A 54,284-nucleotide genomic window follows, 5' to 3' on the forward strand; every position below is an offset into this window, starting at 1 on the left:
GCACGTTCAGCGTCCGCTCGTTCGGGACCGTCGCGATCGACGTGACCGTCTGCGCGTCCGGCACGTGACGGAACACGAGCGCGGGCCGCTTCTCGCCCGCGAGCGTCCGGGTCGTGCGCTCGTAGTCGATGACCGACGAGAGCTCCACGCGGAACGGTTCCGGACAGTCGGCGAAGCCGATCGCCCCCGTAGACAGCGAGACCGACGCCGTGTGGTCCGACGCGTCCGTGACGCGGCCGCCGACCTTCGCCGGGTGTCGGACGGTGACCGTCACGTTCCGTAACAGCGCTTTGAACAGCACTCGGGTAAACCGCTCCATGTCGTCGGATTCCCCCTCGACGAGGGCGGTCCGCCTGGATCCGTCCGACTCGTAGGCGACCGTGACGCTGTCGCTGAAAAAGGACTGTAGCTCCCCCGGCACGGTGCCGACGACGATGTCGAACACCGCCGAGAGCGGAACGGTCGTCTTGCCGCCGTCGGTCACGAGCACCAAGCGTCGCTGGCTTAACAGCACGCGCCCACTCACGGGATCGTCGCTTCCGAGGGCGGTGGTGTGGACGCGGCCGACGAAGTCGGCGACGACGGACTCCTCCATCGAAAGTTCATTGCACCCGTTCGGTATTTATTGTTACCCCACCGCGCCGGAGTTGGCAACGCTCCGCTTATTCCCGCGTGCAGGAGGCAGCCACCGATGCGAAGGGGAGGGGAAACCGAATGCGCTCGGCTCCGCTTCGGTTGCCCAATCGGCTACGGGAGACGAGGAACAGCAAAGCCTAATGAGGTGGGCTTCAAATCGGCGAGTGATGCCCACAGTAGAATACCTCAACTACGAAGTGCTCGACGACCACGGCTGGTCGATGGATGATGACGACCTCTTCGAGGAGGCTGCGAGCGCCGACCTCGACGCCGAGGATTACGGTACCCTCGAAGTGAACCAGGGCGAATACATCCTTGAATCGGCCGAAGCACAGGGCTACGATTGGCCCTTCTCGTGCCGCGCCGGTGCGTGTGCGAACTGCGCCTCCATCGTCAAGGAGGGCGACATCGAGATGGACATGCAGCAGATCCTCTCCGACGAGGAGGTCGAAGAGAAGAACGTCCGCCTGACCTGCATCGGTAGCCCGGCGACGGACGAGGTCAAGATCGTTTACAACGCGAAACACCTCGACTACCTGCAGAACCGCGTCATCTAACGCCGGTCCGACCACGCCGCGGTCGTACTGTCGGGACGGTGTTCGGTGTGGGTCACCCCCATCGCTGCCACCGTTTTTTCGACGCTTACCGACCGCGAAGCGACCGCTCCAGATTCTTGGCCGTTTGCGACGATCAGTCGACCGCGCCCGCAGACCTACCAAACCGACCGCGCCCGCAGACCTACCAGGCCGACCACGCCTGCAGGCTCTCGTCGCGGGCGTACACCCGCTTGAGGTCCTTGGCGTACGCGAAGTCTCCGGCGTGATCAAGCTTTTCGTGGCGATACTCGGGGGCGTCCTCGCGGATCTGGAGTCCCTCGACGACGAACTCCTCGTCGCCGAACTCGACGGTCTCGTCGACGGTGAACTCGTAATCACCGGGGACGTTCACCCGCAGCGAGCGCGTCTGGTCGGCGTTGCCGTCCTTCGGGTGCAGCGTCACCGAGACGGCGACGTTGTCGACCGCGCGGGTCCACAGCGTCTCGACGTCCTCGATGTCGGCCTCCTCGACGCGTCGCTCGGGGCCGACCTCGATTCCGGTCGTCCGCACTTGCATGAGCGCGTCGGGGGAGTCGACGACGAACTCCTCGCCCGTGGCGACGTACGTGTCCGCGGGCACGTCCATTCGAGTCGTGAAGGACTCGCCGTCCTGCGAGACGACGACCTTCAGCTCGACCGTCTCCTCCTCCGGGATCTCCGTCTTGTACGTGTGGTCGCACTCGGTACAGCGGACGGTCGCCTGTCCGCCGGGCCGCAACACCTCGTGGACGGTCTCCTCGCCCGGCGAACACGACGGGCAGGCGAGACCGACTCGGTCTCCAGTTTGGGTCATTACCCCGTCGTATCCGCCGCTCGCGTAAATATCCGCCCCTGTAGAGGCGGTACGTGGCACGCTCGCGTGGATCGCGGACGGGAGACGCCGATCGCAACCGCAACGAGTGACGCCGGCCACTATCGGCCGCGACCGTCCTCGACCGCGTCCGACCGCAACCGCGACCGCGACCGACCGCGACCGCAACCGCGACTGCCACCGACCGCAACCGCCACCGCGCCGATGTAAGGAAACTGGTTTACCGGTGTCAAGGGAACTGTCGCCCATGATCGTACCCGGATCCAGTTCACAGTTGCTCGCGGCCGCGCTCGCCGAGGAGACGGGTCGGCCGCTGGCGACGCCGACATACGACCGCTTTCCGGACGGTGAGGGTCTCGCCGCGGTGCCCGACTTCGAGGGGGGCGAGGCGACGATCGTCGCCGCGACCGACTCCGACGAGGCGTGGGTCGAACTGCTCCAGCTGCAGGACGCCGTCCGTGAGGCCGGTGCCGCAGACGTGACGACCGTCGTCCCCTACATGGGGTACGCACGACAGGACCGGTCGTTCGGCGACGGGGAGCCGGTCTCGGCGCGAGCGATGGCGCGAGCGGTCTCGACCGGGACCGATCGGATCGTCCTCGTCAACCCACACGAGTCCGGCGTCGCCGACTTCTACGACGCCCCCGTCGAAATCGTCGACGCCGCGAGCGTCCTCGCGGACCCGCTCCCCGCCCTCGACGACCCGCTCTTCCTCGCACCGGACGAGGGCGCGATCGGGATCGCGGAGACGGTCCGGGACGCCTACGGAGCCGGCGACACCGACTACTTCGAGAAGCGCCGCGACCGCGACACGGGCGAGATCGAGGTGTCGCCGTCGGACGCCCCGGTCGCGGACCGGGACGTGGTCGTCGTCGACGACATCGTCGCCACCGGATCCACGATGAGCGAGTCCGTCGCCGTAGTGACCGACCGCGGCGCGGCGCGCGTCTTCGCCGCCTGCGTCCATCCCATGCTCGCCGCCAACGCCGTGACGAAGCTCCGCGGGGCGGGCGTCGACCGCATCGTCGGCAGCGACACGATCGAGCGGGGGTGCAGCGTCGTCAGCGTCGCACCCGTCCTCGCCGACGCGCTGGCGTAGCGTCCTCGCTCACTCTATCTCCCGGATAATCTGCGCGGGGTTCCCACCCACGACGACGCGGCCCGGAACGTCCTCCGTGACGACGGCACCGGAGGCGATGACCGCCCCGTCGCCGATCGTCACGCCGGGATTGAGCACGGCGCGGCCGCCGATCCACACGTCGTCGCCGACGGTCACTGGTCGCCCGCGCTCGCGGCCCGTCGCGCGCTCCTCCGGGTCGATCGGGTGCGTCGGCGTGTACACGTGGACTCCCGGACCGAGCAGGCACCGATCGCCGAATTCGATCGGGGTGACGTCGAGGAGGACGCACCCGAAGTTCGCGAAGAACCCCTCGCCGACTGTGACGTTGAAGCCGTAGTCACAGCGGAGGGGCGGTTCGACGGCGACCGCGTCGCCGGCGGACCCGAACAGTTCGCGGAGGAGCGTTTCGCGCCGCGACGACTCTGCCTCGGTCGTCGCGTTGTACCGCCGAACGATGTCCCGGGCTCGCGCCCGGTCGGCGACGAGTTCCGGGTCGGTCGGATCGTAGGAGTCGCCGGCCAACATCCGCTCCGTCTCGGTGGGCATGGTCGCAATGGCGGTCGTCGCCAAATAGGCGTTTCTGCGGTCGTCGCGTTCTCGACCATCGAGCGCGAGGCCCCATCGTTATTGACCCTCGGATCGAACGACCGCGTATGTACGACGACATCCTGGTGCCGACCGACGGGAGCGAGGCGGTGGAGAGAGCGCTCGATCACGCCGTCCGGCTGGCGAGCGACCACGACGCGACGATCCACGCGCTGTACGTCGTGGACCGCCGGATCGCGACCGCGAGCTCCGGTGACCTCCACGACGAGGTCGTCGACGACCTCGAATCGCAGGGCGAGGAAGCGGTCGCCGCCGTCGTCGACCGCGCCGAGGAGGCGGGACTCGACGTCGAGACGCACGTGGTTCGGGGAACCCCGGACACGGAGATCGTCGACTACGCCGACGAGAACGGGATCGACGTGATCGTGTTGAGCCCCGAGGGGAAGTCGCCGCGCGAGCGAATCCGGTCGCTCGGAAGCGTCTCGGACCGCGTCGCCGACGACGCGACCGTCCCGGTGTTCCTGATCAAGTGAGCCGGATGGAACTTACCATACTCGGGTCCGGCAGCGCGATGCCGGTTCCGGACCGCGCGCAGGCCGGCTACCTCCTCGACGACGGGGGGCGGTCGCTGCTCGTCGACTGCGGCAGCGGCGTCCTCCAGCGGCTCGCGGGAACCGAAACCGGCTACGAGGGCGTCTCGACGGTCCTCCTCACGCACCACCACCTCGACCACGTCGCCGCGCTTCTCCCCCTGCTGAAGGCCCGGTGGCTCGCCGGGGCGGAGCACCTCGAGGTCGTCGGCCCCGCGGGGACCAAATCCCTCGTCGACGGCCTGCTCGATGTTCACGAGTACCTCGACGGGCGAGTCGACCTCGCGGTCCGAGAGGTGTCCGCGTCGCGACCCTTCTCCGCGGCCGGGTTCGAGGTCGCGGCTCGCGAGACGAGACACTCGATGAAGGGACTCGCCTACCGGTTCTCCCCGCCGAGCGCTCCGGTCGATCCCGCGGACGGCCCGCTCACGCTCTCGGGCGACACGGAGGCGTTCGCCGGAATGGCGTCGTTCGCCGACGGCAGCGACGTGCTCGTCCACGACTGCTCGTTCCCCGACGGCACCGACGTCTCCAACCACCCGAATCCCACGCAGCTCGGCGAGTCGCTCGCGGGCGTCGACGTCGACGCGTTGCTGCTCTCACACCTGTACCCCCACACGGGCGGCCGAGAGCGGGAGATGGCGCGGAGCGTCCGGGATGCCGGCTTCGGGGGATCCGTCGAGATCGCGAACGACGGACTGCGCGTCGAGATCTGACGGTGGGATCGCGGCCCGCGAACGCGACGCACACCTCGGGCCGAGAATGCGACGCACCACGGGCCGCGACCGAGACGTAACCGCGACGGGTTACCTGTCCGCACGATCGACCCTGATATTTAAGCGTTCATAGTCGCACCCTTCGGTATGGCCGGGCCACTCGCGGACGACTTCGGACGGGAGGTGACGGGGGTGCGAATCTCGCTCACCGACCGCTGTAACTTCGACTGTGTCTACTGCCACAACGAGGGGCTGGGCGACACGCGGGGGCCGATGGAGCCGAGCGAAGACGAGATGAGCGCGGACGACGTGGTCCGCTTTCTGGAGGTCGTCGAGGGGTACGGCGTCGACTCCGTGAAGTTCACCGGCGGCGAGCCGATGTTGCGCCAGGACCTCGAGGAGATCGTCGAGCGCACCCCCGACTCGATGGAGGTGTCGATGACGACGAACGGGACGTTCCTCCCCGGACGCGCCGCGGACCTGAAGGCCGCCGGACTCGACCGCGTGAACGTCTCGCAGGACGCGCTCGACCCCGACGACTTCGCCGAGGTGACGAAATCGGGGGCGTACGAACGGGTGTTGGAGGGCGTGAAGGCCGCGGTCGATGCCGGCCTCGACCCGGTGAAGCTCAACATGGTCGTGTTCACGCACACCGCGGACTACGTCGAGGAGATGGTCGATCACGTGGCCGACAACGAGGGGCTCCAGCTCCAGCTCATCGAGTACATGCCGGAGTTGACCGGCAAGCCGGAGTGGAACATCGACATCCAGCGCGTGCACGACTGGCTCGCGGACATCGCCGACCACGTCGAGCACCGCGAGATGCACGACCGCAAGCGATACTTCGTGGGCGGAAGCGGCGAGAGCGACGAGGACCCCGACGGCAACGGCGGCATGGTGGAAATCGTCGACCCAGTCGAGAACGAACAGTTCTGTGCGAACTGCGGCCGCGTCCGCGTCACCCACGAGGGGTATTTAAAGGGCTGTCTCAACCGCAACGACGACCTCCGGTCGATGGGCGAGATGACGCGCGTGGAGATCGCCGAGACGTTCGAGGCGGTCGTGGCCAATCGGGTACCTTACTACGGCGAGTACCTGATCGAGAACGACGAGGGAGAGTACGAACTCAACGAGAAGTACCTCGGAACGCCGAGCGCGGCGGATTGAAACTGATCCGCAGGCGGGCCGGGTTTCCTGGCTCGCGTTACTCCGGCGGCTCGTACGGTCGGCTGCTCCCGTCGTCGGGGAACCGTCGCAGGTACTTCGCGAACAGGTCGGCGACCCGCGTGTACGCGTCGAGAACGTGTTCCACCTCACCGAAGCCGTGCGGCTCGCCCTCGTACCGCCGAAACTCGTGGCGCACGTCGTGGGCCTTCAACTCCGCGACGAGCTGTTCCGACTGGCTGATCGGGACGCGGGCGTCCGCCTCGCCGTGGAGCACCACGAGCGGGTCCTCGATGTCCTCGACCGTCCGGATCGGGCTCGCGTCGCGGTAGCCTTCGAGGTCGTCGACGAGGTCGCCGAGCTCCCGCTTGAGCAGCCGCCAGCCGACGTCGTCAGTGTCGTCGACGAACGACTCGTAATCGTACACGCCGTAGAACGCCGCACCGGCCCGGAACCGGTCGCTGTTGCCGAGCGCGTTTACGGTCATCAGCCCGCCGCCGGAGCCGCCGAAGATCCCGACGCGGTCGCCGTCGACCGCCGGGTAGCGCGCCGCGGTCGCGTCCGCGGCCCGGATCACGTCGTCGAGGTCGCCGCCGCCCCAGTCGCCGTCGTTCGCCATCCGAAACGCTCGGCCGAACCCGTCGGAGCCGCGGTAGTTCGGGCGGACGACCGCGTAGCCGAGCGCCGCGAAGTAGGCCGCCCGGTGGTCGAACCCGAACCCGTCGAAGGTGGTGGGCCCGCCGTGCGGCTTCACGAGGAGGGGAACCGACGCCGACTCGGCGTCCGCGTCGTCCCTCGCGGCCGCGTCGGTTCCAGCGTTCGCGTCATCCCCCGCGGCCGCGGCCGGGGGGTGAACCATCGCGTGGATATCGGTCCCGTCGGAGTCGTACGCGAACGACTCGGTGGCGGGCAACCGCGCCGCGAGCCCAGCCGTCGCCGACGGGGTGAGCCGATCCCCGGTCGTCGCGTCGACGATCGCGGGCGGCTCTGTCGGCGTTTCGCGCACCGAGAGGAGTCGGTCGCCGTCCCACCGCGGCGCGCCGTGGATCGCGTCTCCCGCCGCGACGACCGCAATCTCCTCCGTCGCCCCCGGGTCGGTGTCGAGTCCGAACTCCGACTCGGAGAGCGGTCCGCCCGCGTCGAGGACGTGGACGCCGGTGCGTCCGCCGGCGGTCGCGGTCACGGCGAGCCGGTCGCCCGCATCGTTCCACTCGGGAGCCGCGATTTCGGTCTCGGGGACGCCGTACAGCTCGGTCGCCGCGTCGCTCTCGCCGTCCCCTCCGTCTGCGTCGCTGTCGGCGTCGCCCCTATCGGCGCTCGCGTCGATCCCGTAGACGGCGTCGTAGCCGCTCCCGTCGTGGACGAAGGCGAGCGCGTCGTCGGTTGCGTCGTCGGTTGCGTCGTCGTCGTCAACAGAGCGCGGCCGCGGACGGGGGCAGGCGGCGCGGACACCCGGCTCGGCGAACAGCTCGGTGACCTCACCGTCCCGGCCCCCGCCTTCGGTGTCGACAGGGGCGCGGACGAGTGCGGCCTCGTAGTCAAAGAGGTCCGCGTGCGTCGAGCGGATCGCCACCACGGCGTCCCCCTGCCAGTGCGGGTCGTCGTAGAGGTAGCCGTCGTTCGCGATCGCGCGGACCCCGTCGCCGGCGGGGGAGACGACGGCGAGGCTGCCCCGCGAGAAGTGGTCGGTGACGACGGCGATCCCGCGGTCGCCCCACGCGAGTCCGCCGATCCCGCCTTCGAAGTCGGTGAGCACGTCGACCGTGCCGGTGTCGGCGTCGACGGTCGCCAGCTCCGCGTCGGCGGTGACGTAGGCGATGCGGTCGCCGTCGGGGCTCCAGTCGAGCCAGCGCGCGTCGGTCCGGCCGTACCGCATCGCGAGCGCGCCCTCGCTCGTGAGTCGGACGTCGTCGCCGTCGGTCAGTAGCCAGAGGTCGGTCGTCAGCTCGCGGTTCTTCGCGTAGGCGATCCGGCCGTCCGGCCCGACCGCGGCCTGGACGACGAAATCGGCCGTCGCCATGTCCGCGAGCAGGCCGTCGCGGTCGGTGTCCCTGAGGTCTCGTCGGTACACACGTCGGATTCCGGCGAGCGGGTACTTGGGTGTGTGGCTCGCGGATATGCCCCATATCGACGTGTACTCGGTCGGCAGAGCGTTCAGTGAGTGAACGAGCACGATGGGATTCGAACCCACGACCATCGGATTAGAAGTCCGACGCTCTATCCTGGCTGAGCTACGTGCCCTCACTCCGAGTTCTCACACCCAGCGCCAAAAACGCCGACGGTTCGCGACGACCCGCCCGAGATCGCTCCAACAGCAGACCTAAGTCCGGCACGCGACTACTCCCGGCCAATGAACGTCATCGGAACCGTCGGCCTCCCCGGGAGCGGCAAGGGGGAGGCGGCGAACGTGGCCGCAGAGGCGGACATCCCGGTCGTCGTGATGGGAGACGTGATCCGCGCGGAGTGCCGCCGCCGCGGGCTCGATCCGGCGGAACACCACGGCCGGATGGCCGGCGCGCTCCGCGAGGAGGAGGGCGACGACGCCATCGCAGTGCGGACCCTCCCGCTGATCCGCGAGGCGGCCGCCGAGAGCGACCGCGACGACGACACCGTCCTCGTCGACGGCCTCCGCTCGACCGTCGAACTGGAGCGCTTCCGCGACGCGTTCGGCGACGACTTCACGCTCGTCGCGATCCGCGCCCCCTTCGAACTCCGCGCCGAGCGACTCGACGACCGCGGCCGCGACGACTCCGACTCGGATCTCGAAGCCCTCCGCGAGCGCGACGCCCGCGAGATCGACCTCGGCCTCGGCGACACCCTCGATCGCGCCGACGTCGAGATCGATAACATCGGGTCGCTGTCGGCGTTCCGGACCCGAGTCCGGGAGGTGCTCGGGGTCGCGGAGAACGAGCGCGGGGACGGAAGCGGGGACAGGGACGTGGACGGCGATGGAGAACCCGCGACCGTCGACGCCGGAGGCGACGGCTCATGATCTACAGCGTCGACGTCCGGATCGAAGCGCCGGTCCGGGACACCGAGGTGACCGACCGAGTCGCCGACGCGGTCCGAAACGTGTTCCCGGACGCCGAGCCGGTCCACGAGGACGGGCGGCTCGTCGCCGAGTCGCACACCCTCGACGCCTTCTCGGACGTCCTCCACGAACAGGAGATCCTCGACACGGCCCGCCGGGTGTTCCTGAACAACGCCACCGAGGAGGGGTTCTCCTTCTCGCTGAAAAAGCAGGCGGCCTTCGAGGGCGTCGTCAACTTCGCGGTCGGCGAGTCGGACGAACTCGGCGAGATCGACGTCGACATCCGCGTCCGAGAACCGAGCGTCGAGGAGTTCGTCGACTACGTCGCCCCGGAGACGGACGACGGGCGACCGGTCGATCCGGTCAGGGAGTACGGCGACCGATTCGACCCCGAAGACGCCGGATACTGACTCGCGACCATCCCGGCATGCGACCGCGGTCGGTTGTTCCGCGATTCGACCACATCCGGTGGCTCCGTGATCACTCACCCAGGAGCGTCGAGACCGCGCCGCCGGCCGCGCCGAAGACCGCCGGGTAGACCCCACCCGCGAGTAGCACGGCGGTGACCGTATCGGGCGCGACCGCCCCGTCGCCCACCGCGTACCGGAACGCGAACGCGCCGACGACGGCGAGCGGAAGGTAGCCGGCGAGGACGAACGCACCGGAAAGCGCGCCGTCGGCCGGCTCCGTTGCGCCCGCGAGACGGCCCGCAGCGAGCCCGGCCACCACGAGCAGGACCGGCGGGACGACGAACAGGAACGAGAGGGAGCCACCGTCCGCCTGCGAGATGAGGTTCACCGACCGCGTGCCGCCGACGAACGACGGGATCGCGGTGTCGACGAAATGGGCGTTGTAGAACATCCAGCCGACCGCCTGCCAGGCGGGGATCGGGTCACTGCCGAACAGGTCGGCGAAGACGTTGAACCCCGCCAGCTGCTCCTCGATTCGACCGCTCTGGGTGAGGTACGTGACCAGGTAGCCGAGGAGGTACGCGGCGACGCCCGCGGCCGCGCCGGCGACGATTCCACTCGTTCGGTTCGCTCGATCGGGGACTGACATGTACTCGGCGTCGTTCCGGGCGCGGTAAGTGTTTGTTGGGTCGGGTCGCCGTGCCGGCGTTCCGGGGATGCCGCGATTACCCGCCAGAGCTGCCGAGATCAGTGACGGACTGCCGCGGTCACCCGAGAGAGCTGCCGCGGTCACCCGAGAGAGCTGCCGCGGTCACCCGAGGGATCTGCCGAGATCAGTGACGGACCAACCCGGTCAGGCGACCGCATCTCGCCACTCTTCCTGCGTGATCGTGTATCGAACCTCGTCGTGGACGGTCCCGTCGGCGAACGTCAGCGTGTTGCGCAGGCGACCCTCGCGGCGGCCGCCGAACCGGTCGACGTACCGCTCGACCGCCCGCCGCGAGTTCTCGTTGTCGGGGTGGTGGCTGACGGCGACGACGTCCAGATCGAGGTCCGCGAAGGCGACCCGAACGAGCGCCGCGGCGCGCTCGCCAGAGTACCCGCGGCCCCAGAAACGCTTTCGGAGCCACGTGCCGAGGGTCGCGGTTCGCGTGTCCCAGTCGACGTCGAAGCCGCCGAAGCCGGCTAACTCGCCGGCCCCCGCTTCCCCCTCGCGGGGGCGGATGACGTAGCTCGCCGCCTCCCCGTTTTCCCAGCGCTCCCGTCCGCGCTCGATGAATTCGTACGTCTCCCGTTTCGTCTCGTGGGAATCCCACTCGACGTACTCGGTCACCTCGGAGAGTCCGGGATCCGACGAGCAGATCCGATAGCACTCGTCGAGGTCGACGTTCTTCGGTCGGCGAGCGGCCAGCCGCAGCCGGTCGGTCTCGATCGTCTCTGGGAACATGGTGGAGGCGTCTCGGGGAATCGTATAAAATCCACCCGTGGCGTGCTATCCGATGTCACGGTTCGTTCGGGATTGCCCTAAGGTCCGTTCGGGATTGCCCTAAGGTCCGTTCGGGGTAGGATCGATTCGGGATCGTCTCACCGGACCACGCCGTACTCGCGAAGCGCCGACCGGAGGGCGGATCGCTTCACCAGGGCGAAGCCGGCGCAGATGATCAGGAATCCGACGATCGTGTTGAGGGCGATCCCCTCGCTCAGGAAGATCCAGCCGGAGATGGCGGCGAATATCGGCGCGACGTACGAGACGAGGTTGATCTCGATCGGGCCGAGCTGATCCAACAGGTGGAAGTAGATGAGGAATCCGAGCCCGCTGGCGGCGATCGCGAGGTACGCGAGCGAGAGAACGGCCTCGGTCGTCCACGCGACGTCCGCCACCGACTCGCCGAGGGCGAGCGCCAGCAGGTGCGTCAGCCCCGCGCCGACGAGCATCGACCACGCCTCCATCGTCTCAATTTGCATCTCGTCGTCGGACGCACGGGTGAGGACCGACCCGAGCGCGAACGAGGCGGCCGCCAGCAGGACGAGGAACTTCGAGACGGTGCCGCTGCCGGCGAGGTTTCCGGGATCCGGCGCGGCCAGCACCACCGCGCCGACGAGTCCGACGAGCAGACCGAGCACGCCGATCGGGGTCAGTCGCTCGGACGGGAGGAAGGCGCGGGCGAAGACGGTCGTCAGGACGGGCGAGAGGCTGACTATCACCGCCGCGATCGCGCTCGTCACGGCGGGGTCGCTCTCGCCGATGAAGAGGAACGCGTGGTAGGCGGCGATGATCAGGGTCGCGCCGATCGCGACCACCGTCCACTCGTCGCGTCCCCGGGGTATCGGGTCGTCGACGACGAAGGCCGCGTACGCGAGCATGACGACCCCCGCGATGTCGAACCTGAACGCCGCGAACAGCACCGGCGGGAAGTACGCCAAGCCGGCGTTGATCGCCATGAACGCCGAGCCCCAGACGGCGGCGAGAACGAGGAACAGCGAGAGGGTCCGTATTCGGCTCACGTCCGCACTCTCCCCGGAGCGAGCCAAAAGGTTCCGGAAGCGGCCGACCGCGGGGGGAATCTCAGAGTGTCGTACCCAGCGGATTCAGCTATCGACTCCGCACCCCACTTACCGGCCCGGCGCGGCCACCTACCGAATTCGGTAGCGGTCGTCGTCGCCGGCGGCGGTCCCCTCGCGGACGACGACTCCGACGTCGGCGAGCCGACTGAGTGCGTCGTCGACGGTCTCCTCGCGGACCCCGACTTCGTCGGCGACGGCGGCAGGGGTCCCGTCGGTCTCGATCAGCGCGGAGAGAACCCCGGCGAAGAATCGGCTGTCCGCCTCGGTCCCGAGCCGCTCGTCGATCCGCGCGAGGGTGTCCTCGACGCGGCCCTGAACCCACCGCTGGGCCAGCGAGAGCTCCCGATCGAGATCCTGTAAGCGCGCGTATTCGCTCGCGAGGTCGGCGAGGTCGCTCGTCGCGCCGACCCCTGACCCGTCCGGGGCCTCGATCGAGAGGTGCGGACACCGTCCGGACATGTCGAGGCTGCTCTTTGCGGGGTACGCGCTCTTCGCACCGAACCCGTACGGGGAGACGCTCACTTCCAGCCGGAGGCTACGAGTGATACGGAAGTACTTGCGGCGCTGGTCGTCGGTCGTCGATTCGATCAGGCCGGCCTCCTCCAGCTTCCGCAGGTGGTCGATGACCGCCTTCGGGCTGACGTCGAGGTACTCCGAGATCTCCGTGACGTAGCAGGGCTTGGTGGCGAGCAGCCGGAGGATGCGCCGCCGGTTCTCGTTGCCGAGGAGATCGAGCAGTACCGCGGAGTCCATTAACGTATGGTTAGCGTCGAACGGGTAAAAGGATGAGGCTCCGTTGAAACCCTCATCGAACGACACATTTGGCTCCGGCTTCGCTCAGTATCGGAATCGTGGTGAGCGGTTGCGGGAGTGGGTATTGCAGACCGCCGTCGGTGACGTGGTATTTAAAAGTGATGAGCGCAGTAGCGTCGACTGCTTATAAATGAACGTGGCGGTGGCGTCGCTGGCGCTACGCGCCGGCTTCAAGCGAGAGCTTCGCTCTCGCCCTGCGCCTCCGAGCGCCCGCAGGGCGCGAGGAGCCCGCGAGGGACGCCGCGAGCGAAGCGAGCGGCAAGGTTGGGGAGGTATGAGGTGCGGTGCGGTGTAGTTGGGTGGGACTCAAAGGGGCAGTCGCCGGTGCTGTGCGCCGGCTGCCAGAGGCGCTCCGCGCCTCGTGGCTGGGGCTTTGGATGTATTCACCGTACCGTCGATTGCTTATAAGCGAGCGGCTGGGGCTTTGGACGTGTTCACCGCGCCCGCAGCGATATATAAACAGCCGACGGCAACACCACTCATTCACTTATAAACGATCACCCCCACACGATGAGATCCCCACTCCCGAAATCGATCAAGAGGTCCCGCTCAGCGACCGGCTGTTTCGAAAGGAAATATGTCTGAAGAAGAGGATTACAACAGATCCGAGGATGATTCACGACGCCGCGATTTCTCGCTCGCTTTCGGGCCTGACGAATCGCCCTCTCCTGTCGCTCGGAGCGAAGGGTAGTTAGCCCGGGGAGGGAAACGAGGCGTATGGAAACGGCGCTCATCATCCTCGACGGGTGGGGCCTCGGCAGCGCGGGAGCGGGCGACGGAACCGACGACGCGCCGCCCGCCGACGCGCCGGTCGACCCCTCGGGCCGCCCGGCCGGACGCGACGCGGTCGCGGCCGCCGACACGCCGACGTTCGACGACGCGACCGAGCGCGGAGCCGACGGCCGCCTCGTCGTCCACGGGCGTCGCGTCGGGCTCCCGGAAGGACAGATGGGCAACTCCGAGGTCGGCCACCTCAACATCGGCGCGGGCCGGGTCGTGAAACAGGCGTACACTCGGATCACGGACGCGCTCGCGGCGGGATCGCTGTCCGACAACGACGCCATCGCCGGCGCGTTGGCCCACGCGAAATCGACGGGCGGCCGCGTCCACTTCATCGGGCTCGTCTCCGACGGCGGCGTCCACTCCGACGTCGAACACCTGCTCGCGCTGATCGACGCGGCCGCCGACGCCGGCGTCCCGGCGACGACCCACGCGTTCACCGACGGCCGCGACACCGCCCCGGAGATCGCCGACCGCTTCCTCGCGGACGTGACGGCGAAAGCGGCCGAGTGCGGAACGGGGCACGTCGCGACCGTGACGGGTCGCTACCACGCGATGGACCGCGACGAGAACTGGGAGCGGACCAGGAAGGCCTACGACGCGATCGTCGAGCGCGAGGCCCCTCACCGGGCCGAAACCGCGGTCGAGGCCGCGACCGCGGCTCACGATCGCGGCGAGACGGACGAGTTCATCGAGCCGACGCTCGTGGACGGCGAGCCCGCGCTCGCCGACGGCGACGCCGTGATCTTCTTCAACTTCCGGGCCGACCGAGCGCGCCAGCTCGTCCGGCTGCTCACGGACACCCGGCCCGAGTGGGAGTTCGACGTGGACCGGCCCGAGATCCGGTTGACCACGATGACCGAGTACGACGAGACGTTCGACTTCCCGGTCGCGTTCCCGCCCGAGATACCCGAGGACACGATCGGCGAGGTCGTCTCCGACGCGGGACGCACGCAGCTGCGAACAGCCGAGTCCGAGAAGTACCCGCACGTGACGTACTTCCTCAACGGCGGCCGAGAGGTCGAGTTCCCCGGCGAGATGCGGACGATCGTCGAGAGCCCCGACGTGCCGACGTACGACCTGCAGCCGGAGATGTCGGCACCGGAACTCACCGACGAGGCGATCGAGACGATCGCGGTCGACGACCCCGACCTGGTGGTCCTGAACTACGCGAACCCGGACATGGTGGGCCACACCGGCGACTTCGACGCCGCGGTAGAGGCGGTGGAGGCGGTGGACGAGCAGCTCGGACGCCTCCTCGACACGGTCGCCGACGCAGGCGGGCACGCGGTCGTCACGGCCGACCACGGCAACGCCGACGATATGGGAACCCCCGAGAACCCCCACACCGCTCACACGTTCAACCCCGTCCCGTTCGTCTACTTGACCCCCGACGGCGACGACGGGGGACGCGAGGTTCGCCCGGGCGGATCGCTGTGTGACGTCGCCCCGACCCTGCTCGAACTGATCGGACTCGACAGACCCGCGGAGATGACCGGCGAGAGCCTCCTGACGGGGTCGCGCCGCGGAAGCGACGCGTCATCCGCCGATACCAATGAGAAATAAACGGCTCTGTTGAAGCCCTCAGATGAGACCATCTTCTGACCCAATCGCGGTCAATTCAGGAAGCGTGATGAGCGATTACGGGAGTAGGGATCTCATTGCGGTGGAGTGGGCATTTATAAGTGAATGAGTGGTGCTGCCGGCGGCTGTTTATATATCGTTGCTGGCGCGGTGAATTGCTGTGTTTCTGGCGTTGATTGTTTATAGGTGATTATTGTTACTGGCGCGGTGAACATCTACAAAGCCCCAGCCGCTCGGGTATACATCGTTGATGGTGCGGTGAACTCCTCCAAAGCCCCAGCCGCGAGGCGGGCGCACGCTCGCTGCGCGCCTCGCTCAGTCGCTACGCTCCTTCGCTGCGGTGCTTTCGTCGCCTGCGCCCGCCTCGCGGCTGCCCCTTTGAGTCCCAACCCCGCACAGCACCGCAACCGCACCTCACGCCTCCCCAGCCTCGCGGACTCCTCGCGCCCTGTGGGCGCTTGGAGGCGCAGGGCGAGAGCGAAGCTCTCGCTTGAAGCCGGCGCGTAGCGCCGGCGACGCCACCGACACGTTCATTTATAAGTAGTCGTCGCTGCCACGCTCGTCCCTTTAAATACCTCGTTGCCAGCGACGGTTTGCAGTACTTACTCCCGCAATCGCTCATCACGCTACCTGTATCGACCGCAACCAGACGAACACGTATCACAGAGGGTGGATTTCAACGGGGCCAAATAAACGATGAACGTTCGACTGATTTATCGGGGTTCCACGGCGTTTTAATAGCCGCACGGGCCTGTACTCAGTCATGTCAGACGAGACCACGCCGGTCGTCGCCGCCGCCTACCGAACGCCGCAGGGACGCGACGGGGGCGTCTACGCCGACATCCGCAGCGAGGACCTCTCGACGCGGCTCATCGACCACGCGCTCGGAGAAACGGGACTGACGAGCGACCACGTCGACGACCTGATGTGGGGCGTCGCCCAGCAGCGGACCGAACAGGACAACAACGTCGCCCGCGTCATCGCGTTGTTGTCCGACCTCGGAGAGTCCGTCCCGGCGACCTCGATCAACCGCTGGTGTGCCTCCTCCATGCAGGCGATCATCTCCGCGTCGGACGCTATCGCGGCGGGGAACAGGGAGTGCATCATCGCGGGCGGCGTCGAGAACATGAGTCGCGTCCCGATGGACGGCGACTCCTACCAGCACCTCCACCCGGAGCTCTCGGAGCGGTACAACGTCTTCCAGCTCCAGATGGGAATGACGGCCGAGAAGGTCGCCGAGGAGCACGAGGTGAGCCGCCAGGCGCAGGACGAGTACGCCGCCCGGAGCCATCAGCGCGCCGCCGAGGCGACCGACTCCGGGAGGTTCGACGACGAGATCGTTCCCGTCGAGACCGAGGAGGGACTCGTCGAGGAGGACGAGGGCATCCGCCCCGACACGACATCGGAGGCGCTCGCCGATCTCCCGCCCGCGTTCACGGGCGACGGGACGGTGACCGCGGGAAACGCCTCGCAGATCTCCGACGGTGCCGCGCTGACGCTCGTCACGAGCAGGGCGTTCGCGGAAGATCACGGGCTCGACGTGCTCGCGGAGGTCGGCACGAACGCGGTCGCCGGCGTCGACCCCACGGTGATGGGGATCGGTCCGGTCCCCGCGACCCGCTCCCTGCTCGACCGCGCCGGAACCGACGTCGACGACTACGACCTGGTCGAGCTCAACGAGGCGTTCGCCTCCCAGTGTGAGTACTCCCGGCGCGAGTTGGGCGTCGACGAGGACCGGTTCAACGTCAACGGCGGCGCGATCGCGATCGGTCACCCGCTCGGCGCGTCCGGCGCGCGCCTCCCCGTCACGCTGCTCCACGAGATGCGAAAGCGCGACGCCGACCGCGGACTCGCCACCCTCTGCGTCGGGTTCGGACAGGGTGCGGCGATCGAATTCTCTCGGTAAGAGCTCCGAGAGTTGATTCTACCGTCGTCGGTTGGCTTCGTTCCCGTCCGCGATCAGACTGCCGTCACCCACGCCCGGTAGTCGTCGTCGAGTTCGTACACCTCGCGGAAGGCGCGCTCGATGAACCCCGCCACCCGGTTCGCGTCGGATCGGGCCGTGACGACGGCGTTCGTCCCCTCGGCCTCCTCCGGGCTCACCAGCTCGTCGATCCGGAACTCCGGGAATTCTCCGAGTAGGTCCTTCAGTCGCTCCAGCTCTGCGTCGGTGCAGTCCAGGATCAGTTCCGTCCCCGCGAGCTGGATCCACGGCGGTACCTCCCCGCCGTCGGTCGCGTCGCTGTCGGGGTCGACGTCGACGGTCATCACGTCGCTCGACCGTGCACGGTGGGCGGCCGCGGCGTCGGCGAACAGCTTCAGCCGCTCCGCCTCGGTCGCGGCGTCGAATCGGGTCATACCCTCATCACTCCGGGCAACCGCTAAAAAGGGAGGTCACTCCCGAGTCGTCTCCGCCAACACGTCCTCGACGATCGAGAGCGTCCGTTCGGCCTCGCGGACGCGCTCGTCGATGACGCCGCGTTCGAGGAGCTCCAGCTCCGGCTCCGCGAGCGCGTCGCGGACCTCGGCCGCGCGACGAAGTCGCTCGTAGTCTTCCTCCCGCGCGAGGTCGCGGATCGACCGAAGCGTCGCCACCGTGTCGTCGCCGGCGATCCGCGAGACGAGCGGGATCAGCTCGTCGATCTCGTAGGCCAGCTCGTCGCCCCCGGCCGGCGGCCAGTCGAGCGTCAGCGGCTCGCCGTCGAGCCGCTCGACGTAGGTGCGGTGGACAGCGACCGCTGTTCGAAGCGCGCCGGGGTCGTCGACGTAGTGCTCCAGCTTCGAGTTCGAGTAGTCGGCGTACTCGAGGAGGGTCGGGAGCGGCTCTTCGCCCGCCTCGTAGTCCTCGACGTACTCGGACAGGTCCGTCGGCGGGACGTCGACGTCGACGAACGGGGTCGCGTCCGCGCGGTCGAGGAAGGCGAAGACCTCCCGCGCCGACGCCGACGCGTAGAACTCGGCGAACGACTCGCGGACCGCGTCGTTGTACGACGCAACCGGACCGCGGAGTCGATCGACGTCGGCGTCGAGGTCCGCGTCGGCCATCTCCGAGACCCCTCGGAGCTCGTCGAGCCGGGAATCGAGCGCCTTGCGGGCGGCCTTCACCTCCTTTCGCGCGGCCCGGTAGTCGTCCACGGCGTCGTCGCGGTCGGCGAGGAGTTCGACGAACTCCCCCGCGGGGTCGAGCGCGTCGCGGGCGGCCGCGAAGTCGCCCTCGGAGAGCCGCTTCTTGTCGACCGCCTCGTCGGCGGCCGCGAACGCGTCGGCCGCGAGCGCGTCGTCGTCGACGTCGACGGCGGCGTCGAACTCCCCGCGGAACTGGACGTACGAGCCGAAGTCGCCGGTGCCGACGGCGTCCTCCTCGTACTGGTCGAGCACGCGGTGGGCCCGGCGGTACGCGTCGACGGCCGCCTCGACGCGCTCCCGTTCGAGGCCGGCGATCCGCGTCTCGATCCGTCGGAGCTCGTCGTAGCGCTCCCGGAGCGCCGCGGCCGCCTCGCCAGCCTCGCTGACCGGGTCCGTCCCCTCGTCGGATCCGCCGCCCATTCAGTACACCTCGTCCGGATCGAAGACGCGTTCTCCGACGCGCTCGCCGTCTATCGTTCGGTGAAAACACGAGCGGTGACCCGTGTGACACGCCCCCACGTTCTGGTCGACGAGATACAGGAGGGTGTCGGCGTCGCAGTCGACGCGCACCTCGCGGACCGCTTGGGTGTGGCCCGAGGAGCCGCCCTTGTGCCACAGCTCGTCGCGCGACCGCGAGTAGTAGTGCGCCTCGCCCGTCTCGCGGGTGCGGTCGAGGGCCTCCGGCGAGACGTACGCCAGCATCAACACCTCACCGGAATCTGCGTCCTGGGCGATCGCGGGAACGAGCCCGTCGTCGCCGAAGTCGACCTCGATCGCGTCCCCTCCCCTGTCGGCGTCGCTCATGTCTCGCCCGAGGCGGGGGGCTCGAATAGGCCTTGTGCCTGTCCTCGCCGCGCGGTGAACCTCCCCCAGGGAGCGGGGGCTCGACGGCGGCGGGGAGCCGCGGTCAGCCGTGGTCAGCCGCGGTCAGCCCAGTCGCAACACTAGCGCGTCGCCGTCGGGGTACGCGTCTTCGCGGCGGTCGACGACCGCGAAGCCGAGCCCGTCGTACAGCGCGAGCGCGCCCTCGTTGTCGGGGTGCGCCTGCAGCGTGACCGGGCCCGCCGCGTCCGCGACGACCGCGGAGAGTAGCCCGCTGGCGCGACCTTCCCTGCGGTGTGCGGGGTCGACGACGAGTTCGGCGAGGTGAACGCCGCTTCGGTTCGGCGCGTCGACCGGCAACAGGTACCCGACGACGCGACCGTCGGCGACGCTCACGAGCGCCGAGCCCACCGCGAGTCCGTACTCCAGCAGCTCGGGATTCGGCTGCCGGAGACACGACTGTAGCTCTCCGATCCGGGCCGCGTCGGGCGGGCGGGCGTCGCGGACGCGAGGGTCCGGAGCGTCCGCCGGGCCGTCGTTTTCCAGGTCATCTGCCCTGCCACCGTCCGTGAACTCGCCCGTCATCTCAAAGGAGCACCACCCCGAGCGCGACGGCGACGATCGCCCCCACCAGCGTTGCGAGGAAGTTCACGGCCTGGTTCCCGACCAGTTCGCCCTCGATCAGCGCGCCGAGGACGCTGTCGACGGTCATGCCGGCGACGCCCGCGACGACGACGATTCCCCCGCCGACGGCGGGGTCGACGACCGGCATCCCGACCGCGGCGAGCCCGCCGACGACGAGTCCGCCCGCGAGCCCGGCCACCTCGCCCTGCCACGTCACCGCGCCGTCGGTCCCGGGTTCGACGGGTTGCAGGGTCGTGATGAGCCGCGGCCGGTCGTACAGCCCCCCGATCTCCGAGGAGAGCGTGTCGGCCATCGCGGTCGCGGTCGCGCCGGCGAACGCGAACGCGAACGGGGCGGCCGGGACGTCCACGTGCCCGGTCGCCGCGTAGCCGACGACCGCGACGAGCGCGACGGCGGAGTTCGCCAACACGTTGCCGGTTCCGCGGGCCCCCTCGTTCTCCTGGGCGACGCCGCGGGCCGCCTTCTCGTCGAAGCGGTACTTCGATGCCAGTCCCCCGACGGCGTAAAACGACATGAGGGTGAGGAACCACCCGACGCCGCCGAGGACGACGGCCAGGAGCGCGGACAACACGCCCGTCAACATCCCCGGAACGGAGGCCGTCCCGAGTGCGAACGAGACGTAACCGAGCGCGGCGGTCACTCCGAGCCCGAAGGCGACGAGGGGAACCGTGACGGTCGGGTCGAGCGCGACGAATCCCCAGACCGCGAACGCGACGAGGACGGCCGTGATGTGCGCGTCGCGCGAGAACACCAGCGATCTGACGAGCGCCGCCGTCAACGCAGCAACCGCGGCGAGGAAGACGAGTCCCGGGAGTGCGTCGGGAAGAGCGGCCGCCGCAGTACCTGCGTCGGAGACCGCGGGTGCGGCGTCGACGACGGCTCCGGCACCGTCGGCGGCGTTCGCGCCGCCGGTCTGCAACAGCACGCCGACCAGGCCCGCGAGGGAGGCGGCGGTTCCGCCGACGACGTAGCCGGCGACGAGCGGGAACTCGTTCTCCGAGCGCCGGCTAACGACCTCGCGACCGAGGCGGCCGCCGCCGACCGCGAGCGTCGCCGCGGCGAACGCCTCGTGCGGGAGCGGGGCGCGGGGGAGGGAGGCGAAGAGCGCGAGGCCAGCGCCAGCCAGGGCGAAGGAGACGAGCCCGTAGAGGCGTTCCTCCTCCCTGTCACCCGGCAGGGCGAGGGTCTCGAACCACTCGCCGTCGCGGACGCCGAAGAAGGCGAGGCCGGCGACGACGAGAAACGGCACGGCCGCGGCGTCGCCGAGCGTCGGCGCGAGGACCGCGAGCGCGGCCACCGCGGCGAAGGTACTCGCACGTCGGAGCCTCCGTATCACACCGTTGGCTACCCGGGACGCGCACTTAACGGTCCCGACAGCGTCTCGACGACCGCAGGAGGACGCTCCGATCCGACCGCCGCCGAATGCTCGCGAACGCTGCTGGCTTGCAGCGATCGCTACCCACTTCCCGAGAACGCCGCCGGTTTCTCGCGATCACCCCGATCACCGACGGTCAGTATCGATACTCGTTGAACTGTACCGCGTGCCCCTCGATCACGCGGACCGAACGTTCCGGGTCCTCGTCGTCTTCGGACCCCGTCTCGTGCGAGTCAACCACTCCCATATCGAACGCGAGGTCGTACTCTGTCATAAGTGTTCTCCACGCAGCGGAAGTGAGTCCCCGCGACGGAATCCGCTTGCTCGCCACGTCGGCCGTGGAATTGCTCCTGGATCGGTCGGCGAATCGATCGGAAAATCGGTCGGCGGACGGTCGGCGGTTCGATCGGCGAATAGGTCGGCGGTTCGATCGGCAAATCGGTCGGGGATCGACCGACCGATCAGCCGAGGATTCGATCGATCTCCCCGAGGTGTTCGAGGACGTGGTCCGGCGTCACGGGCGAGCGTTCGAGCGCCGCCTCGTCGGCGACGCCGGACAACACGAGGGCGGTCGTCATGCCGGCCCGCTCCCCGAGCGCGACGTCGGTGTCGAGCCGGTCGCCGACGACCAGACACTCCTCGGGCGGGACGGGGAGCCACTCGCGGACCATCTCGATCGCCGGGTCCGACGGTTTGCCGAGGACGACGTCGGGATCGCGCTCGGCGACGCCGGCGATCGCGTTGATCACCGCGCCTGATCCGGGCACGTCGCGCTCGGGAGCCGGGATGACGACGTCCGGGTCGGTCCCGATGAAGGGCACGCCGCGGTCCAAGGTACACAGGGCAGTACAGAGGTCCGCATAGTCGAACCCGCGATCCACCGAGGCGACGAGCGCGTCGGCGGCATCGGCGTCGTCGGTCGTCGCGAGGTCGGCCGCGGCGAACTGTTCGATCAACCCCGGTGCGCCGATACACAGCAGTTCGTCGTCTGCGTGGTGCTCGCGGAGGTACCGCGTCGTCACCGTTCCGGCGGTAAGCACCCGATCGGCGTCGACGTCGTAGCCCGCAGCGCCCAGCCGGTCGACGTACGCTGGTGGTGCCTTCGTCGGATTGTTCGAGACGAACAGGGTCTCGACACCCGCCTCGCGGAGCCGACGGTAGCCCGCGGGCGCACCCGGGATCGGCTCGTCCCCTCGCACGACCGTGCCGTCCACGTCGAGGACGGCTCCGCTGAACTCCATAGTGCCGCTCGGAGCGCCACGGTCGTATGGGTTGTGCACGGTCCCCGACGAAAGAACCAGACGCGTTTCAGAAGCGGTACCGGTTCCATCTTCGGGATAACGGAAGGGTAAAGCGGCATCACCTCGAACCGAGAGCCACTGTGACGACGACCCAGGTGACGCTGATCCAGATCGACAACTACGGCCCGTGGACGGTGACGCCGGAGCCGCGTCGGGAGATGGACCTTCAGACGCTCCAGTCCCGGCTCTTCGCCGATATCGCTCAGTTCGTCGGCCACCGCGACGCGTATGTCTTCTTCACGCGCTTCGATAACATGATCGCGGTGACCAACGGCGTCGACGGCGCGGCCCACGCGGCGCTTCAGGAGTCGATCGGGAACCGGTATCCGGTGAGCATCAGCCTCGGCACCGCAGTCGCCGAGCGCCCGGTCGACGCGCTGGAGGCGGCGAACGGCCGGCTCCAGTTCGAAGGGAGCGCGCAGGACGAGGGCCGGACGGAAGTGCTCGCCGGCGAGTACCTCGCCGAGACGACGCCCGGGGACCTCCAGATCGCCCACTTCGACGTCGTCGACACGACCGGAAAGTACACCGATCGTATCAACGAATTTGACACGTTCATCAACATCGAACAGGCGTACGCGTCCCTGATGCGGAACCTCCGAGAGACCCACGGCGCGCTCTCGTTTTTCGTCGGCGGCGACAACATCATCTCGGTCTGTCCGGACCTCCCCGAACGCGCGTTCGCCGACGCTGTCGCGCACGTCGAGGACGACGTGGACGTCGAACTGCAGGTCGGGATCGGCCGCGGCGAATCCGCCCACGAGGCCGGCTTCGCGGCCAAACACGCCCTGGAGGACTGCCGGCGTGACGGGACGAGCGTCGAGCTGTTCGGCCCGCGCGCAGTCAGCGACTGACGGTGACGTCGCCGCGATCGTCCTCGACAGGACGTGCGGGACGGACGGGAGGATAATATCAACGACGATAATTTGACTGTGACTTTTTTATATAGCCTACCGGAACCCATAGATAACATGTCCGAGGATATCGTGTTCGTCTGTACGGCAGACGGCTGCACCGAGGGGCCCTGGGAGGGATCCCACGACGCGATGGCCCACTGCGCCGAGCACCCCGATCACGGGTACACCGGCCGTCCGCGCGCGGAGGTCGCGGAGGTCATCCCGGCGACGGCGACCCGAAAACGCGACAATCGGAACCTCCAGCACAAGGGGCACCCGAAGGGCGCGCTCGCACGAGACGATTGACGGCGATCCGAGGTCCGGGGAATCCGGTCGACGGTTCGACTGACGAATTCGGCTGACGGAGATGGCGGTCGACGGTCCGACTGGCGACTCCGGCCAATGCATCCGATCGCGATCCGGCGGGGTTTCTCCGCCCCACCGCCGGCTGAATCTTGACTTCGCGTAGTGCGTCGCTCAGATCCGTACTCGTTCCGCTAGCCCTCGTCGAACAGTCCGAGATCCTCGGCCACGAGGTCGGCGAGGCGGTCTTTCAAGGCGGGATCGACTTCCGCCACGTCCTCGCCGTCGTGTTTCTCCTCGTTGTGGCGGGAGAGGGCGTCCGCCACGTCGGAGAGGGGGATTCGGGTCTCCGTCTCGCACTCTGTGCACACGATCGGGACGGACGGGTCGTCGCTAGACATAATCGGAGTAGTCGCGGGTGCACGGTATCAACCTTCGGGAGCGCAGCAGCGAGGGGTATTTCGTGAGTACGGCGGCGAGGGAACCGACGGTCCCCCGTAGTCGCCCGCAACTGACCTGCGGTCACATCTGAGAATCTCTTTGAGACGGGGTGTCCGACTCGGTCGAGAGCTTCCGGACGGTCTCGTGAACGCCGAGGACGAGTGCCGGCACGACGATCATGAAGAGATGCTCTTCGATCGGGATCCCGAACAGGTCGTATCCGGTGCGCATCGTGATCTCGAAGACGCCGACCTCCAGCGTGTACCAGTCCCAGAGGTACGCGATCGGATACAGGACGGCGACCGTCCGGGCCGATTGACGGAGCGCGCCGGCGTAACGGAGCAGGCCGAACGCGAGCGTCCCGAAGACGATCTCAGTGGCGAGGTAGGTGTACGGCCCAAGAACGGTCACGTCCGGAAGCGGAGTGCCGGACAGCGGTCGAAACCAGACGGCCACGAGCAGGACGGCCAGAAAGACGTACGCGCCACGGATCAGTAGCATCGTCGCGATCGTCGGGTGAGCCCGTCTGGCCACCAGTGCTATCGAGCCGAACGCGAGCGCCGCGGCCGGAGTCGACGGGGGAAACAGCCCGCCGACCGTTCCCCAGAGAACGCCGACGAGCCCGATCATCAGCAGGGAGAACGCCAACGTCCGGGCTCTTGGTCGGCCGAGTAGGACCGCGACGGTCCGTTTGTCGATCGACCTGTCGTACGCGTAGTCCTGTTCGTCGTCGATGATCTTCACCCCGGCGAGCGTCACGAGGAAGACGAGCGCGAATCCGAGTATCGTCGCGGTCACCTCGACCGTCTGGACGTAGAACCCGCCGAGCAGCGCGAGCGCGATACCGGTCGGGTACCCCAGCGTCGTGGTGAGCGGATTCGTATCGAGCTGTGGCGCGTGGAGGTACCCGATGAACCAGGTCGGAAGGGTGACGAGCGCGGCGCCCGGGCCGACGAGCACACCGAGCGCGAGCGTACAGATGGCGAAGCCGACGCCGGCGGCGAGAAGAGAGAGGCGACAGCCGCGGATCGTCATCGGATGGTCGTCGTCCTCGCCGCGCCGATGGAAGTCGACGTAGCCGTCCTTCACGTGTGCCGTATACACCGCAAAGAAGATCGCGCTCATATGAATCGCGCCCACCGAGAGAACGAACTCGCCGGCGACGGCCGCACCGAACCACGAGGCCGCGAGCGGCGGCAACATGAACACCGGATGGACCTGCGAAAGCAACGCCCGCAGGTCCGCCCGTAGTCCGCGTTCGTGCCGAGCGATTGCCATGCGTTACCAACGCGCTAATCACGATTAATCTTGTTGGAGGGTTCACAAGTGCGGCTACGAAACTCGTCGACTCCGGCCCCGGATACGCGACGTCGACTCCGGCCCCGGATACGCGACGTCGACTCACAAACTCCTAAGTCTCGGGGGCCCAAGTCGGTGTATGGTCGAGGCACCACAGACCGACGAGGGGTGGTTCTCGCTGCACGACTTCCGCTCCATCGACTGGGACGCGTGGCGCGACGCCCCCGAACGCGAGCGACGACGGGCGATCGAGGAGGGCGAGGCCTTCCTGAAACGCCGCGAGCAGGTCGCCGACGCCGAGGCAGGGGACTCCGGGCTGTTCTCCGTGCTCGGTCACAAGGCCGACCTGCTGTTCGTCCACTTCAGGCCGACGCTCGACGACCTCTCCGCCATCGAGCGCCGGTTCGAAGACACCGCACTCGCGAATTTCACGGAGCGAACGTCCTCGTACGTCTCCGTCACCGAGGTCTCCGGCTACGTCTCAGACGCCTACTTCGAGGAGGGTCGGGAGGCGGTCGACGCCGGGCTCCGCCGCTATATCGAGGGGAAGCTGAAACCGGAGATCCCGGACGACGAGTACGTCTGTTTCTACCCGATGAGCAAGCGCCGCGGCGAGGAGTACAACTGGTACGACCTCGACTTCGAGGACCGCGCCGACCTCATGGCCGACCACGGCGAGGTCGGAAAACAGTACGCCGGGAAGATCAAGCAGGTCATCGCCTCCTCAGTCGGCTTCGACAGCCACGAGTGGGGCGTCACGCTGTTCGGCTCGGACCCGACCGACATCAAGGACATCGTCTACGAGATGCGCTTCGATCCGGCATCCTCGCGATACGGGGAGTTCGGCGACTTCTACGTCGGCCGTCGGTTCCCGCCCGTGGATCTCGGTGCTTATCTCGCGGGCGAGACGGTGCCGACCGGCGACGCGGCCGAGGGCGGCCACGGCGAGGGCGGGCACCACGCGCACGCCGAGGGAGATCACCATACCCACGGCGGGGGCGGTCACCACGCCGACGACGGCCACGGTCACGGTGAGGGCCACGACCACTCCGGCGCAGCCGGCGGCTCAGCGCACGGCGACCACCCACACGGCGAGGGAGACACCGGCGGGGACGGCGACCATCCGCACGCGGGGGGCGGACGCGGCGAGGGAGGTTCCGGTGGTACCGACGACGCCGACGCGGAGATCCGCGGCGAGCTGGCCGATCTGGACATCTACGCCGGCAAGCCCCACGGCGAGGACGTGTACGCGACGGTGCTGTACAGCGAGGCGGACGTCGACGAGCTGTTCGACGAGGTCGAGGGACTCCGCGGCAACTTCGACCACTACGGCACTCACGTGAAAACCGCCGTCTACGAGGGCCGGCACACCGACCGCGCCGCGGTCGTCTCCGTCTGGGACACCGCCTCCGCGGCCGAGACAGCCGCCGGCTTCCTCTCGGAGCTTCCTGAGGTCGTCGGGCGCGCCGGAGAGGAGTCCGGCTTCGGTACGATGGGAATGTTCTACACGACGAAATCCGAACACCGCCAGGACTTCGTCGACACGTTCGACGGCGTCGAGGACCTGCTCTCCGACATGGAGGGCCACCTCGAAACCGACCTGATGGTCAACGTCGAGGACGACGACGACATGTTCATCGCCAGCCAGTGGGAGGCGAAGGACGACGCCATGGCCTTCTTCGGCTCCGACGAGTTCCGCGAGACGGTCCAGTGGGGCCGCGAGGTGCTCGCGGACCGGCCGCGGCACGTCTTCCTGGCGTGAGGAGGGTTTGAGCGCGGCACCCGTTCATCCGTCGTTGCTGACGCGGGAGGCCGTTTCCGGGGGCGACAGTTTCCGCGGGAGACACCGGACTGTGAGACGCGTCGCTGCCGCTCCGACGATTTCCGGCACGCAAACATTTAGACGACCGTCCCGAGTGTGATTCGACGATGGGAGCGTTGTCCGGTCCCGGTTCGTTCCTCGCTCGGACCGTCTCTGATCTCAGGGACGACGGGCCGGGGTCGATCCTGCTTGTCGTGTCGCTCGGCTGGTTTCTCACGCTCGGCGTCCGGATCGTCTATCCCGCGCTGTTGCCGCAGGTGACTGCCGAGTTCGGCGTCAGCAACGCGGCGACGGGCGCGTTCATCGGCGTGCTCTGGACGACGTACGCGCTGTTGCAGTTCCCGGGCGGAGCGATCGCCGACGCGGTCGGGGAACGATCGGTGCTCACGGGGAGCGTGCTCCTCTCCGCCGGTGCGGTCGCCGCGATCGTGCTCTCGACGACGGTCGAGGTGTTCGTCCTGGCGACCGTCCTGCTCGGCCTCGGGACGGGGCTTTTCGGGACGACACGGCTCACCGTGATCTCGGCGCTGTTCGATCGGATGCAGACGACCGCGATCAGCGTGAACCAGGCCGCCGGGAACGTCGGAAACGTCGTCCTCTCCGCCGGGGCCGGGTTCGTGAGCGTCTACCTCGGCTGGCGGTGGGGGTTCGGGTTCCTGCTGCCCGTGCTGGTCGCCTGTGCGATCGGCCTGTGGATCACCTTGCCCCGGCGAGCGTCGACCGCGACCGACGGCGAGTCCTTCCGGGGGACCATGTCGAAGGTTGCGGTTGCGGTGCGGAAACCGCGCGTCTTGGCCGTCACCGCCCTCCTCTCTCTCAACATGTTTTTGTACCAGAGCGTGACGGGGTTTTTACCGACGTACCTCGTCGCCGAGAAAGACATCGAGCCGGGGACGGCGGCGACGCTGTACAGCCTGTTTTTCGCCGCCGCGATCGGGGTGCAGTTCCTGTCGGGGATCGTGGCGGATCACCGAGGAAACCGCGTCGCGATCGTTGCGTTCATCGGGCTCAGCGTCCCGGGATTCGTTCTGTTGACGGCCGTGGAGTCGCTTCCGGCGTTGGTCGGCGTCATCCTCCTGTTGAGCTCGTTGCTGGGCGCGATGCCGCCCGTCAACGCGGCGGGCCTCGCGTCGCTCCCGCCCGAGATCCAGGGGAGCGGCTTCGGCCTCCTCCGGACGTGTTACATCGCTTTCGGCGCGTTGGGTCCGCCGGCCGTCGGTCTGTTGGCCGACGCCGGCCGGTTCGACGCCGCGTTCCTCTCTCTCGGGCTCGTTGCCCTCGCGACGAGCGTCTGGGCCCTGCTCTTCGAACGAGTCGGTGGCGAGAGTTCGTAGCCTTCGAACGAGTCGGTGACAGGGTCTGGTCGGCTACCGAGCCGAATCGCGCAGCACCAACGGCTCGATCGCGAGGGTCCGCTTCGCGAGCGTGAGGACTCGCAGCACGTAGGAGACGAACAGCGCGAACGGGAGCAGCGTGAGGGCGAACGCGCCCCCGACGACGAGCGTCACGTGGGCCACCCCGAGCGTATTCCCCGGGAACGTCCCGACGTCGACGGCGGCGACCATGACGGCCGCGACGATCAACGCCGGGACCGCGGCGTAGCAGATCAGCCGCGAGAGGTCGATCAGCGCCCACTGGAAGTACAGCGTCTTGACGTGCTCGCGAGCCGGACCGAACAGCGACAGCGACTCACGCAGTTCGTCGAGCAGGACGCGCTCGCGCTCGGTGAGCCGCGCCGCGTGCTCGCTCGCGACTCGTTCCGTCCTAGCGATCTTCCGGCCGTAGTTGAAATCCAGGGCCGCGAAGACCACGTCGAAGGTTCCGAATTGTGCACCGTCGAGCGAACCGCGCGCGGCGTCGGCGTTTCCGACGACGGCCTCGGCGAGCCGATCGACGTCGTCCCTGAGGGCGACGACGCCGGCGTCCGCTTTCGGATCGTCGCCCACGGTCGTGTCGTCCCCGGACGCGCGCTCACGGACGGCCGCTCTGAGATCGCGAGATCGCGCCGATGCGGTACCGAGGATCGCCTCCAGGAACTCGGCGGGATCAGTCGGGGTCGGCGAGCCGGTCAGGTCAGCGATCGATCCCCGGACGTCCATCGATCCCGCCATACGTTCCCGCTGATCGCCGAGGGGCCCGTTCTCCTGCGTGAGCACGAGCTGTCCGATCGTGACGACGAGCGTCACGCCGGTGACGATCGCCGTGATCATCCCCGAGAACAGCGTCTCGATCGGATCTTTCGCGCCGAGCTTCTCGGCGAGCGACGGGGACAACCCGTTCGCGGCGATCACGAACGCGACGAAGACGACGACCGTCAGCACCCCCGCGACGACGAGCCGGTTCGCTCGCAACAGGAGCCAGAGCTTCAGGCGGTTCTCGCCGGCTCGTTCGCGCATCGTGTCGGCCGTTCCCGCGTCGTCGGTCATCGCGGTTCGACGCGCACCGAGAGGTCGTCGACGTAGTGCGTCGCGTCCGCCTCCCAGATCACGGCCGTGCCGACGGCCAAGTGGAGTGTGTCCGTCGACAGCTCCGGGGTCGTCCACTCGAACAAGTACTCCCGCCAACCGTCGGCGAGCCACAGCGCGTCTCTGAGCCCGCCGTAGGGTGTCTCGCCGAGATCCGTCGTGTTGAGCCCGGGCTGCGGAAAGTCCGCTTCGGTCTCCGGCGGATCGGGGGCCAACCGCATCAGGGCGTGCCGGATCGTGTTGAACGACTCCGACTCGCTCCAGAACTTCCCGGTCACCTCGATCCGGTACGATCCGCCGGATTCGACTGAAACCGGGTGGACGCCCCACGCGACGCCGTCGTCGTAGTCGCCCTGGTTCCAGATCCTGAGCGACCGGTCTCCGGAGGCCGCCTCCTCGTCGGAGACGTCGAGTTCCCAGTCGAACTCGCTGAGATCGACCTCGGGACCGATGGCCGCGCCGGTCTCCCAGTCACCGAGGCCCTCCTCGAACCCCTCTTCAAACGCCGGTTCGTCGGCGTTTCTTCCGCAGCCCGCGAGGCCGACGAGCCCGGCCACCCCGCTCCCGGCGCTCGTTCGAAGCAGGTCGCGCCGTCTCATTGCGCCCCCGGTCCGTACATGACGGGAGACACGACGCCCGACCGACACATAAGTACACGGTCCGTTCTCGCGCCCGCTCGCGTGTCAGCGGAGGTCAATTTATTATGTCCTTCCGAGTAGGATCGTCGTATGGTCGCCGGATCATCGTTCGTTCAGGTCGGGATCGTCGCCGTCGCGGTCCTCGGGCTGTGGATCGGTGCCCGGGCGCTCGTCGACGCGACGGTTCGGGTGGCCCGCCGGTTCGGCGTCAGCGAACTCACGATCGGGCTGACGATCGTCGCCGTGGGCACGTCGACGCCCGAGCTCGTCGTGACGATCGACGCAGCGCTCGCCGGGCTCGGCGAGATCGGCGTCGGGAACGTCGTCGGCTCCAACGTCTACAACCTCGCGTTCATCCTCGGGGCAGTGTCGCTGCTGCGGGTCATCCCGGTCGAGCGATCGCTGGTCCACCGAGACGGCGTCGCGCTGATCCTCTCGACGCTGGCCGGCTTCGCGGTCCTGTTCGACCGGAGCGTGACCGCCGTCGAGGGGCTTCTCCTCGTCGGGTCGTTCGCGGCGTACACGATCTATCTCGTTCGCGACGAGCGGACCGCCGGCTCGATCGACACCGAGTACGCCGACTCCCGCGTCACCGGATCGATACCGGGTGGCCTCTCGGACCGCGGCCGCGACGCCCTCCTCCTCGTCGGGGGGTTGGCGCTCGTCCTGATCAGCGGGCACTTCATGGTCGAAGGGGCGTCGACGCTCGCCCGATCGGCGGGGATCTCGGACTGGGTCATCGGCGGAACGATCGTCGCCGCCGGCACGTCGACGCCGGAACTCGCGGTCTCCCTGGTGGCGATGCGGCAGGGACACGTCGGCATGTCCGTGGGAAACGTCGTCGGCAGCAACGTGTTCAACGTGCTCGGAATCCTCGGAATCGCGGCGATCGTCCGGCCGCTCGCCGTCGGCGGCGCGGCGATCGAGAGCCTCGTCTGGCTGACGGCGGTCACGGTGCTCATGGTCGGAGCGCTCTGGTCGGGGCGAAAACTGTCTCGACCCGAGGGCGGGCTCTTCGTCCTCAGCGAACTGGCTCGGTGGGTGCTCGGCCTGCTCCGGATCGTCGGGTGAGAAGTGCGTCGACCGCTCCCCGCCGAGGAATAACCGGTACGCACGGCGGTCGTTCCAAGCGCGGATCGAGGGCGGCACCGGAGCCTCCGCATACCCGAACCGTTATCGGTCGAGGTTACGATGTCCGTGTCGTTCGGACCCATGGATCTCGTCTTGCTCGCACACGTCTCGATATTCGCGGTCTCCGCACTGGCGTGCCTCGCCGCGGTGCCGCAGGCGAGTCGGGTACGCCACCCGGAGACCCGCGAAGGGCTCCTGGCACTCCTCCTCGCCGTCGCCGTCTGGGCCGGCGGCTACGTCGGCTACCTGCTCGCACCGGGTGAGACGGCGAAGGTGGCGTTCTACATCCTCGGGTTCGTCTTCGCGCTGCTCGCGGTCGGGGCGTGGCTCTACTTCTGTGCGGCGTACACCGGTCGGGCCCCGCGGAGCGTCCCGTACCGCTGGGGCGTCGCCGGGGTGTTCCTCGCGATAAGCGCCCTGAAAGTCACCAATCCCGTCCACAACCTCTATTTTACGACGGCGTGGGTCACCGAGCCGTTTCCCCACCTCGCGATCCGGCACGAGCTCCTCTACTGGGCGGTCCTCGGCCTCTCGTACGCTGTCATCGCGGTCGGCTTCTTCATGCTGATCGAGCAGTTCTACTACACCGGCGCAGACAGCCGACCGCTCGTCGCGCTCGTCGGCATGACGGCGATCCCCACCGTGGCGACGATTTTCGGCGGGACCTTCTCGTGGCTCCTCCCGCTGATGTACGAGCCGCCGGGCGTGGCGCTTTTCGCCCTCGGTACCCTGTTCGTCTACTTCCGCCGGTTCGAGGCGATCCAGTTCGCCGCCGAGAGCGACGACGCGGCGATATTCTTGGACCAAGCCGGCCGCATCCGCGACTACAATCGCGCCGCGATCGCCCTGTTCCCGGCGCTCCGCGGCGCGGTGGGAGAGCCCCTCGACTCGGTGCTCCCGCGACTCGCCGTCGGCCGCGACGCGGACGACGTGATCGAAGTCGTACCGGACGAGGTGAGGACGACGGAGCGTGAGAGAGCAGCAGCGTTGCGGGCGGCGGAAGGACCGAACGCGTCGGGAGAACCGGACGCGTCGGGAGCGTCGAACGCGGCAGGAGAACCGAACGCGGCAAGCGGGGTGGGTGAGACGAGGCGGTTCTATCAGATCTCGCGCAACGCGTTCACGTCGGGAGGCGCGACGGCCGGCGAGCTGCTCACGATCGACGACGTCACCGAGCGAGAGCGGTACCGGATCCAACTCGAGGAGCGGACCGACCAGCTCGAAGCGCTGAACCGGGTGGTCCGCCACGACATCCGCAACGACATGGCCGTGGTCCACGGCTGGGCCGAAACGCTACGCGATCACGTCGACGCTGAGGGGCAGGACGCGCTCGACCGCGTGCTGCGGAAATCGACGCACGTGATCGAACTCACGGAGACCGCCCGCGACTTCGTCGACTCGCTCACCGGCGACGCGATGCCCGAAGTGAAACCGATCGACCTGCGGAGCCTGCTGGAGGGCGAGGTGCAGGCGGCGCGCGACTCCTACCCCGACGCCGAGTTCCGGCTGTCCGACGACTCCCCGCGGGTGCGGGTCCGGGCGAACGAGATGCTCTCGTCCGTGTTCCGGAACCTCCTGAACAACGCCGTCCAGCACAACGACACCGACGCGCCGACGGTGACGATCACCTGCGAACGGACAGACGACTTGGTTCGCGTCCGGATCGCCGACAACGGCCCCGGCGTCTCGGACGACGAGAAGACCGCAATCTTCGGAAAGGGTGAGCGAGGGATCGACAGCGCCGGGTCCGGGATCGGCCTCTATCTCGTGTACGTGCTCACCGATCAATTCGGCGGCGATGTGTGGGTCGAGGACAACGAACCCAGAGGAGCCGTGTTCGTCGTCGAACTACCGCTCGCGGAGACGCCGTCCGACCGAGCGGTCGACTCGGACGCGGCCGGTGAACCGCGGACCGAGGGTTCCGGACCCTCCGCGGGTGGCTGAGCCCTGCGGGTCGCGGTGTTGCTTGCCGTCCGTCCTCCCCCGTCACTTCGTTCCGCAGAAGGTCCGGGTGCGAGAATCGAACCCGCGTCTCAGCCTCCACAAGGCTGAAGGATAGTCCACTACCCTAACCCGGACACGCGTCGATATCTATCCCGCTTTGATAAATAACCGTTACGACTCCCGGACGGGCGTGTGACGGGGTGCCGTCCGGCGGATCGCGGGAGGGATCGACAGCTCGCCGGGGCGTCGACCGTTCGCCGAGGTGTCGACCGCACCGCTTTTGGCCCGCGACGGCGTACGTGATAGCAACTCGTGGCGTTCACCGATAAGATCTACGTGAAGAACCACCGGCAGCTCGCCTCGCAGTTGGAGACGAGCATCCCCAAGGGCGCGTTCGCCGGCGCGACCCTCGACATCCTCTACAGCGGCGACGGCCTCTCGAAGCTCGACTCGACGACGCGGGACCGCATCCTCGATTTCGCGGAGGACTTCCTCGATTGCGACTGTCAGGCGAATCCCTACTGCGGCTGCCCCGAGGAGAAGTTCATGCGGTACGTGTTGGAGCTTCGGGCCGAAGGACTCGGTCCCCAAGCGATCGTCGACGTGATGACCGACGACTACATGGTGTACGCGTACACCGGCGACGTGCTCTCGTTTCTGGATGATTCGGTCCGCAACCTGGAGGCGATCGAGACGCTCGCCGACGTCGATGACAACGAGGAGATGTCCGAGCGAGCGCGACGGGCGAAGCGCGAACTGTCGGGATAGAACGATGCGGCGAGCGGAAGTTTGTTGGTTCGACCGTTTGTTTATACGTGATCGGTGCTCGCTGTAGAATAATGGGTGTTTTCAAAGGCCCAACCGCTCGCTTATAAGTGGTCGTTGCTGGCGCGGTGAACATTCACAAAGCCCCAGCCGCTCTCGGCTCCCACAGCTCGCTGCGGTCCTCAGTCGGTCGCTTTCGCTCCCTCCTTGCGGTTCTTGCATCGCTGGGGTTCGCCGAGAGCGACTGCCCCTTTGAGTCCCACCCCGCACCGCTCCGCAACCGCACCTCACGCCTCCCCAGCCTCGTCGGACCGGCGCGGTTGCGCCGGTCCGACTCCCTCGCACGGTCGTTCGCGGGCCAGAGGCCCGCTCACGGCGTGCGCCACCGCACCGAACGTTCATTTATAAGTATCCGTCGCTGCCGTGCATGTTTATTTAAAAGTATCCGTCGCTGTCGGTGGGCTGTGCTAATCGCCATCCCGCTTGTTCTTGGTTCTCACTCGCGTGGAGCGGCCGAACGGTCTAAGTGCGCTCGCGTCCGAACGCGGCCAATGAGTCTTCGGCCCGCGTGGCTGACGTTCAGGCGATACGCGGCGGCGACGACGGGGATGACGCTGACGCTGTTCGCGCTCGGCGTCTACACCGCGGCGACGGGGTCCGGACTGGCGTGTGAGGCCCAGTGGCCGCTCTGCTCGGATCAGCTCATCCCCGCGCTGACGATCAACCCGGACTTCATCGAGTGGTTCCACCGCGTCTGGGCGATGGTCACCGGTTTCCTCATCATCGGCGTCGCCGGGTGGACGTGGCTCGGGAGCTTCGACCGCCGGACGCGACTGGCGGCGACGCTCGCGGTCGCGATCTTGCCCCTGCAAATCACGGTCGGCGCGATCACCGTCACGGTCGGCGGGCTGGTCCCCGGCGGGTACGCGGTCTCGACGCACGCCGCGCACCTCGTCGTCGCGCTGGCGATATTCACGCTGCTCGGACTGGCGACGATCTGGGGCGGCGGGCGCGGATCGCCCCGGCTGTTCCGGATCGCGACCGGTATCGCCGTCGCCGGAATCGCCGTCAGCGCGGTCTTCTCGCGGGCGGTCCCGTTCGTCACGTACTCGCCGGGCGCGCAGGCGGGCTTTTACGTCACCGGACTCGCGGGTCACCTCGGCCTCGTCGCCGCCGTCGCGTACGCCACGGAGGCCGCTCGCACCGGTTACACGGGGGTGAGCCGGTCCGCCGCGAAAACGGTCCGCGCGCTCGCGACGGGATCGATGGTTGCACTCGTCGGGACGCTGCTTCTGGGCCGCGATCTGGTGTTGTACACGACCGTCTGGCAACGGCTCAACCTCGCCGCGCTCGGCGTCGCCGTCGCCCTCGCGACGGGTGCGGCGTGGATCCTCCGGGCGGCCGACGACACCGGACAGTCCACCGAACCGATCGGCGGCGACTGAGACGACCGACGGCAGCCGACTCCACCGAGAGCGACTGATCCCAGCGGCGGCTATCTGACTCCACCGATAGCGGCCGATTCGATCGGTGATCCAAATTCTTTCGCCCCATCGATCCACAACTCTCCGCATCGATCGGGCAGAATGTCGGAAACGGACTCGGTGTACGGTTCGAGGAGGAAAGGTTGAAATCAGTTCCCGTTCTCCCACCGGTATGTCATACCGCACGCAGACCGAGATGAGCCGTCGGACGTACCTGAAGCTCACCGGAGCGTCGAGCGCCGTCGGACTGACCGGCGTCGCCGGGTGTCTCGGCGACGAAAGCACCACGATCACGCCGGGGACCGCGCCCGGGTTCCCGCCGTTCGAAATGCAAGAAGACGGCGAACTGATCGGGTTCGACATCGACCTTCTCGAAGCCGTCGTCGCGGAGACCGACTACGAGCTCGGCGAGTGGGCGACCTTCGAGTTTGACTCGCTCATCCCCGCGCTCACGCAGAACGAGGAGATCGACGTCATCGCCGCCGCGATGACGATCACCGAGGATCGCCAGGAGACGATCGCGTTCTCGGACGCGTACTGGGAGTCCGACCAGGCGGTCCTCGTGCGCGAGGGCGGCGACTTCCAGCCGTCGGCGTGGGAGGACTTCGAGGGCGCTCGCGTGGGCGCGCAGTCGGGAACGACCGGTGCCGACCAAGTCCAGACGAACCTCATCGACCCCGAGATCATCTCCGAGGACGACTACTCGTCGTACGACAGCTACGTGTTCGCGGTCGAGGACCTCGCGAACGAGAACGTCGACGCGGTCGTCATCGACCTGCCGGTCGCGGAGACGTTCGCGGCCAGCCGCGACGTGGAGGTAGCGTTCATCGAGGAGACCGGTGAGGAGTTCGGCTTCGGCCTCCGGCAGGGCGAGTCCGAGTTCCAGTCAGCGCTGAACGACGGGCTGGCGACCGTCCGCGACGACGGGACGTACGAGGAGATCACCAACACCTGGTTCGGGCAGGAGTAGGATGTCCGTCGCGGGGACGCTCGCGCTCGCCGCGGTGGAGAGCCTCTGCGCCGCGATCGAAATGGCGATGACTGACGGCTTCGCGACGCTCGCGTTCGTCGGCGAGGCCGCCGACTGGGAGTTCGTCGCCCGGAACGCCGACTACCTCGGCGTGGGGGCCCTGTTGACGATCGGGCTTACGGTCGCGTCGATCCTTCTCGGATTCATCGTGGGATTCCCGGCCGGCGCGATCGAGGTGTACGGCGACGGCGTCCTCAAGCGTACCGTCACCACCGTCGGCGTCGTCCTCCGCGGCACCCCGATCGTCGTGATCCTCATCGTGATGTACTTCGTCGTCGGCGTCCCGCAGGTCAACCTCGGTATCGCCTCGCTGTCCTCGGCTGTCGTCGCCGGGATACTCGGACTCGGCTTGCGGAGCGCCGCGTACCAGTCGCAGATCTTCCGGGCGTCGCTCGCCAGCGTCGACGACGGCCAACTGGAGGCGGGCCGTTCGATCGGCCTCTCCCGGTTCGATGCGGTTCGGTACGTCGTCGTCCCGCAGGCGCTTCGGCGGTCGATTCCGGGATTCCAAAACGAGTTCACGATCGTGTTGAAGGACACGAGCATCGTCTTCGCGATCGGTCTCGCAGAACTGCTGACCCGGGGATACGACCTGTTCTCGGAGCGAACGACCGCGGTGCTGGAAGTCATCCTGTTCATCAGTGCAATCTACTTCGTCCTCACGTTCACGACGAACCGTGCACTCGATTACCTCGGCGACCGCTACGCGCTTCCGGAGGGCGAGTCGGCGTGAGTGACGACGACTTCCTCCGAGTGGCGGACGTCTCGAAGTGGTACGGCGACGAGCAGGTGCTCCACGACGTCTCCTTCGAGATGGACCGCGGCGATGTGACCGTCCTGATCGGTCCGTCGGGCTCCGGAAAGTCGACGATGCTCCGCTGCGTCAACCGCCTCGCGGAGGCCCAAGAGGGGTCTATCCGCCTCGACGGCGAAGAGGTGCTCTCGCCCGACCTCGACGTCAACGAGCTTCGCCGAGAAGTCGGGATGGTGTTCCAGGGGTTCAACCTGTTCGCGCACCTGACCGCGGTGGGCAACGTCGCACTCGGTCCGCGACGCGTGCTCGATCTGTCGGGGGCGGAGGCTCGCGAACGCGCGGAAGCACAGCTCGAACGCGTCGGTCTCGGCGACCAGCTCGACTCGTACCCTGCGGAACTGTCCGGGGGACAGCAACAGCGGGTCGGCATCGCCCGCGCGCTGGCGATGGAGCCGAAGCTGATGCTGTTCGACGAGCCGACGAGCGCGCTCGACCCCGAACTCATCGGCGAGGTGCTCGAGGTGATGCACGGGCTCGTCGACGAGGGGATGACGATGCTCGTCGTCACTCACGAGATGAGTTTCGCCCGCGCGGTCGCCGACGAGATCGTGTTCCTCGACGACGGCCGCGTCGTCGAGCGTGGTCCGCCCGAACAGCTGTTCGAACGACCCGAGAGGGATCGGACCGGCCGATTCCTCGAACGCATCGCGAGTCACGACTGATGGCCAGCGCGACGAGACCCGCGGCGGTCCGCGAACGCGTCGCCGAGTCGGACCGCTCGGCCGGCCGGACCCTCCTCCTCGTCGCCGGGGCGCTGTTCTGGGGCTGGCTCGCTGTCAGCTGGCTCAACCGCTGGCTCGGCGGCGTCGTCGTCCCGGTCGGCGAGCCGCTTGTCGCGCCCGGGGCCGTCGAAGCGGCGCTCGCGGCGGTCCCCGGAATCGCGGCGTACGCGGCCGACGCGGCGTTCGTCGTGGAGCTCTCCCCGGACGTCGCTCGCGGGACGTGGCTCACGGTCGTCATCACCGCTGTGAGCCTCTTCGTCGGGTTCTTCATCGCCGTCCCGCTGGCGGTGGCTCGCGTGTACGGTCGGATCTCGTCGTGGCTCTCGTTGGCGTACACCGAACTGCTGCGCGGGACCCCGCTTTTGGCCCAGCTGTTCGTTCTCCACTACGGGCTCGATCTCGGGGACTACGTCCCTGAATCGCTCTCGAGCGTGTTCCCGCGCAACGTCGTCTGGGTGGCGATTCTCGGATTCACGCTCAACGGGGCCGCCTATCAGGCGGAGTACATCCGCGGTGCTTTAGAGAGCGTCGAGGAGGGACAGATCACGGCAGGCCGCGCGATCGGCCTCTCGAAGCTGGAGACCATTTACTACGTGGTGCTCCCGCAGGGGCTCCGGTACGCGATCCCGTCGTGGACCAACGAGTTCGTCTACCTGATCAAGTACTCGTCGCTGGCGGCGTTCATCACGGTCCCGGAGCTCTACTACCGAGCCGACCAGATCGCCTCCGAGACGTTTCGATACACGCTCATCTTCCTCGTAACGGGGGCGATGTACCTCGCGTTGGTTCTCACGGCCTCGAAGCTGATGGCCCACGTCGAGGACCGCGTCGCGATCCCCGGGTTGGGAGCCGAACGAGAGGAGTGAGAGGAGTTATCGTCCGAAGTCGGTGACGACCTCGACGCCCCGCGCGTCGTACTCGCCCATCGCGGCGAGCCGCTCCGAAACCTCGGAGAGCGTGAGCTCACGGCCCACCAGCGCGCCGGGAGCCACGTCGGTCGCCTCGACGAGCGCGAACAGGTCGTCGTAGTTCGTCGGCGGCATCCCGCGAGCCCCCACGAACGACACCTCCCAGCGGGTCATCCAGTCGGTCGGCAGCGACACCTCGCCGCGCTCGGCCTCGGTAGTCAGTCCCACCTGCACGTGGGTCCCTCGCGGCCGGACGGATCGGACGGAGTTGCGACACGTCTCGGCGATCCCGAGCGCGTCCACCGAGACGTCGACCCCGTCTTCGGTGAGATCGCGAACCCGATCCGAGACGGACTCGTCGCTCAGATCGGTCGGGTTCACGACCGCGTCGGCACCGAGATCGTTCGCGAGCGAGAGCGCGCCGTCATCGAGATCGATCGCGACCACCCGTGCGCCCATCGCGTCGCCGAGCTGCACCGCGGAGAGCCCGACGCCGCCGCACCCGTGAACGGCGAGTTCGTCCCCGCCGCGCAGCCCCGCCCGCTCGGCGAGCGCGTGGTACGCGGTCATGTACCGACAGCCGAGCGCAGCCGCGGCGGTCGCGTCGAGCCACGGCGGTCGTTCGACGAGGTTGTAGTCGGCGGCCGGCACCGCGACGCGCTCGGCGAACGCGCCGGGCGCGTCGGGCTCGAAGCCGAGCGCGCGGCCGTCCGCGCAGACGTTTCCGCGCCCCCGCCGGCAGTACGGACAGGTACCGTCGCCGAGCGAGAACGGGACCACGACGCGGTCGCCCGGCTCGAACCGGTCGACGCCGCGGCCGACCGCGACCACCTCGCCCGCCGGTTCGTGTCCGAGGACCTGGCCCCGCGGGACGCGGTCGTCGGCCCACTCGCCGTGGCCCATCCACGCGTGCCAGTCGCTTCGGCAGACGCCACAGGCGTCCACGCGGACCACGGCGTCGTCGAGTCCTGCTTTCGGCTCCGGCACCTCACGGATCGCCAGCGGTTCACCGTACTCGCGGAGGAGTGCCGCGCGCATACGACGACCGACGCGAGGCTGCATCAAAACTGTCCCCCTGTCGAGACCGTCCGACACGTTCCACTGAAATATCAGTTAAATCCACTCCACGGCCGCAGATACTAATGTCCAATGACATGATGGTTAAATAAGGCTTATACCGTACCAATGTAAGATTCCGAATGTGTCTCAGCCGATGGAGGAGCGTCCGGGGATCGCGTATCGCCGTCCCACCGGCGATCCGACTCGGTTCATCGTCGAAGCTGCAGGCGAGTCCCGACTACGTGCCGAGGCGCTTCCGCGGAGCGACTGGCTGCAGTTCGTCGCCGAAGCAGACCGGAATCGGCTTCGGGAGGCGCTCGACGACCGGACCGTCGACGTCACCTACCGGCTCACGATCGACGGAGAGCCGACGTGGGTCCACGAACGCGGATCACGCGACGGAGACGGCGACGTCGTCGGATATCTCTTCCCAGCTGGCGAGCGGGTAAAGCGGCGACGAGCCCTCGAACAGCAGCACGAACGTCTCGAAGAGTTCGCGAGCGTCGTTTCACACGATCTCCGCAATCCGCTGTCGGTCGCCGTCGGTAACATCGACCTGGCCCGAGAGCTCGATGAGGAGGCGGCAGACGAGCGACTGGATCGCGCCGCCGACGCGCTCGGCTGGATGGACGACCTCATCTCCGATCTCCTCGCGCTCGCACGCGAGGGCCGGTCGGTGGAGGAGACCGCCTCGGTGGACCTCCGCTCGGTCGTCGATCAGGCGTGGCGGACGGTCGGCGACGCCGCGGACGCGGCGCTCGTGATCGACGAACCGCTTCCCCGCGTCGAGTGCGATCGGAGTCGTCTCCGTCAAGCGCTAGAGAACCTCTTCAGGAACGCGATCGAACACGGGACGGACGATCGAACCGCCGGCGACCGCGACGGAGGCGGCGAAATTCCTCCCGGGACGTTCGTCCCCGCGGATCGCGGCGGGGAGAGAACCGGTCGGGACGCTCGGACCCCGAGCGGTGACGGCAGTCCGCGCACGGGATCCTCCTCCGCGGACCCGGCGGTCCGCGTGTTCGTCGGAAGCCGTCCAGACGGATTCTACGTCGCCGACGACGGCTCCGGGATCGGCCCGTCGGAGCGCGAGTCGGTGTTCGAACCCGGTCACACGACCGCGGACGACGGCACCGGGTTCGGACTGGCCATCGTCGAACGGATCGTGGAGGCCCACGGCTGGCGTGTTTCCGTCACCCAGAGTCGAGCGGGCGGCGCGCGCTTCGATTTCGATGACGTCGACGTGGCCGATCCCGAGATCGGCACGGAAACGATAGATTCCGTCCCCGGCGACGATGCCGGTCGTGATACCGACGATCACACCGGTCGCGGCCCCGGACATCACGCCGACCTCGACGCTAGTGACCACGCCGACCTCGACGCTAAAGACCACGCCGATCGCGATCCCGGCAGTCCGACGAGCGAGTGACGCCGTCGCCGTTTCTTAAATAAAATCGGCGAGGCCGGCCTGTCCGTCGTCGCCGTCATCGCTACCGTCATCGCTGCCATCGTCGCCGCGTACGTCGCCGTCACCGTCTCGCGCTTCGTCCCCGTTGGTGCCGCCCCCGTCTCCCGCTTCCGTTTCCGTTTCGCCGGTAGCCACGCCGTCTCCATCGGCGGGAGCGGTCTCGTCCAGTCGACGGCTACCGCCAGCGAAGGCACCGTCGGCGTGATCCTCCATCAGCTCCTCGCGAAGCGTCTGTGCGTCCTGGACGATCGATTCGACCTTGTTAGTCGACTCGCCGGAGCCGGTGACGAAGGCGACGCCGGCCGCGTCGAGGTCGTAGGCCGCTGCCATCGCCACGGTCAACTCTCGCGGCTTGCAGTGATGCGTCAGCGCTTCGAGGAAGGGCAACACCTCGCGACGTGCGGTCGCGATGCTACACCCGCTGGCGACGGCGATCCGACCGACGACTTCGTCGGCGGTCGCGTCCGAAGAAGCCCAGAACTGCGGGCGGCCGTAGCGGGTCCACCCGTCCTTCGTCCCGTCGCGCGCGGCGGCGACGCCCGCGGCCGCGTTGTCGGTCGCGTAGCGCCAGTACGAGTAGTTCTGCGTGGCGCGCACGCGGCCGAGCCAGACGTCGGCGTTCGCGAGGAAGTCGTACGCTCGGACCGCCTCCCTTGACTCGTACACGTCGAGGACGTTGTTCTCGATCCACTTCGTGAGGTCGTCCGGCGTTTCATCGACGGCGTACGCCGACTGAAGCGCCTCCTCCGCGGACTCCTCTTTTAACACCGCATCGAGGAACGGGAAGAGACCCAGCGCCTTGTCACGGTCGCCCGTGACGACGTCCTCGACCGCGATCGCGTCGCGGCCCTCGGTCGCGGCCTGCAGGTCGTTGATCGCGCCGCGGAGGTCGCCGCGGTTTCGCTCGGCGATCCGTTCGAGCGCGTCCGATTCGAACTCGATCCCTTCCTTCCGACAGACATCCCGGAGGACGGGAACGATGGAGCGCGCGGAGACGTCGCGGAACTCGATCTCCTGGCAGGCGTTGCGCAGTCCGCGGGACATGTCGTAAAAGTCGTTGGCGATGAGGACGATCGGCTGGCCCGACTCCTTGACCAGCTTCGTGATCGCGCTCGCGCCGCCGCGGTCGTAGTTGCCGTGGATGTTGTCGGCCTCGTCCAGGATGACGAGCTGACGGGAGGCCGTGTCGCCGCCGCCGGCCCCGCCTCCGGCCGCGCTCCCGCCGAGAGTGGCATTGCGTGCGGCTCGCCCCGCGAAGCGCTCGATGACGTCGGCGGTGCGCTGGTCCGAGGCGTTCAGCTCGACCGTCTCCCAGCCCATGTCGTTCGCGAGCGCGTGAGCCGCGCTCGTCTTCCCGACGCCCGGGCTCCCGTGGAGGACGACGGCCTCGCGGTGGTCGTCCCACGAGCGCGCCCAGTCCGCGAACGCGTCGCGAGCCTTGTCGTTGCCGCGGACCTCTGAGAGCGTGCTCGGGCGGTACTTTTCGGTCCAATCGGCCATTACCGGTGCAAGGAGCGAGTCGCGTTTAGTGGTTGCGGAGTGGTCACTCGTCGAGGGTGTCCTTCAGGTCAAACCGAGGGGTCCTCCCGTCGTACGCTTCGTCGCTGGTGACGGTCGTGTCGTCGTCGGACTCGACGAGATTCGCGGCGTTCGTCACGACGTGCTTTGTGTCCCGGTCCTCGCGGTACGTGACCATCAGCAGTTCGATGAGCGTGAACTGTGAGGTCCAGAGATCCTCTCAGTGTTCGCGGTACACAGACACGGCCGCGTCGCCGAGCAAGTCCTCGTCTTTGATCAGCGCCAGTAGGAAGTCGGTCTCCGCGTACATTCGGTGACCGGCCCCGTCGAACGTTGCTTCTCGGCCTTCCTCGCGAGGTTCGTCGTCGTTGTCGCTCGTTGCTCGTAGTCACGTAGTACGGTTTTGGCGGGTATCGTTATTCTTGACTGCCTCTCAAGGATCTCGAACAGCCCGACGACGGGGATACGGTGAATATACAGACAGGTTGTAATTTTTACACTTCGCGGGCTTTCAAATGCAGCAGTCGACTGTATAATCGCTCCAATCAGTTGTCGATCCGGCAAACCCATAAATAAGTACGAACCCACAAAGTCGTACCACTATGGGTGTTGGATTAGTTTCGGTTATTTCTGGAATCGTCGAGAGTTTTGGGATCTACTACACGCTTTCCCACGTGTTGTTCATGTCCACGCTATTCTCATTAGTTGCATTCCAGATTATACAGTCGCCAACACCTCGGGTACTTAGCGTGATCTTGGTACTTCCAATTGGTCTGTTCCAGTTGTGGCTGCTCCAAATTGTCTATGCATCACTCCCTGTCCCACGCATTATATTCGGAATAGACGTGATGGACTTCCCAATTGCAATTTATGTGCTGATCTTCGTCGGTGGATTCTTGGGAGAAGTTTCTAACGGGATTTTGCGGGGATATGAGTCATGATACCACTGATATCTGTGTTCGTGGACTATGTTCCAGCGGTTGGACTAAATCTACTCATACTTGGAGCGTTTGTAATTGTTGCATCCGCATTCCAGAGTACTCGGACCGACCTAGATACCTGGAGAGATAACGGGGTCGCCCCGCCATCGAAAAATCTCCTACTGATCCTTGCAGTAATGGGAGGTGCTGGAGCAGCGTTCGGTATTGTCCATCTTGAGCGTTCCTACCCTCTCTTTCTGATAGGTGTTTGTATCATCGCTACAAAGTACATCCAAGGCCTTGCTGCGATCATCATTTACCGAAAAGTTAAATTCGGCCTGCGGAACCAGACACTAGACCTTCCCGGAACCGATTTTATTACGAAAATAAAGGTTAAATTAGTAGGTTTGTTTTTGTTTCTCCTCGTAGGATCGCTGATCGCGGGTCTCATCGACATAGGATACCTCGAATATTCCGTGAGCAAATTTGCAATCGTTCTTTGGACACTATTTGTTCTCATTTATACGGTCATCGGGCTCTCCCTCAGGTTTGTGGGAACCGACACGGATCAGTCGTACATTTTCATAGCCGGAGTGGTCCTATTCCTCTCTGGTGCTGAGATTTATAATATGAGTACTTTGTTTAACGATGTTCTTGTCTTGGTTCTCGGAATGATCTCATACAGCTACGGTTATTGGAAGCATGCGTTTTCTTATATGAACACACAGGATTTGTAATCTGAAGTATTGGAATTCGTGGCTCTGTTGAAACCCTCATCAAGAGACATAATTGGACCCGTTTCGCTCAGTACAGGAATCTTGGTGAGTGGTTGCGGGAGTAGGGATCGCAGACCGCCGCCGGCGAAGTAGTATATAAATGAACGAGCGCGGCAGCACCGGCTGCTTATAAATGAATACTGCGGTGGCGTCGCCGGCGGCGGAGCCGCCGGCTGCAAGCGAGAGCTTCGCTCTCGCCCTGCGCCTCCGAGCGCTCGCTTTTAAGCGAGCGCTCGGAGCCCGCGAGGGAGTCCGTCGCCGTGAACGCGACGGAAGTCACTCGGGACGTAGGACTCACATAATCGGTACCGGTTACGTCGGCACCCCCCACTGAGGGGGATCATCGGCCACCACCGCTCGAGAATTGGTCGACTACCGTAGGAATCTGAACCGCAAGGCCGCGCCTCGACGGGCGGGTACTTCTGATGAGAAGTGTTTATTTCTGATGGGACCGCTGAGAGTCGAACTCAGGTCCTACGGACCCCATCCGCAGAGGATACCACTACCCCACGGTCCCTGTCTGCATCCGAGAAGATGGGAGTCCCGTAATTAAGGACTTCGCTTCGGTCGCCCGGTCTGTCGCGGACAGACGATCGCTCTGCAGTCGTGCGATCAGACGAGCACGCGCTCCAGCAAGACGACGAGCCCGGAGTCGGCGTCGGGGTCGCCGACGAGCCGTCCGAGACACACCGCGCTCCCGTCGGGAGTGTGGCAGGCGACGAGCGGCGGCTCGCCCCCTTCCGAACCCGATTCGGTGTCGGCTGCCTCGGTATCGGTTTCGACATCCTCGGCATCGATGATCCCGGGGGCGTACACGGGCGCGCCGGTGGCCACGTTGCGCGCGGCCGAGGGCGCGATCGTGATCGACGGGAGGTGGACCAGCGCCTCCTCGGCCGGGCGGACGACCTCGCGGAGGAACGTCTCGTCGCCGTTCTCGGCCCACGCAAGCGCGTCGACGAGATCCTGCAGCGGATGGAGGTCGCTATCGTCGAACGGGTCGGTGGCAGTCCGACGGAGGTGGCCCATGTGCGCGCCGACGCCGGTCGCGAGACCGATGTCGTGACACAGCTTCCGGACGTACGTCCCCGATTCACACCGAATTCTGAGGAGGGCCTGCCGACCGTCGACCTCCAGCACGTCGAGGCCGTGGATCGTGCGGGTCCGGAGGCGTCGGGTCACCGCGCTCTTTCGCGGGGGCTTCTGGTAGATCTCCGCCTCGAACTCGGCGATCACGTCGCGGAAGTCGGCGGGAGGCTCCCCGTGGAGTTCGAGCACGGAGACGTACTCCTTCGTCCCCTCCAGAAACACCTGCGCCGCCCGGGTCGCGTCCCCGGTCAGCGTCGGGAGACAGCCGGTGACCTTGGGGTCGAGCGTGCCGGCGTGCGCGACGCCGTCGATCGGAGGACCGTCGGGGTCCAGCACCGCCAGCGTCTCGTTGATCGCGTCACGCACCCACGCGGAGAGTTGGTGGGAAGAAGGGCCTGCGGGCTTGTCGACGTTGATGACGCCGAACCGGAGCAGCTCCGGGATCGAGCGCTCACCGGGCGGAGCGCGGAGGAGACCCTCTTCGCCGTCGCCTCTGGCGGCACCTTCGGCGACTCCTGTGTCTCCGGCACTTTCGGCGTCGTCGTCGGCTGGTGGGGTCATGGTTGGGTATCAGTCGCGTGTGAGATTGGGGTCGTGTGTGAGGCGACGGCCGCGCGGATCAGAAGTCGTAGCTCACGCCCTCGATGGGTGCCTTTCCCTCGTCGTCTGCGGGGTCGTAGGCATCGACGGTCGCGACGAGGACGTCGAGGAAGCGGTCCGGGCTCCACCGTGCGGTGTTGTACGCGGCGTCGTAGATCGAGAGATCCCCGATGTCGATGTCGTAGTATTCGCGGTACCGCTTTCGCTCCGAGGCCTCGCGGCGTTCGGTCTCCGCCTTCGCGCGGTCGACCGGTTTCCCCTCCCGCTCGGCGATCCGCTCCGCGCGGATCGAGACCGGCGCGTCGAACCAGAATCGGAAGTCGGCGTGGTCAGCGGAGAGCCACCCCGCCAGCCGCGATTCGAGGACGACGTCGTCGCGGGTGGTAGCGATCTCGTGGAGGCGTCGGTCGAGGTCGCGGTCTATCTGGGGGTCCTCCTCCGCGAACTCGTTGAACTCGACGGGCGTCATGTCGCGTTCGGCCGCCATCTCTCGGAAGATGTCGCCGCCGGAGACGTGATCGAGGCCGAGCGCGTCGGCGAGTCCGGCGGCGTTCGTGCTCTTCCCGCTTCCCGGCGGGCCGGAGACGGTGATCAACATATCGCTACTGCGCGGGTGTCGTTCAAAACGGTTGTCGTTCGGCGCTCGCGGCGGATTCGAAGGGGGAGACGTCCGTCGGCGACTACTCGTCCCGCGTCGCCGCGGTCATCGACCAGACGGCGACGAGTCCGAGCAGGACCGCGGGGACGAGCGGCAGCGCAAGGTACGTCGCGAAGAACGTGAAACCGAACGCCCCCGCGGCGTACGGATAGACGTAGATGATCCCGGGGATGACGAGGACGCAGGTGAACAGCACGGCGGTCAACGCCCATCCCTTTCGGCCGAACCCGTCTGCTTCCGGCTCGGCCACGCTCGGGTCGACCGCGGTCGGTGTGGACGCGCCCGGACCGGCCGCGGTCGGGGTGGATCCGGTCGGTGTGGACGCGGTCGGATCGGACGCGACCGAGTCTGTTACGGCCGAATCGACGTCCCCGTCGCTTTCGTCCCCATCCGTGTCGCCGGGCGTGTGCACGTAGCCGTCGGGCGAATCGTCGGACGAATCATCCGACAAATCACCGGGCGAATCATCGACCGAACTGTCTTCGGCGGGTTCTCCGTCCGCGTCGGTCTCAGAGCTCACTGTCCGGTTTTACCACCACTTTGCCAAAGCCCTCACGGTTTTCGAGCATCTCGTGGGCGCGGGCGGCCTCGCTCATCGGGAGCGTCTCGCGCACGTTCGGCTCGAAGGTACCGTCCCAGACGAGTTCGAGGACGTCGTCGACCTCGCCGGGGGTCGCCATCGTCGAGCCGATCACGGACAGCTGGTTCCAGAAGATCCGGTTGAGTCCAGCGCCGGGGTTCGGTCCGGTCGTCGCGCCGCAGGTGACGAGCCGGCCGCCCTTCGCCATCGACTTCAGTGAGTCGGGGTAGGTTGCCTCGCCGATGTGGTCGACGACGACGTCGACGCCGCGCCGGCCGGTCAGCTCCGCGATCTCGTCCGCGAAGTCGTTCGTCTCGTAGTCGATGACGTGGTCTGCACCGCAGTCCTCGGCGTGCGAGAGCTTCTCCTCCGTGGAGGCGGTCGCGAACACCTCACAGCCCGCGTGGTCGGCGATCTGGACCGCCGCGTGGCCGACGCCGCCGGAGGCACCGAGGACGAGGACCTTCTCGCCGGCTTCGACGTCCGCGCGTGTGTGAAGCATCCGCCACGCCGTCTGAAAGACCAGCGAGGCGGAGCCGGCGACCTCCCAGTCGACGCCGGCGGGGACCGGGACGAGATTCTCCGCAGGGACGGCCGCGAGCTCGGAGTGAACGCCGCGCTGGTGCTCTCCGATGATCCGGAAGGAGGGACACAGCGACTCCTCACCGTCGCGGCAGAACTCGCACTCCCCGCAGGAGACCCCGGCACTCACGGCGACCCGATCGCCCGGCTCGAACCGCGTCACACCCTCGCCGACGGCGTCGACGACGCCCGCCGCGTCGCTGCCGGGAATGTGCGGCATCTCCAGATCGATGCCGGGTAACCCGCGTCGCGTCCAGATGTCGAGATGATTCAACGCGCCGGCCTTGACGTCGACGAGCACCTCGCCGCGCGCTGGCTCGGGTTCGGGGAACTCGTCGTATTCGATGACGTCGCGGTCGCCGTGTGAACCGAACTGAACGGCCTTCATACCGTCCCCCATCCGCGGCATCCACTAAACCTTACGCCAAGCGGTTTCGATTTCCCCTCCCGGGATCCGCGTCGTGCGTGAGTGACGGTCTCCACCCGTTCGGCCCGGATTTCCATCACCTCATCCGGACCCATCCATCCGTGAAATTCTGACCATCCATCCGTGAGATACTGACCCATCCCCCCGCGCCTTTCGTGATGTTTAAGTAGCGAAAGCGGGTCCCTACGGATGCACGAACTGCAGGGGCACCGGGTCCCGAGTCCACGAGGGCGATGATACGACGCGAGTTGCGGTAGCCAAGCCTGGCCCAAGGCGCAGGGTTGCTAACTCTGTGGCGTCACTGCCTCCGGGGTTCGAATCCCCGCCGCAACGCTCGAACGGACCGAGCACCGCCGGATTCGCGCCGGTAGGACTCACCACAACCAACACATGAGCACGGAAGAATCACAGGACGACTCGCCGGAGGAGGAGGAAGACCTCCAGTACTTCGTCCGGATCGGGGGCGCGGACCTCGACGGAACGAAGACGGTCGAGCGAAGCCTGTCCGAACTCGACGGCATCGGCACGCGCACGGCGCGGCTGGTCGCCGAGAAGGCCGACGTGGATCGAAACGCCACGTTCGGCCTCCTCGACGAGGGAGATATCGACGCGGTGGTCGACATCGCCGAGAACCTCGAAGACCACGTCCCGTCGTGGATGACGAACCGACAGAACGACTTCTACTCCGGGGAGACGACGCACCTCGTTGGCACCGACGTCAGCGAGAAGCGTCGCCACGACATCAACCGGATGAAAGTCATCGAATCGTACAAGGGCGTACGCCACAAGCGCGGCCAGAAGGTACGCGGTCAGCGCACGAAGTCCACGGGCCGGTCCGAGGGCACCATCGGCGTCAACGTCGAGGAGATCCGCGAGGAGATGGCGGAAGAGGAAGCAGCGGAGGCTGACGACGAATGAGCACCGGAAAGAACACCAAGGGCTACGAGACGCCGAACCACCCGTACCAGGGCGAGCGCATCGCCGAGGAGTCCGACCTCCTCTCGCGGTACGGCCTGAAGAACAAAGAGGAGTTCTGGCGCGCGCAGTCCGAACTGCGCAGCATGCGCCGCGAGGCTCGCCGGCTGCTCGGCGAGGCTCAGGGTGACGTCGACGCCGCACAGGACGCCGGCGCGGAGTTCGTCGCGCGACTCCGTCGGATCGGTATCCTCGGCGACAACGACGACATCTCCGCGGTCCTCTCGCTGGACGTGACCGACCTGCTCGAGCGCCGTCTTCAGACGGTGGCCTACCGGCAGGGGTTCGCGTCCTCGACGCAGCAGGCCCGTCAGTTCATCGTTCACGGCCACATCACCGTCGACGGCGCGCGCGTTACTCGTCCGTCGGTGAAAGTCGACGTGGACGACGAGGGCACCATCGCCTTCGACGAGAACAGCCCGCTCGCGGACGATCTCCACCCCGAGCGTGCGGAGTCACAGGAGTAACCTACCATGAGTGAATCCGAGGACGGAAAGTGGGGCATCGCCCACGTGTACGCATCGTTCAACAACACGCTCATCACGGTCACCGACGAGACGGGTGCCGAGACGATCGCCAAGTCGTCCGGCGGCACCGTGGTGAAACAGAACCGCGACGAGGCGTCGCCGTACGCCGCCATGCAGATGGCGGAGGTCGTCGCCGAGCGCGTCAAGGACGCTGGCCTGGAAGGCGTGCACGTTCGCGTGCGCGGACCCGGCGGCAACCTGAACAAGTCCACCGGTCCGGGTGCACAGGCGACGATCCGCGCGCTCTCGCGCGCCGGCGTCGAGATCGGCCGGATCGAGGACGTCACGCCCATCCCGCACGACGGGACGAAGGCACCAAAGAACAAGCGAGTCTGACATGACGGAAGCAGATTTCGACGTTGAGTACGTCGAACGGGACGAACGGAGCGCGCGGGTGCTGATCCGCGGGCTCACGCCGGCGTTCGCGAACGGTATCCGCCGCGCGATGATCGCCGACGTCCCGACGTTCTCGATCGACACGGTCCAGTTCGTCGAGAACTCCTCCGTCATGTTCGACGAGATGATCGGTCTCCGTCTGGGACTTGTCCCCCTGACGACGCCGCTCGACGACTTCGAGGTCGGCGACGAGGTTACTCTCGCGCTCGACGTCGAAGGCCCGGCGACGGCGTATTCAGGCGACATCGAGAGCGCGGATCCGCTCGTCGGGGTCGCAGACGAGAATGTCCCGATCATCGAGCTGAAGGAGGGACAGCGACTGGAGTTCGAAGCCACTGCCGCGTTGAACACCGGCAAGGAGCACGCCAAACACCAGGGCGGCGTCTCCGTCGGCTACCGACACCTCCAGCGCGTCTCGGTCGAGGGTGACCTCGGCGAATTCGACGACAACGAGCCGAGAATTCTCCGCGGCGTCATCGAGACGCCCGAGGGTGACGTCGTGCTCACGGACGAGTTCGACAACGACCTCTCGGAGAAGTACCCCGGGAAGGAAGTCAGCGTCGAGGATGTTCCCGGTGCCTTCGTCTTCCACATCGAGACGGACGGCTCGTTCAGCGTCGAGGAACTGCTGCTCCGCGCTATCGACTCCATCGAGGAGCGCGCGGACGAACTACAGACGAAAGTCGCAGTATAACGTAATGACGGACCTTCGAACCGCACGCCCGGCGCTCGCCCCTGCCCGTAGTCGCGACGCCGCAGTTGGATCCGACGCCGTGTCGGGTCGTCCCGCAGACGGCGGGACCGAAAGTGGTTTGAAGGGAGCCGGATTACCCAGGAGTGCACGCAGGGATAGCCAAGTCAGGCCAACGGCGCAGCGTTCAGGGCGCTGTCCTGTAGAGGTCCGCAGGTTCAAATCCTGCTCCCTGCACTCCGTTTTTACCAACTCTCCATTTCAGGAGGGACAGCTATGAGTAGCAAGACGAATCCGAAACTACAGAACCTCATCGCCGATCTGAAGTCGGTCTCGCGCGACTCCGGTGCCAACGTGTGGCAGGACATCGCGAGCCGACTGGAGAAGCCACGGCGCACGCACGCTGAGGTCAACCTGGGCAGAATCGAACGGTACGCTCAGGAAGACGAGACGGTTGTCGTCCCCGGCAAGGTGCTGGGCAGCGGTGTGCTCGAAAAGAACGTCACCGTCGCCGCCGTCGACTTCTCGGGAACTGCCCGCACGAAGATCGATCAGGCCGGCGAAGCGGTGTCGCTAGAACAGTTCGTTGAACAGAATCCCGAAGGGAGCAACGTCCGGGTGATTCGATGAGTCTCGCGAAGATCGACGCGGACGTCGTCGTCGACGCCCGAGACTGCATCCTCGGCCGCGTCTCCTCGGAGGTCGCCCAGCGCGTCCTCGACGGGGAGACGGTGGCCGTCGTCAACGCCGAGCGCGCGGTCATCACCGGCAACGAGGAGGCGACGATGGAGACGTACCACACCCGCGCTGAGCTCGGCTCCGACAGCGGGCCATACTACCCGAAACGCCCCGACCGAATCTTCAAGCGCGCCATCCGCGGCATGCTGCCGTACAAGACGGAGGACGGTCGCGAGGCGCTCTCCAACGTGCGCGTGTACGTCGGGAACCCCTACGAGCGCGACGAGGACGCCGAGAGCGTTGTCCTCGACGGCACGTCGCTCGACCGCCTCTCGAACATCAAATTCACGACGCTCGGTGACATCTCCGAGTCTCTGGGAGCCAACGTCACATGGTAACTAACACCTCAGGCAAGAAGAAGACGGCCGTCGCCCGCGCCACGGTGCGCGAGGGCGAGGGTCGCGTTCGCATCAACTCCCAGCCAGTCGAGCTGGTCGAACCGGAGCAGGCGCGGCTCAAGATGCTGGAGCCGTTCCGTATCGCGGGCGAGGAGCTTCGCGACGGCGTCGACATCGAAGTCAACGTCGAGGGCGGCGGCTTCAGCGGACAGGCCGACGCGACGCGGACCGCCATCGCGCGCGGTCTCGTCCAGCACCTCGGCGACGCCGAGCTGCGCGACGCGTACATGAACTTCGACCGCACGCTGCTGGTCAACGACGTGCGCCAGTCCGAACCCAAGAAGTGGGGCGGACCGGGCGCGCGTGCCCGTTACCAGAAGTCCTACCGCTAAGGTGATCCAGTCATGATGATCCCCGTCCGGTGTTTCACGTGCGGCAACGTCGTAGGTGAGCACTGGGAGGAATTCAAAGAGCGGGCCCGCGAGGGCGACGAGGACCCCGGCGAGGTCCTCGACGATCTCGGGGTCGACCGGCACTGCTGTCGCCGGATGATGGTCAGCCATCGCGACCTCGTCGACGTCGTCTCGCCGTACCAGTAACCATGTCAGGACAGAGATACAATCGGTACGAGAAAGCGCGGATCCTCGGTGCGAGAGCGCTGCAGGTGTCTTACGGGGCCCCCGTGCTGATCGAGACGAACCAGACGGAGCCGATCCTCGTCGCCGCCGAGGAGTACGACGCCGGGGCGCTTCCCTTCACCGTCCGGAGGGAGTCCAACTGATGACCCGAATCACCGGCGTCTCGCTGCGTCGCGTGCTCGACTCCCGCGGTAACGCCACCGTCGAGGCCGACGTGCTCACCGAGTCCGGCGGCTTCGGCCGCGGCGCGGCACCCAGCGGGGCGTCCACCGGCGAGTACGAAGCGATCGAGCTACCCGCCGGCGAGTCGATCGCGGCGGCCCGCGAACACGCGGTCCCTCGCCTCGAAGGGCTGTACGCGGGCGATCAGCGCGCGGTCGACGGTGCGCTCCGCGCGGCCGACGGCACGGACGACTTCTCCGCGATCGGCGCGAACAGCGCGGTCGCGATCTCGATGGCGGCCGCGAAGGCCGCCGCCGACGTGCTCGGTGCCCCGCTGTACCAGCACCTTGGCGGCGCGTTCCGCGGTGACAACTTCCCGATTCCGCTCGGCAACGTCGTCGGCGGCGGGGAGCACGCCAAGGAGGCGACCCACATCCAGGAGTTCCTCGCAGCGCCGGTCGGCGCGCCGAGCGTTTCGGAGGCCGTCTTCGCGAACGCCGCGGTCCACGCGGCGGTCGCGGACGTGCTCGACGAGCGCGGCGTGCCCGCGGCGAAGGGCGACGAGGGCGCGTGGGCACCACCGATCTCGGACGCGGACGCGTTCGAGGTCGTTGAAGAGGCGGTCGACCGGGTCGAGGACGACGTGGGATTCGAGATCCGCTTCGGGCTCGACGTGGCGGCCGCCGAACTGTACGACGCCGACGAGGGCGCGTACGTGTACGGCGAGGAGACGAAATCGACCGACGAGCAGGTCGAGTACATCGCCGGCCTCGTCGACGAGTACGACCTCGCCTACGTCGAGGACCCGCTCGACGAGAACGACTACGAGGCGTTCGCGGAGCTGACCGACCG

59 protein-coding genes, 5 tRNA genes and 1 pseudogene (1 of these 65 cut by a window edge) are annotated in these 54,284 nt (G+C 67.2%); 36 read left to right on the plus strand and 29 right to left on the minus strand.

The window, feature by feature from the left end; all coding sequences use genetic code 11:
- A partial coding sequence (locus ACFQEY_RS16190; RefSeq protein WP_379770583.1) for a CheF family chemotaxis protein occupies nt 1–595 on the minus strand: 595 nt, incomplete at its 3' end.
- Between the two features lie 208 nt (nt 596–803).
- Between ACFQEY_RS16190 and fer the strand changes: the two genes are divergently transcribed.
- Entirely contained in the window at nt 804–1,193 is a 390-nt protein-coding gene (gene fer, locus ACFQEY_RS16195; RefSeq protein WP_379770585.1) for a ferredoxin Fer, read from the plus strand.
- Nucleotides 1,194–1,374: 181 nt separating this feature from the next.
- Here fer and ACFQEY_RS16200 read toward each other — a convergent pair whose 3' ends face one another.
- Complete coding sequence (locus ACFQEY_RS16200; protein ID WP_379770587.1) at nt 1,375–2,025, minus strand: HVO_0476 family zinc finger protein; 651 nt, start codon at nt 2,023–2,025, stop codon at nt 1,375–1,377.
- 265 nt (nt 2,026–2,290) lie between these two features.
- Between ACFQEY_RS16200 and prs the strand changes: the two genes are divergently transcribed.
- A complete protein-coding gene (gene prs, locus ACFQEY_RS16205; RefSeq protein ID WP_379770589.1) occupies nt 2,291–3,142 on the plus strand; it encodes a ribose-phosphate diphosphokinase in 852 nt (283 codons plus the stop codon).
- Between the two features lie 9 nt (nt 3,143–3,151).
- On the opposite strand, the gene ACFQEY_RS16210 is transcribed toward prs, so the two are convergent.
- The gene (locus tag ACFQEY_RS16210; protein WP_379770591.1) at nt 3,152–3,709 is read right to left on the minus strand and encodes a sugar O-acetyltransferase; all 558 of its coding nucleotides are present in this window, start codon (nt 3,707–3,709) and stop codon (nt 3,152–3,154) included.
- Between the two features lie 107 nt (nt 3,710–3,816).
- Between ACFQEY_RS16210 and ACFQEY_RS16215 the strand changes: the two genes are divergently transcribed.
- The 3 genes from ACFQEY_RS16215 to moaA all read left to right on the plus strand — a co-directional run bounded on the left by ACFQEY_RS16215 (nt 3,817) and on the right by moaA (nt 6,182).
- Nucleotides 3,817–4,242: a universal stress protein gene (locus tag ACFQEY_RS16215; RefSeq protein ID WP_379770593.1), complete on the plus strand. Its 426-nt coding sequence runs from the start codon at nt 3,817–3,819 to the stop codon at nt 4,240–4,242.
- Between the two features lie 5 nt (nt 4,243–4,247).
- Entirely contained in the window at nt 4,248–5,015 is a 768-nt protein-coding gene (locus ACFQEY_RS16220) for an MBL fold metallo-hydrolase (RefSeq protein ID WP_379770595.1), read from the plus strand.
- Nucleotides 5,016–5,162: 147 nt separating this feature from the next.
- Nucleotides 5,163–6,182, plus strand: coding sequence for a GTP 3',8-cyclase MoaA (gene moaA, locus ACFQEY_RS16225; protein WP_379770598.1), 1,020 nt, complete (start codon nt 5,163–5,165; stop codon nt 6,180–6,182).
- A 37-nt stretch (nt 6,183–6,219) separates the two neighbouring features.
- Here the strand turns inward: moaA and ACFQEY_RS16230 are convergent, their stop codons facing one another.
- Nucleotides 6,220–8,250: a S9 family peptidase gene (locus tag ACFQEY_RS16230; RefSeq protein ID WP_379770600.1), complete on the minus strand. Its 2,031-nt coding sequence runs from the start codon at nt 8,248–8,250 to the stop codon at nt 6,220–6,222.
- 95 nt (nt 8,251–8,345) lie between these two features.
- Nucleotides 8,346–8,420 (minus strand) — tRNA-Arg (locus tag ACFQEY_RS16235).
- A gap of 109 nt (nt 8,421–8,529) precedes the next feature.
- On the opposite strand from ACFQEY_RS16235, the gene ACFQEY_RS16240 reads away from it, so the two are divergent.
- Nucleotides 8,530–9,171 carry an AAA family ATPase gene (locus ACFQEY_RS16240; RefSeq protein ID WP_379770603.1) on the plus strand — a complete coding sequence of 214 codons (642 nt, stop codon included), beginning with the start codon at nt 8,530–8,532 and terminating at the stop codon, nt 9,169–9,171.
- Entirely contained in the window at nt 9,168–9,620 is a 453-nt protein-coding gene (locus ACFQEY_RS16245; RefSeq protein WP_379770605.1) for an RNA-binding domain-containing protein, read from the plus strand. Before ACFQEY_RS16240 ends, ACFQEY_RS16245 begins: the two co-directional genes overlap by 4 nt.
- A 70-nt stretch (nt 9,621–9,690) precedes the next feature.
- Here the strand turns inward: ACFQEY_RS16245 and ACFQEY_RS16250 are convergent, their stop codons facing one another.
- The 4 genes from ACFQEY_RS16250 to ACFQEY_RS16265 form a co-directional block, all read right to left on the minus strand.
- Nucleotides 9,691–10,269 (minus strand): DUF7978 family protein, encoded by a 579-nt coding sequence (locus ACFQEY_RS16250; RefSeq protein ID WP_379770608.1) that lies wholly within the window; start codon nt 10,267–10,269, stop codon nt 9,691–9,693.
- A gap of 204 nt (nt 10,270–10,473) precedes the next feature.
- Nucleotides 10,474–11,067 (minus strand): GNAT family N-acetyltransferase, encoded by a 594-nt coding sequence (locus tag ACFQEY_RS16255; RefSeq protein WP_379770612.1) that lies wholly within the window; start codon nt 11,065–11,067, stop codon nt 10,474–10,476.
- A gap of 137 nt (nt 11,068–11,204) precedes the next feature.
- A complete protein-coding gene (locus ACFQEY_RS16260; protein ID WP_379770614.1) occupies nt 11,205–12,125 on the minus strand; it encodes a DMT family transporter in 921 nt (306 codons plus the stop codon).
- A gap of 129 nt (nt 12,126–12,254) precedes the next feature.
- Nucleotides 12,255–12,938, minus strand: a complete 684-nt coding sequence (locus ACFQEY_RS16265) for an ArsR/SmtB family transcription factor (protein WP_379770616.1) — start codon at nt 12,936–12,938, stop codon at nt 12,255–12,257.
- A 777-nt stretch (nt 12,939–13,715) separates the two neighbouring features.
- Between ACFQEY_RS16265 and gpmI the strand changes: the two genes are divergently transcribed.
- Nucleotides 13,716–15,344 carry a 2,3-bisphosphoglycerate-independent phosphoglycerate mutase gene (gene gpmI / locus ACFQEY_RS16270; RefSeq protein ID WP_379770618.1) on the plus strand — a complete coding sequence of 543 codons (1,629 nt, stop codon included), beginning with the start codon at nt 13,716–13,718 and terminating at the stop codon, nt 15,342–15,344.
- Nucleotides 15,345–16,125: 781 nt separating this feature from the next.
- On the plus strand, nt 16,126–17,268 hold the full coding sequence (locus ACFQEY_RS16275) for a thiolase family protein (protein ID WP_379770620.1): 1,143 nt from the start codon (nt 16,126–16,128) through the stop codon (nt 17,266–17,268).
- A gap of 53 nt (nt 17,269–17,321) precedes the next feature.
- On the opposite strand, the gene ACFQEY_RS16280 is transcribed toward ACFQEY_RS16275, so the two are convergent.
- The 7 genes from ACFQEY_RS16280 to ACFQEY_RS16310 form a co-directional block, all read right to left on the minus strand.
- The gene (locus ACFQEY_RS16280) at nt 17,322–17,720 is read right to left on the minus strand and encodes a hypothetical protein (RefSeq protein ID WP_379770622.1); all 399 of its coding nucleotides are present in this window, start codon (nt 17,718–17,720) and stop codon (nt 17,322–17,324) included.
- 36 nt (nt 17,721–17,756) lie between these two features.
- Nucleotides 17,757–18,908: a DUF7118 family protein gene (locus tag ACFQEY_RS16285; RefSeq protein WP_379770625.1), complete on the minus strand. Its 1,152-nt coding sequence runs from the start codon at nt 18,906–18,908 to the stop codon at nt 17,757–17,759.
- Nucleotides 18,909–19,292 (minus strand): phosphoribosyl-AMP cyclohydrolase, encoded by a 384-nt coding sequence (gene hisI / locus ACFQEY_RS16290; protein ID WP_379770627.1) that lies wholly within the window; start codon nt 19,290–19,292, stop codon nt 18,909–18,911.
- 123 nt (nt 19,293–19,415) lie between these two features.
- A complete protein-coding gene (locus ACFQEY_RS16295) occupies nt 19,416–19,895 on the minus strand; it encodes a GNAT family N-acetyltransferase (RefSeq protein WP_379770630.1) in 480 nt (159 codons plus the stop codon).
- 1 nt (nt 19,896) lies between these two features.
- Complete coding sequence (locus ACFQEY_RS16300; protein WP_379770633.1) at nt 19,897–21,291, minus strand: DUF92 domain-containing protein; 1,395 nt, start codon at nt 21,289–21,291, stop codon at nt 19,897–19,899.
- Between the two features lie 175 nt (nt 21,292–21,466).
- Nucleotides 21,467–21,604 (minus strand): hypothetical protein, encoded by a 138-nt coding sequence (locus ACFQEY_RS16305; protein ID WP_379770964.1) that lies wholly within the window; start codon nt 21,602–21,604, stop codon nt 21,467–21,469.
- Nucleotides 21,605–21,791: 187 nt separating this feature from the next.
- Nucleotides 21,792–22,571 (minus strand): HAD-IIA family hydrolase, encoded by a 780-nt coding sequence (locus ACFQEY_RS16310; protein WP_379770635.1) that lies wholly within the window; start codon nt 22,569–22,571, stop codon nt 21,792–21,794.
- 140 nt (nt 22,572–22,711) lie between these two features.
- On the opposite strand from ACFQEY_RS16310, the gene ACFQEY_RS16315 reads away from it, so the two are divergent.
- On the plus strand, nt 22,712–23,485 hold the full coding sequence (locus ACFQEY_RS16315; protein WP_379770638.1) for a GTP cyclohydrolase III: 774 nt from the start codon (nt 22,712–22,714) through the stop codon (nt 23,483–23,485).
- 117 nt (nt 23,486–23,602) lie between these two features.
- Nucleotides 23,603–23,833, plus strand: a complete 231-nt coding sequence (locus ACFQEY_RS16320) for a hypothetical protein (RefSeq protein WP_379770640.1) — start codon at nt 23,603–23,605, stop codon at nt 23,831–23,833.
- Nucleotides 23,834–24,024: 191 nt separating this feature from the next.
- On the opposite strand, the gene ACFQEY_RS16325 is transcribed toward ACFQEY_RS16320, so the two are convergent.
- Together ACFQEY_RS16325 and ACFQEY_RS16330 are read right to left on the minus strand one after the other, a co-directional pair.
- Nucleotides 24,025–24,231: a hypothetical protein gene (locus ACFQEY_RS16325; RefSeq protein ID WP_379770642.1), complete on the minus strand. Its 207-nt coding sequence runs from the start codon at nt 24,229–24,231 to the stop codon at nt 24,025–24,027.
- A gap of 121 nt (nt 24,232–24,352) precedes the next feature.
- Complete coding sequence (locus ACFQEY_RS16330; protein ID WP_379770644.1) at nt 24,353–25,549, minus strand: lycopene cyclase domain-containing protein; 1,197 nt, start codon at nt 25,547–25,549, stop codon at nt 24,353–24,355.
- A gap of 160 nt (nt 25,550–25,709) precedes the next feature.
- Between ACFQEY_RS16330 and ACFQEY_RS16335 the strand changes: the two genes are divergently transcribed.
- Nucleotides 25,710–27,332 carry a heme-binding protein gene (locus tag ACFQEY_RS16335; RefSeq protein ID WP_379770647.1) on the plus strand — a complete coding sequence of 541 codons (1,623 nt, stop codon included), beginning with the start codon at nt 25,710–25,712 and terminating at the stop codon, nt 27,330–27,332.
- A 167-nt stretch (nt 27,333–27,499) separates the two neighbouring features.
- Complete coding sequence (locus tag ACFQEY_RS16340; protein ID WP_379770649.1) at nt 27,500–28,726, plus strand: MFS transporter; 1,227 nt, start codon at nt 27,500–27,502, stop codon at nt 28,724–28,726.
- Nucleotides 28,727–28,759: 33 nt separating this feature from the next.
- Here the strand turns inward: ACFQEY_RS16340 and ACFQEY_RS16345 are convergent, their stop codons facing one another.
- Nucleotides 28,760–29,818 carry a DUF7972 family membrane protein gene (locus ACFQEY_RS16345; protein ID WP_379770652.1) on the minus strand — a complete coding sequence of 353 codons (1,059 nt, stop codon included), beginning with the start codon at nt 29,816–29,818 and terminating at the stop codon, nt 28,760–28,762.
- Entirely contained in the window at nt 29,815–30,456 is a 642-nt protein-coding gene (locus ACFQEY_RS16350) for a hypothetical protein (RefSeq protein ID WP_379770654.1), read from the minus strand. The genes ACFQEY_RS16345 and ACFQEY_RS16350 overlap by 4 nt, the downstream gene beginning before the upstream one ends.
- A 129-nt stretch (nt 30,457–30,585) precedes the next feature.
- Between ACFQEY_RS16350 and ACFQEY_RS16355 the strand changes: the two genes are divergently transcribed.
- Complete coding sequence (locus tag ACFQEY_RS16355) at nt 30,586–31,566, plus strand: calcium/sodium antiporter (RefSeq protein WP_379770657.1); 981 nt, start codon at nt 30,586–30,588, stop codon at nt 31,564–31,566.
- A 141-nt stretch (nt 31,567–31,707) separates the two neighbouring features.
- Nucleotides 31,708–33,570: an ATP-binding protein gene (locus ACFQEY_RS16360; protein WP_379770949.1), complete on the plus strand. Its 1,863-nt coding sequence runs from the start codon at nt 31,708–31,710 to the stop codon at nt 33,568–33,570.
- Nucleotides 33,571–33,631: 61 nt separating this feature from the next.
- On the opposite strand, the gene ACFQEY_RS16365 is transcribed toward ACFQEY_RS16360, so the two are convergent.
- A tRNA-His gene (locus ACFQEY_RS16365) sits at nt 33,632–33,704 on the minus strand.
- Nucleotides 33,705–33,882: 178 nt separating this feature from the next.
- Between ACFQEY_RS16365 and ACFQEY_RS16370 the strand changes: the two genes are divergently transcribed.
- From ACFQEY_RS16370 to ACFQEY_RS16395, 6 genes are all read left to right on the plus strand, one after another.
- Nucleotides 33,883–34,338 carry a DUF5814 domain-containing protein gene (locus ACFQEY_RS16370; RefSeq protein WP_379770660.1) on the plus strand — a complete coding sequence of 152 codons (456 nt, stop codon included), beginning with the start codon at nt 33,883–33,885 and terminating at the stop codon, nt 34,336–34,338.
- 548 nt (nt 34,339–34,886) lie between these two features.
- On the plus strand, nt 34,887–35,780 hold the full coding sequence (locus tag ACFQEY_RS16375; RefSeq protein WP_465261637.1) for a COX15/CtaA family protein: 894 nt from the start codon (nt 34,887–34,889) through the stop codon (nt 35,778–35,780).
- A gap of 211 nt (nt 35,781–35,991) precedes the next feature.
- Entirely contained in the window at nt 35,992–36,789 is a 798-nt protein-coding gene (locus tag ACFQEY_RS16380; RefSeq protein WP_379770662.1) for a basic amino acid ABC transporter substrate-binding protein, read from the plus strand.
- Between the two features lie 61 nt (nt 36,790–36,850).
- The gene (locus tag ACFQEY_RS16385) at nt 36,851–37,582 is read left to right on the plus strand and encodes an amino acid ABC transporter permease (protein ID WP_379770953.1); all 732 of its coding nucleotides are present in this window, start codon (nt 36,851–36,853) and stop codon (nt 37,580–37,582) included.
- Nucleotides 37,579–38,325 (plus strand): amino acid ABC transporter ATP-binding protein, encoded by a 747-nt coding sequence (locus tag ACFQEY_RS16390; protein ID WP_379770665.1) that lies wholly within the window; start codon nt 37,579–37,581, stop codon nt 38,323–38,325. The genes ACFQEY_RS16385 and ACFQEY_RS16390 overlap by 4 nt, the downstream gene beginning before the upstream one ends.
- Nucleotides 38,325–39,251, plus strand: a complete 927-nt coding sequence (locus ACFQEY_RS16395) for an amino acid ABC transporter permease (RefSeq protein WP_379770669.1) — start codon at nt 38,325–38,327, stop codon at nt 39,249–39,251. Before ACFQEY_RS16390 ends, ACFQEY_RS16395 begins: the two co-directional genes overlap by 1 nt.
- Nucleotides 39,252–39,257: 6 nt before the next feature.
- Here the strand turns inward: ACFQEY_RS16395 and ACFQEY_RS16400 are convergent, their stop codons facing one another.
- Nucleotides 39,258–40,331, minus strand: a complete 1,074-nt coding sequence (locus ACFQEY_RS16400; protein WP_379770672.1) for a zinc-dependent alcohol dehydrogenase family protein — start codon at nt 40,329–40,331, stop codon at nt 39,258–39,260.
- A 175-nt stretch (nt 40,332–40,506) separates the two neighbouring features.
- On the opposite strand from ACFQEY_RS16400, the gene ACFQEY_RS16405 reads away from it, so the two are divergent.
- The gene (locus tag ACFQEY_RS16405) at nt 40,507–41,781 is read left to right on the plus strand and encodes a sensor histidine kinase (protein ID WP_379770955.1); all 1,275 of its coding nucleotides are present in this window, start codon (nt 40,507–40,509) and stop codon (nt 41,779–41,781) included.
- A 15-nt stretch (nt 41,782–41,796) separates the two neighbouring features.
- Here the strand turns inward: ACFQEY_RS16405 and ACFQEY_RS16410 are convergent, their stop codons facing one another.
- On the minus strand, nt 41,797–43,320 hold the full coding sequence (locus ACFQEY_RS16410; protein WP_379770674.1) for a replication factor C large subunit: 1,524 nt from the start codon (nt 43,318–43,320) through the stop codon (nt 41,797–41,799).
- Nucleotides 43,321–43,363: 43 nt separating this feature from the next.
- Nucleotides 43,364–43,648: pseudogene (locus ACFQEY_RS16415) on the minus strand (hypothetical protein).
- A 292-nt stretch (nt 43,649–43,940) separates the two neighbouring features.
- On the opposite strand from ACFQEY_RS16415, the gene ACFQEY_RS16420 reads away from it, so the two are divergent.
- Nucleotides 43,941–44,279 carry a hypothetical protein gene (locus ACFQEY_RS16420; RefSeq protein WP_379770676.1) on the plus strand — a complete coding sequence of 113 codons (339 nt, stop codon included), beginning with the start codon at nt 43,941–43,943 and terminating at the stop codon, nt 44,277–44,279.
- A complete protein-coding gene (locus ACFQEY_RS16425; protein WP_379770678.1) occupies nt 44,276–44,995 on the plus strand; it encodes a hypothetical protein in 720 nt (239 codons plus the stop codon). The genes ACFQEY_RS16420 and ACFQEY_RS16425 overlap by 4 nt, the downstream gene beginning before the upstream one ends.
- Before the next feature lie 485 nt (nt 44,996–45,480).
- Here ACFQEY_RS16425 and ACFQEY_RS16430 read toward each other — a convergent pair.
- From ACFQEY_RS16430 to ACFQEY_RS16450, 5 genes are all read right to left on the minus strand, one after another.
- A tRNA-Pro gene (locus ACFQEY_RS16430) sits at nt 45,481–45,551 on the minus strand.
- Nucleotides 45,552–45,646: 95 nt separating this feature from the next.
- Complete coding sequence (locus tag ACFQEY_RS16435; RefSeq protein WP_379770680.1) at nt 45,647–46,681, minus strand: RNA-guided pseudouridylation complex pseudouridine synthase subunit Cbf5; 1,035 nt, start codon at nt 46,679–46,681, stop codon at nt 45,647–45,649.
- 58 nt (nt 46,682–46,739) lie between these two features.
- Nucleotides 46,740–47,318: a (d)CMP kinase gene (cmk, locus tag ACFQEY_RS16440; RefSeq protein WP_379770683.1), complete on the minus strand. Its 579-nt coding sequence runs from the start codon at nt 47,316–47,318 to the stop codon at nt 46,740–46,742.
- Nucleotides 47,319–47,400: 82 nt separating this feature from the next.
- The gene (locus ACFQEY_RS16445; protein ID WP_379770685.1) at nt 47,401–47,898 is read right to left on the minus strand and encodes a hypothetical protein; all 498 of its coding nucleotides are present in this window, start codon (nt 47,896–47,898) and stop codon (nt 47,401–47,403) included.
- Complete coding sequence (locus ACFQEY_RS16450; RefSeq protein WP_379770688.1) at nt 47,888–48,928, minus strand: zinc-binding dehydrogenase; 1,041 nt, start codon at nt 48,926–48,928, stop codon at nt 47,888–47,890. Before ACFQEY_RS16450 ends, ACFQEY_RS16445 begins: the two co-directional genes overlap by 11 nt.
- Nucleotides 48,929–49,214: 286 nt before the next feature.
- On the opposite strand from ACFQEY_RS16450, the gene ACFQEY_RS16455 reads away from it, so the two are divergent.
- The 12 genes from ACFQEY_RS16455 to eno all read left to right on the plus strand — a co-directional run.
- Nucleotides 49,215–49,300: transfer RNA gene (locus ACFQEY_RS16455), tRNA-Ser, on the plus strand.
- A 57-nt stretch (nt 49,301–49,357) separates the two neighbouring features.
- Entirely contained in the window at nt 49,358–49,885 is a 528-nt protein-coding gene (locus ACFQEY_RS16460) for a 30S ribosomal protein S13 (protein WP_379770690.1), read from the plus strand.
- Nucleotides 49,882–50,409 (plus strand): 30S ribosomal protein S4, encoded by a 528-nt coding sequence (locus ACFQEY_RS16465; RefSeq protein ID WP_379770693.1) that lies wholly within the window; start codon nt 49,882–49,884, stop codon nt 50,407–50,409. Before ACFQEY_RS16460 ends, ACFQEY_RS16465 begins: the two co-directional genes overlap by 4 nt.
- A 6-nt stretch (nt 50,410–50,415) precedes the next feature.
- Nucleotides 50,416–50,805: a 30S ribosomal protein S11 gene (locus ACFQEY_RS16470; RefSeq protein WP_004046448.1), complete on the plus strand. Its 390-nt coding sequence runs from the start codon at nt 50,416–50,418 to the stop codon at nt 50,803–50,805.
- A 1-nt stretch (nt 50,806) separates the two neighbouring features.
- A complete protein-coding gene (locus ACFQEY_RS16475; RefSeq protein ID WP_379770697.1) occupies nt 50,807–51,559 on the plus strand; it encodes a DNA-directed RNA polymerase subunit D in 753 nt (250 codons plus the stop codon).
- A 149-nt stretch (nt 51,560–51,708) separates the two neighbouring features.
- Nucleotides 51,709–51,793, plus strand: a tRNA-Leu gene (locus ACFQEY_RS16480).
- A 39-nt stretch (nt 51,794–51,832) separates the two neighbouring features.
- Nucleotides 51,833–52,186, plus strand: coding sequence for a 50S ribosomal protein L18e (locus ACFQEY_RS16485; protein ID WP_379770699.1), 354 nt, complete (start codon nt 51,833–51,835; stop codon nt 52,184–52,186).
- Nucleotides 52,183–52,632, plus strand: coding sequence for a 50S ribosomal protein L13 (locus ACFQEY_RS16490; RefSeq protein WP_379770701.1), 450 nt, complete (start codon nt 52,183–52,185; stop codon nt 52,630–52,632). The genes ACFQEY_RS16485 and ACFQEY_RS16490 overlap by 4 nt, the downstream gene beginning before the upstream one ends.
- Nucleotides 52,626–53,024 carry a 30S ribosomal protein S9 gene (locus ACFQEY_RS16495; protein ID WP_050024943.1) on the plus strand — a complete coding sequence of 133 codons (399 nt, stop codon included), beginning with the start codon at nt 52,626–52,628 and terminating at the stop codon, nt 53,022–53,024. The genes ACFQEY_RS16490 and ACFQEY_RS16495 overlap by 7 nt, the downstream gene beginning before the upstream one ends.
- 12 nt (nt 53,025–53,036) lie before the next feature.
- A complete protein-coding gene (locus ACFQEY_RS16500) occupies nt 53,037–53,231 on the plus strand; it encodes a DNA-directed RNA polymerase subunit N (protein WP_004595259.1) in 195 nt (64 codons plus the stop codon).
- 2 nt (nt 53,232–53,233) lie between these two features.
- Nucleotides 53,234–53,413, plus strand: a complete 180-nt coding sequence (locus tag ACFQEY_RS16505; protein ID WP_379770704.1) for a DNA-directed RNA polymerase subunit K — start codon at nt 53,234–53,236, stop codon at nt 53,411–53,413.
- Nucleotides 53,413–54,284: the 5' portion of a phosphopyruvate hydratase gene (gene eno / locus ACFQEY_RS16510; protein ID WP_379770706.1), read on the plus strand. 331 nt of this gene lie beyond the right edge of the window; 872 of the gene's 1,203 nt are visible here — the first part of the coding sequence; it begins with the start codon at nt 53,413–53,415; its stop codon lies off the right edge, out of view. The genes ACFQEY_RS16505 and eno overlap by 1 nt, the downstream gene beginning before the upstream one ends.

Origin of the sequence: Halorubrum trueperi (assembly GCF_042662525.1) — an archaeon.
In the GTDB taxonomy this organism is placed as follows: domain Archaea; phylum Halobacteriota; class Halobacteria; order Halobacteriales; family Haloferacaceae; genus Halorubrum; species Halorubrum trueperi.

Excerpts from the sequence above, each read along its gene's own strand:
- prs (WP_379770589.1), top strand. The coding sequence starts at position 2,291 with ATGATCGTACCCGGATCCAGTTCACAGTTGCTCGCGGCCGCGCTCGCC.
- gpmI (WP_379770618.1), top strand. The coding sequence starts at position 13,716 with ATGGAAACGGCGCTCATCATCCTCGACGGGTGGGGCCTCGGCAGCGCG.
- ACFQEY_RS16245 (WP_379770605.1), top strand. The coding sequence starts at position 9,168 with ATGATCTACAGCGTCGACGTCCGGATCGAAGCGCCGGTCCGGGACACC.
- ACFQEY_RS16265 (WP_379770616.1), bottom strand. The coding sequence starts at position 12,938 with ATGGACTCCGCGGTACTGCTCGATCTCCTCGGCAACGAGAACCGGCGG.
- ACFQEY_RS16340 (WP_379770649.1), top strand. The coding sequence starts at position 27,500 with ATGGGAGCGTTGTCCGGTCCCGGTTCGTTCCTCGCTCGGACCGTCTCT.
- ACFQEY_RS16385 (WP_379770953.1), top strand. The coding sequence starts at position 36,851 with ATGGCGATGACTGACGGCTTCGCGACGCTCGCGTTCGTCGGCGAGGCC.
- moaA (WP_379770598.1), top strand. The coding sequence starts at position 5,163 with ATGGCCGGGCCACTCGCGGACGACTTCGGACGGGAGGTGACGGGGGTG.
- ACFQEY_RS16345 (WP_379770652.1), bottom strand. The coding sequence starts at position 29,818 with ATGACCGACGACGCGGGAACGGCCGACACGATGCGCGAACGAGCCGGC.
- ACFQEY_RS16255 (WP_379770612.1), bottom strand. The coding sequence starts at position 11,067 with ATGTTCCCAGAGACGATCGAGACCGACCGGCTGCGGCTGGCCGCTCGC.
- ACFQEY_RS16465 (WP_379770693.1), top strand. The coding sequence starts at position 49,882 with ATGAGCACCGGAAAGAACACCAAGGGCTACGAGACGCCGAACCACCCG.
- ACFQEY_RS16320 (WP_379770640.1), top strand. The coding sequence starts at position 23,603 with ATGTCCGAGGATATCGTGTTCGTCTGTACGGCAGACGGCTGCACCGAG.
- ACFQEY_RS16220 (WP_379770595.1), top strand. The coding sequence starts at position 4,248 with ATGGAACTTACCATACTCGGGTCCGGCAGCGCGATGCCGGTTCCGGAC.
- ACFQEY_RS16215 (WP_379770593.1), top strand. The coding sequence starts at position 3,817 with ATGTACGACGACATCCTGGTGCCGACCGACGGGAGCGAGGCGGTGGAG.
- ACFQEY_RS16325 (WP_379770642.1), bottom strand. The coding sequence starts at position 24,231 with ATGTCTAGCGACGACCCGTCCGTCCCGATCGTGTGCACAGAGTGCGAG.
- ACFQEY_RS16460 (WP_379770690.1), top strand. The coding sequence starts at position 49,358 with ATGAGCACGGAAGAATCACAGGACGACTCGCCGGAGGAGGAGGAAGAC.
- ACFQEY_RS16425 (WP_379770678.1), top strand. The coding sequence starts at position 44,276 with ATGATACCACTGATATCTGTGTTCGTGGACTATGTTCCAGCGGTTGGA.
- ACFQEY_RS16505 (WP_379770704.1), top strand. The coding sequence starts at position 53,234 with ATGTCAGGACAGAGATACAATCGGTACGAGAAAGCGCGGATCCTCGGT.
- fer (WP_379770585.1), top strand. The coding sequence starts at position 804 with ATGCCCACAGTAGAATACCTCAACTACGAAGTGCTCGACGACCACGGC.
- ACFQEY_RS16355 (WP_379770657.1), top strand. The coding sequence starts at position 30,586 with ATGGTCGCCGGATCATCGTTCGTTCAGGTCGGGATCGTCGCCGTCGCG.
- ACFQEY_RS16330 (WP_379770644.1), bottom strand. The coding sequence starts at position 25,549 with ATGGCAATCGCTCGGCACGAACGCGGACTACGGGCGGACCTGCGGGCG.
- ACFQEY_RS16470 (WP_004046448.1), top strand. The coding sequence starts at position 50,416 with ATGAGTGAATCCGAGGACGGAAAGTGGGGCATCGCCCACGTGTACGCA.
- ACFQEY_RS16485 (WP_379770699.1), top strand. The coding sequence starts at position 51,833 with ATGAGTAGCAAGACGAATCCGAAACTACAGAACCTCATCGCCGATCTG.
- ACFQEY_RS16285 (WP_379770625.1), bottom strand. The coding sequence starts at position 18,908 with ATGGGCGGCGGATCCGACGAGGGGACGGACCCGGTCAGCGAGGCTGGC.
- ACFQEY_RS16380 (WP_379770662.1), top strand. The coding sequence starts at position 35,992 with ATGTCATACCGCACGCAGACCGAGATGAGCCGTCGGACGTACCTGAAG.
- ACFQEY_RS16410 (WP_379770674.1), bottom strand. The coding sequence starts at position 43,320 with ATGGCCGATTGGACCGAAAAGTACCGCCCGAGCACGCTCTCAGAGGTC.
- hisI (WP_379770627.1), bottom strand. The coding sequence starts at position 19,292 with ATGAGCGACGCCGACAGGGGAGGGGACGCGATCGAGGTCGACTTCGGC.
- ACFQEY_RS16210 (WP_379770591.1), bottom strand. The coding sequence starts at position 3,709 with ATGCCCACCGAGACGGAGCGGATGTTGGCCGGCGACTCCTACGATCCG.
- ACFQEY_RS16250 (WP_379770608.1), bottom strand. The coding sequence starts at position 10,269 with ATGTCAGTCCCCGATCGAGCGAACCGAACGAGTGGAATCGTCGCCGGC.
- ACFQEY_RS16310 (WP_379770635.1), bottom strand. The coding sequence starts at position 22,571 with ATGGAGTTCAGCGGAGCCGTCCTCGACGTGGACGGCACGGTCGTGCGA.
- ACFQEY_RS16350 (WP_379770654.1), bottom strand. The coding sequence starts at position 30,456 with ATGAGACGGCGCGACCTGCTTCGAACGAGCGCCGGGAGCGGGGTGGCC.
- cmk (WP_379770683.1), bottom strand. The coding sequence starts at position 47,318 with ATGTTGATCACCGTCTCCGGCCCGCCGGGAAGCGGGAAGAGCACGAAC.
- ACFQEY_RS16360 (WP_379770949.1), top strand. The coding sequence starts at position 31,708 with ATGGATCTCGTCTTGCTCGCACACGTCTCGATATTCGCGGTCTCCGCA.
- ACFQEY_RS16375 (WP_465261637.1), top strand. The coding sequence starts at position 34,887 with ATGAGTCTTCGGCCCGCGTGGCTGACGTTCAGGCGATACGCGGCGGCG.
- ACFQEY_RS16240 (WP_379770603.1), top strand. The coding sequence starts at position 8,530 with ATGAACGTCATCGGAACCGTCGGCCTCCCCGGGAGCGGCAAGGGGGAG.
- ACFQEY_RS16475 (WP_379770697.1), top strand. The coding sequence starts at position 50,807 with ATGACGGAAGCAGATTTCGACGTTGAGTACGTCGAACGGGACGAACGG.
- ACFQEY_RS16420 (WP_379770676.1), top strand. The coding sequence starts at position 43,941 with ATGGGTGTTGGATTAGTTTCGGTTATTTCTGGAATCGTCGAGAGTTTT.
- ACFQEY_RS16275 (WP_379770620.1), top strand. The coding sequence starts at position 16,126 with ATGTCAGACGAGACCACGCCGGTCGTCGCCGCCGCCTACCGAACGCCG.
- ACFQEY_RS16450 (WP_379770688.1), bottom strand. The coding sequence starts at position 48,928 with ATGAAGGCCGTTCAGTTCGGTTCACACGGCGACCGCGACGTCATCGAA.
- ACFQEY_RS16490 (WP_379770701.1), top strand. The coding sequence starts at position 52,183 with ATGAGTCTCGCGAAGATCGACGCGGACGTCGTCGTCGACGCCCGAGAC.
- ACFQEY_RS16495 (WP_050024943.1), top strand. The coding sequence starts at position 52,626 with ATGGTAACTAACACCTCAGGCAAGAAGAAGACGGCCGTCGCCCGCGCC.
- ACFQEY_RS16335 (WP_379770647.1), top strand. The coding sequence starts at position 25,710 with ATGGTCGAGGCACCACAGACCGACGAGGGGTGGTTCTCGCTGCACGAC.
- ACFQEY_RS16395 (WP_379770669.1), top strand. The coding sequence starts at position 38,325 with ATGGCCAGCGCGACGAGACCCGCGGCGGTCCGCGAACGCGTCGCCGAG.
- ACFQEY_RS16280 (WP_379770622.1), bottom strand. The coding sequence starts at position 17,720 with ATGACCCGATTCGACGCCGCGACCGAGGCGGAGCGGCTGAAGCTGTTC.
- ACFQEY_RS16500 (WP_004595259.1), top strand. The coding sequence starts at position 53,037 with ATGATGATCCCCGTCCGGTGTTTCACGTGCGGCAACGTCGTAGGTGAG.
- ACFQEY_RS16295 (WP_379770630.1), bottom strand. The coding sequence starts at position 19,895 with ATGACGGGCGAGTTCACGGACGGTGGCAGGGCAGATGACCTGGAAAAC.
- ACFQEY_RS16405 (WP_379770955.1), top strand. The coding sequence starts at position 40,507 with ATGGAGGAGCGTCCGGGGATCGCGTATCGCCGTCCCACCGGCGATCCG.
- ACFQEY_RS16435 (WP_379770680.1), bottom strand. The coding sequence starts at position 46,681 with ATGACCCCACCAGCCGACGACGACGCCGAAAGTGCCGGAGACACAGGA.
- ACFQEY_RS16400 (WP_379770672.1), bottom strand. The coding sequence starts at position 40,331 with ATGCGCGCGGCACTCCTCCGCGAGTACGGTGAACCGCTGGCGATCCGT.
- ACFQEY_RS16305 (WP_379770964.1), bottom strand. The coding sequence starts at position 21,604 with ATGACAGAGTACGACCTCGCGTTCGATATGGGAGTGGTTGACTCGCAC.
- ACFQEY_RS16200 (WP_379770587.1), bottom strand. The coding sequence starts at position 2,025 with ATGACCCAAACTGGAGACCGAGTCGGTCTCGCCTGCCCGTCGTGTTCG.